This is a genomic window from Lentzea sp., from assembly GCF_035525475.1.
In the GTDB taxonomy this organism is placed as follows: Bacteria; Actinomycetota; Actinomycetes; order Mycobacteriales; family Pseudonocardiaceae; genus Lentzea.
In genome coordinates this window covers 1-52,264 of sequence record NZ_DATLEC010000009.1, presented here as the reverse complement: position 1 = coordinate 52,264, position 52,264 = coordinate 1, and the positions used below count along the sequence as shown (strand labels likewise).

Annotated in this window: 51 protein-coding genes and 2 pseudogenes; 18 read left to right on the top strand and 35 right to left on the bottom strand. The window is 69.5% G+C overall.

The genetic code is table 11. The features are described from left to right. Positions 1-798, top strand: a 798-nt coding sequence (locus tag VM306_RS01405) for an FAD-dependent oxidoreductase (RefSeq protein ID WP_325510349.1), incomplete at its 5' end; no start/stop codon positions are given. Continuing rightward, a complete protein-coding gene (locus VM306_RS01400) occupies positions 795-1,391 on the top strand; it encodes a hypothetical protein (RefSeq protein WP_325510348.1) in 597 nt (198 codons plus the stop codon). The genes VM306_RS01405 and VM306_RS01400, both read left to right, overlap by 4 nt. On the opposite strand, the gene VM306_RS01395 is transcribed toward VM306_RS01400, so the two are convergent. Next, positions 1,357-1,824 carry a hypothetical protein gene (locus VM306_RS01395; RefSeq protein ID WP_325510347.1) on the bottom strand — a complete coding sequence of 156 codons (468 nt, stop codon included), beginning with the start codon at positions 1,822-1,824 and terminating at the stop codon, positions 1,357-1,359. The two genes, VM306_RS01400 and VM306_RS01395, sit on opposite strands and share 35 nt — an antisense overlap. A gap of 29 nt (positions 1,825-1,853) precedes the next feature. Continuing rightward, complete coding sequence (locus VM306_RS01390; RefSeq protein WP_325510346.1) at positions 1,854-2,255, bottom strand: VOC family protein; 402 nt, start codon at positions 2,253-2,255, stop codon at positions 1,854-1,856. Positions 2,256-2,358: 103 nt separating this feature from the next. Between VM306_RS01390 and VM306_RS01385 the strand changes: the two genes are divergently transcribed. Further along, the gene (locus VM306_RS01385) at positions 2,359-3,324 is read left to right on the top strand and encodes a helix-turn-helix transcriptional regulator (protein ID WP_325510345.1); all 966 of its coding nucleotides are present in this window, start codon (positions 2,359-2,361) and stop codon (positions 3,322-3,324) included. Here the strand turns inward: VM306_RS01385 and VM306_RS01380 are convergent. Then, positions 3,278-3,928, bottom strand: a complete 651-nt coding sequence (locus VM306_RS01380; protein ID WP_325510344.1) for a Clp protease N-terminal domain-containing protein — start codon at positions 3,926-3,928, stop codon at positions 3,278-3,280. The two genes, VM306_RS01385 and VM306_RS01380, sit on opposite strands and share 47 nt — an antisense overlap. Before the next feature lie 91 nt (positions 3,929-4,019). Here VM306_RS01380 and VM306_RS01375 point away from each other — a divergent pair, with 91 nt between their 5' ends. The 3 genes from VM306_RS01375 (at position 4,020) to VM306_RS01365 (ending at position 8,046) form a co-directional block, all read left to right on the top strand. Further along, entirely contained in the window at positions 4,020-5,852 is a 1,833-nt protein-coding gene (locus VM306_RS01375) for a protein kinase domain-containing protein (protein ID WP_325510343.1), read from the top strand. A 7-nt stretch (positions 5,853-5,859) separates the two neighbouring features. Further along, positions 5,860-6,597 (top strand): SDR family NAD(P)-dependent oxidoreductase, encoded by a 738-nt coding sequence (locus VM306_RS01370; RefSeq protein WP_325510342.1) that lies wholly within the window; start codon positions 5,860-5,862, stop codon positions 6,595-6,597. A 114-nt stretch (positions 6,598-6,711) separates the two neighbouring features. After that, positions 6,712-8,046, top strand: a complete 1,335-nt coding sequence (locus VM306_RS01365) for a glycosyl hydrolase family 18 protein (RefSeq protein WP_325510341.1) — start codon at positions 6,712-6,714, stop codon at positions 8,044-8,046. On the opposite strand, the gene VM306_RS01360 is transcribed toward VM306_RS01365, so the two are convergent. Together VM306_RS01360 and VM306_RS01355 are read right to left on the bottom strand one after the other, a co-directional pair. Beyond that, complete coding sequence (locus VM306_RS01360; RefSeq protein ID WP_325510340.1) at positions 7,942-8,331, bottom strand: DMT family transporter; 390 nt, start codon at positions 8,329-8,331, stop codon at positions 7,942-7,944. The genes VM306_RS01365 and VM306_RS01360 overlap by 105 nt on opposite strands. Next, positions 8,331-8,645, bottom strand: a complete 315-nt coding sequence (locus tag VM306_RS01355) for a multidrug efflux SMR transporter (RefSeq protein ID WP_325510339.1) — start codon at positions 8,643-8,645, stop codon at positions 8,331-8,333. Before VM306_RS01355 ends, VM306_RS01360 begins: the two co-directional genes overlap by 1 nt. A 125-nt stretch (positions 8,646-8,770) precedes the next feature. Here VM306_RS01355 and VM306_RS01350 point away from each other — a divergent pair, with 125 nt between their 5' ends. After that, positions 8,771-9,064 carry a YiaA/YiaB family inner membrane protein gene (locus VM306_RS01350; RefSeq protein WP_325510338.1) on the top strand — a complete coding sequence of 98 codons (294 nt, stop codon included), beginning with the start codon at positions 8,771-8,773 and terminating at the stop codon, positions 9,062-9,064. A gap of 53 nt (positions 9,065-9,117) precedes the next feature. Here the strand turns inward: VM306_RS01350 and VM306_RS01345 are convergent, their stop codons facing one another. Together VM306_RS01345 and VM306_RS01340 are read right to left on the bottom strand one after the other, a co-directional pair. Continuing rightward, positions 9,118-14,583: a carboxyl transferase domain-containing protein gene (locus VM306_RS01345; RefSeq protein ID WP_325510337.1), complete on the bottom strand. Its 5,466-nt coding sequence runs from the start codon at positions 14,581-14,583 to the stop codon at positions 9,118-9,120. A gap of 227 nt (positions 14,584-14,810) precedes the next feature. After that, positions 14,811-15,302 carry a LysM peptidoglycan-binding domain-containing protein gene (locus tag VM306_RS01340; RefSeq protein ID WP_325510336.1) on the bottom strand — a complete coding sequence of 164 codons (492 nt, stop codon included), beginning with the start codon at positions 15,300-15,302 and terminating at the stop codon, positions 14,811-14,813. Positions 15,303-15,473: 171 nt separating this feature from the next. Here VM306_RS01340 and VM306_RS01335 point away from each other — a divergent pair, with 171 nt between their 5' ends. After that, on the top strand, positions 15,474-15,902 hold the full coding sequence (locus tag VM306_RS01335) for a DUF4383 domain-containing protein (RefSeq protein ID WP_325510335.1): 429 nt from the start codon (positions 15,474-15,476) through the stop codon (positions 15,900-15,902). On the opposite strand, the gene VM306_RS01330 is transcribed toward VM306_RS01335, so the two are convergent. The 5 genes from VM306_RS01330 to lnt form a co-directional block, all read right to left on the bottom strand. Beyond that, a complete protein-coding gene (locus VM306_RS01330; protein WP_325510334.1) occupies positions 15,895-16,374 on the bottom strand; it encodes a TspO/MBR family protein in 480 nt (159 codons plus the stop codon). The two genes, VM306_RS01335 and VM306_RS01330, sit on opposite strands and share 8 nt — an antisense overlap. Beyond that, the gene (locus VM306_RS01325; protein ID WP_325510333.1) at positions 16,371-16,493 is read right to left on the bottom strand and encodes a hypothetical protein; all 123 of its coding nucleotides are present in this window, start codon (positions 16,491-16,493) and stop codon (positions 16,371-16,373) included. The genes VM306_RS01330 and VM306_RS01325 overlap by 4 nt, the downstream gene beginning before the upstream one ends. Positions 16,494-16,503: 10 nt before the next feature. Beyond that, on the bottom strand, positions 16,504-17,292 hold the full coding sequence (locus tag VM306_RS01320; protein WP_325510332.1) for a MerR family transcriptional regulator: 789 nt from the start codon (positions 17,290-17,292) through the stop codon (positions 16,504-16,506). Positions 17,293-17,379: 87 nt separating this feature from the next. After that, positions 17,380-18,147, bottom strand: coding sequence for a polyprenol monophosphomannose synthase (locus tag VM306_RS01315; protein WP_325510331.1), 768 nt, complete (start codon positions 18,145-18,147; stop codon positions 17,380-17,382). Then, on the bottom strand, positions 18,131-19,609 hold the full coding sequence (lnt, locus tag VM306_RS01310) for an apolipoprotein N-acyltransferase (RefSeq protein WP_325510330.1): 1,479 nt from the start codon (positions 19,607-19,609) through the stop codon (positions 18,131-18,133). Before lnt ends, VM306_RS01315 begins: the two co-directional genes overlap by 17 nt. A 106-nt stretch (positions 19,610-19,715) precedes the next feature. On the opposite strand from lnt, the gene VM306_RS01305 reads away from it, so the two are divergent. The 3 genes from VM306_RS01305 to VM306_RS01295 all read left to right on the top strand — a co-directional run bounded on the left by VM306_RS01305 (position 19,716) and on the right by VM306_RS01295 (position 21,998). After that, positions 19,716-21,101: a class I adenylate-forming enzyme family protein gene (locus VM306_RS01305; RefSeq protein WP_325510329.1), complete on the top strand. Its 1,386-nt coding sequence runs from the start codon at positions 19,716-19,718 to the stop codon at positions 21,099-21,101. A gap of 30 nt (positions 21,102-21,131) precedes the next feature. Further along, on the top strand, positions 21,132-21,737 hold the full coding sequence (locus VM306_RS01300; RefSeq protein ID WP_325510328.1) for a TetR/AcrR family transcriptional regulator: 606 nt from the start codon (positions 21,132-21,134) through the stop codon (positions 21,735-21,737). 66 nt (positions 21,738-21,803) lie between these two features. Then, a complete protein-coding gene (locus tag VM306_RS01295; protein WP_325510327.1) occupies positions 21,804-21,998 on the top strand; it encodes a PspC domain-containing protein in 195 nt (64 codons plus the stop codon). Positions 21,999-22,049: 51 nt separating this feature from the next. On the opposite strand, the gene VM306_RS01290 is transcribed toward VM306_RS01295, so the two are convergent. Further along, a complete protein-coding gene (locus VM306_RS01290) occupies positions 22,050-22,829 on the bottom strand; it encodes a hypothetical protein (protein WP_325510326.1) in 780 nt (259 codons plus the stop codon). Positions 22,830-23,091: 262 nt separating this feature from the next. Between VM306_RS01290 and VM306_RS01285 the strand changes: the two genes are divergently transcribed. The 4 genes from VM306_RS01285 (at position 23,092) to VM306_RS01270 (ending at position 29,004) form a co-directional block, all read left to right on the top strand. After that, complete coding sequence (locus VM306_RS01285) at positions 23,092-25,188, top strand: hypothetical protein (RefSeq protein WP_325510325.1); 2,097 nt, start codon at positions 23,092-23,094, stop codon at positions 25,186-25,188. A 74-nt stretch (positions 25,189-25,262) separates the two neighbouring features. Continuing rightward, complete coding sequence (locus VM306_RS01280; protein WP_325510324.1) at positions 25,263-25,979, top strand: GNAT family N-acetyltransferase; 717 nt, start codon at positions 25,263-25,265, stop codon at positions 25,977-25,979. Positions 25,980-26,032: 53 nt separating this feature from the next. Then, positions 26,033-28,429, top strand: a complete 2,397-nt coding sequence (locus VM306_RS01275) for an excinuclease ABC subunit UvrA (protein WP_325510323.1) — start codon at positions 26,033-26,035, stop codon at positions 28,427-28,429. A gap of 17 nt (positions 28,430-28,446) precedes the next feature. Beyond that, positions 28,447-29,004, top strand: a complete 558-nt coding sequence (locus tag VM306_RS01270; RefSeq protein WP_325510322.1) for an EF-hand domain-containing protein — start codon at positions 28,447-28,449, stop codon at positions 29,002-29,004. Here the strand turns inward: VM306_RS01270 and VM306_RS01265 are convergent. The 6 genes and pseudogenes from VM306_RS01265 to VM306_RS01240 all read right to left on the bottom strand — a co-directional run bounded on the left by VM306_RS01265 (position 28,947) and on the right by VM306_RS01240 (position 35,842). Beyond that, on the bottom strand, positions 28,947-29,420 hold the full coding sequence (locus VM306_RS01265; RefSeq protein WP_325510321.1) for an SRPBCC family protein: 474 nt from the start codon (positions 29,418-29,420) through the stop codon (positions 28,947-28,949). The two genes, VM306_RS01270 and VM306_RS01265, sit on opposite strands and share 58 nt — an antisense overlap. Before the next feature lie 10 nt (positions 29,421-29,430). Beyond that, a complete protein-coding gene (locus tag VM306_RS01260) occupies positions 29,431-30,561 on the bottom strand; it encodes a Glu/Leu/Phe/Val dehydrogenase dimerization domain-containing protein (RefSeq protein WP_325510320.1) in 1,131 nt (376 codons plus the stop codon). 22 nt (positions 30,562-30,583) lie between these two features. After that, positions 30,584-31,600 (bottom strand): annotated as a pseudogene (gene rho / locus VM306_RS01255) (transcription termination factor Rho); the annotation flags it as partial. A gap of 247 nt (positions 31,601-31,847) precedes the next feature. Continuing rightward, positions 31,848-32,390, bottom strand: a complete 543-nt coding sequence (locus tag VM306_RS01250) for a DUF4360 domain-containing protein (protein ID WP_325510319.1) — start codon at positions 32,388-32,390, stop codon at positions 31,848-31,850. 60 nt (positions 32,391-32,450) lie between these two features. Then, complete coding sequence (locus VM306_RS01245; RefSeq protein WP_325510318.1) at positions 32,451-34,679, bottom strand: acetate--CoA ligase family protein; 2,229 nt, start codon at positions 34,677-34,679, stop codon at positions 32,451-32,453. Next, on the bottom strand, positions 34,676-35,842 hold the full coding sequence (locus tag VM306_RS01240) for an acyl-CoA dehydrogenase family protein (protein ID WP_325510317.1): 1,167 nt from the start codon (positions 35,840-35,842) through the stop codon (positions 34,676-34,678). The genes VM306_RS01245 and VM306_RS01240 overlap by 4 nt, the downstream gene beginning before the upstream one ends. Positions 35,843-36,466: 624 nt before the next feature. Here VM306_RS01240 and VM306_RS01235 point away from each other — a divergent pair. Continuing rightward, positions 36,467-37,186, top strand: a complete 720-nt coding sequence (locus VM306_RS01235; RefSeq protein ID WP_325510316.1) for a hypothetical protein — start codon at positions 36,467-36,469, stop codon at positions 37,184-37,186. A gap of 27 nt (positions 37,187-37,213) precedes the next feature. Here the strand turns inward: VM306_RS01235 and VM306_RS01230 are convergent, their stop codons facing one another. From VM306_RS01230 to VM306_RS01165, 14 genes and pseudogenes are all read right to left on the bottom strand, one after another. Further along, on the bottom strand, positions 37,214-37,564 hold the full coding sequence (locus tag VM306_RS01230) for a GntR family transcriptional regulator (RefSeq protein WP_325510315.1): 351 nt from the start codon (positions 37,562-37,564) through the stop codon (positions 37,214-37,216). 76 nt (positions 37,565-37,640) lie between these two features. Then, positions 37,641-37,841, bottom strand: a complete 201-nt coding sequence (locus VM306_RS01225; protein WP_325510314.1) for a hypothetical protein — start codon at positions 37,839-37,841, stop codon at positions 37,641-37,643. A gap of 13 nt (positions 37,842-37,854) precedes the next feature. Then, positions 37,855-38,301: a sulfite exporter TauE/SafE family protein gene (locus VM306_RS01220; protein ID WP_325510351.1), complete on the bottom strand. Its 447-nt coding sequence runs from the start codon at positions 38,299-38,301 to the stop codon at positions 37,855-37,857. Further along, positions 38,210-38,992 (bottom strand): hypothetical protein, encoded by a 783-nt coding sequence (locus VM306_RS01215; protein WP_325510352.1) that lies wholly within the window; start codon positions 38,990-38,992, stop codon positions 38,210-38,212. Before VM306_RS01215 ends, VM306_RS01220 begins: the two co-directional genes overlap by 92 nt. 37 nt (positions 38,993-39,029) lie before the next feature. Then, positions 39,030-39,164 (bottom strand): annotated as a pseudogene (locus tag VM306_RS01210) (hypothetical protein); the annotation flags it as partial. A 95-nt stretch (positions 39,165-39,259) separates the two neighbouring features. Next, the gene (locus VM306_RS01205; RefSeq protein ID WP_325510313.1) at positions 39,260-40,300 is read right to left on the bottom strand and encodes a ParA family protein; all 1,041 of its coding nucleotides are present in this window, start codon (positions 40,298-40,300) and stop codon (positions 39,260-39,262) included. Beyond that, positions 40,297-41,472, bottom strand: a complete 1,176-nt coding sequence (locus VM306_RS01200) for an ATP-binding protein (protein WP_325510312.1) — start codon at positions 41,470-41,472, stop codon at positions 40,297-40,299. The genes VM306_RS01205 and VM306_RS01200 overlap by 4 nt, the downstream gene beginning before the upstream one ends. 46 nt (positions 41,473-41,518) lie before the next feature. Continuing rightward, the gene (locus VM306_RS01195; RefSeq protein ID WP_325510311.1) at positions 41,519-41,887 is read right to left on the bottom strand and encodes a hotdog fold domain-containing protein; all 369 of its coding nucleotides are present in this window, start codon (positions 41,885-41,887) and stop codon (positions 41,519-41,521) included. A gap of 26 nt (positions 41,888-41,913) precedes the next feature. Then, entirely contained in the window at positions 41,914-42,666 is a 753-nt protein-coding gene (locus VM306_RS01190) for an OAM dimerization domain-containing protein (protein ID WP_325510310.1), read from the bottom strand. Next, a complete protein-coding gene (locus tag VM306_RS01185) occupies positions 42,663-44,231 on the bottom strand; it encodes a lysine 5,6-aminomutase subunit alpha (protein WP_325510309.1) in 1,569 nt (522 codons plus the stop codon). The genes VM306_RS01190 and VM306_RS01185 overlap by 4 nt, the downstream gene beginning before the upstream one ends. Before the next feature lie 3 nt (positions 44,232-44,234). After that, complete coding sequence (locus tag VM306_RS01180) at positions 44,235-45,782, bottom strand: amidohydrolase (RefSeq protein WP_325510350.1); 1,548 nt, start codon at positions 45,780-45,782, stop codon at positions 44,235-44,237. Beyond that, positions 45,775-46,785: an L-erythro-3,5-diaminohexanoate dehydrogenase gene (locus VM306_RS01175; protein WP_325510308.1), complete on the bottom strand. Its 1,011-nt coding sequence runs from the start codon at positions 46,783-46,785 to the stop codon at positions 45,775-45,777. The genes VM306_RS01180 and VM306_RS01175 overlap by 8 nt, the downstream gene beginning before the upstream one ends. 70 nt (positions 46,786-46,855) lie before the next feature. Continuing rightward, positions 46,856-48,364: an alpha-amylase family protein gene (locus tag VM306_RS01170; protein ID WP_325510307.1), complete on the bottom strand. Its 1,509-nt coding sequence runs from the start codon at positions 48,362-48,364 to the stop codon at positions 46,856-46,858. Then, positions 48,361-49,320, bottom strand: coding sequence for a TIGR03885 family FMN-dependent LLM class oxidoreductase (locus VM306_RS01165; protein ID WP_325510306.1), 960 nt, complete (start codon positions 49,318-49,320; stop codon positions 48,361-48,363). Before VM306_RS01165 ends, VM306_RS01170 begins: the two co-directional genes overlap by 4 nt. Before the next feature lie 101 nt (positions 49,321-49,421). On the opposite strand from VM306_RS01165, the gene VM306_RS01160 reads away from it, so the two are divergent. After that, positions 49,422-49,817 (top strand): SsgA family sporulation/cell division regulator, encoded by a 396-nt coding sequence (locus tag VM306_RS01160; RefSeq protein ID WP_325510305.1) that lies wholly within the window; start codon positions 49,422-49,424, stop codon positions 49,815-49,817. A 4-nt stretch (positions 49,818-49,821) separates the two neighbouring features. Here the strand turns inward: VM306_RS01160 and VM306_RS01155 are convergent, their stop codons facing one another. Both VM306_RS01155 and VM306_RS01150 read right to left on the bottom strand, forming a co-directional pair. Continuing rightward, on the bottom strand, positions 49,822-50,382 hold the full coding sequence (locus tag VM306_RS01155; protein ID WP_325510304.1) for a GNAT family N-acetyltransferase: 561 nt from the start codon (positions 50,380-50,382) through the stop codon (positions 49,822-49,824). Further along, positions 50,379-50,837 carry an FxsA family protein gene (locus tag VM306_RS01150; RefSeq protein ID WP_325510303.1) on the bottom strand — a complete coding sequence of 153 codons (459 nt, stop codon included), beginning with the start codon at positions 50,835-50,837 and terminating at the stop codon, positions 50,379-50,381. Before VM306_RS01150 ends, VM306_RS01155 begins: the two co-directional genes overlap by 4 nt. 130 nt (positions 50,838-50,967) lie before the next feature. Between VM306_RS01150 and VM306_RS01145 the strand changes: the two genes are divergently transcribed. Then, on the top strand, positions 50,968-52,264 hold a 1,297-nt coding region (locus VM306_RS01145), incomplete at its 3' end, for a lysine 2,3-aminomutase (protein WP_325510302.1).

The following is a 52,264-nucleotide window of genomic DNA, read 5'->3' as shown; positions in this document are numbered from 1 at the left end:
CTAGGGGGCGTGTTCGGACACGGGACTTTCGGCGGATCGTTCCGGGCGTCCCGCCGTGCCGGCATGGCCGCCATGTACTCCGACCGCGCCCTGGTCATCGGCGCCGGCTTCGCGGGGCTGCTGGCGGCGAGGGTGCTGTCCGAGTCGTACGGCGACGTCGTCGTGGTGGAACGGGACCGGCTCACCGCGGACACCCGGCACCGGCCGGGCCTCCCCCAGGCGCACCACGCGCACACCCTGCCGGCACGCGGCGCCGAGGTGCTGGACGCGCTCCTCCCCCGGTTCGGTGCCGAGCTGGAGAACGCGGGCGCGGTCCGCGCGGACGTCGGCAGCGACCACCTCGTCCGCTTCCCCACCGGCTGGGCGCCACGCGACCACCTCGGCCTGAGCGTGCTCTCGGCGACGCGGGTGACGATCGAGCGGACCGTCAGGAGGCGCGTGCTGAAGCTCCCGAACGTGTCCCTCGTGGACGGTGTCGCGGTGGAGGGCCTGCTCAACGACCGCGGCACGGTCACCGGCGTGCGCGGCGTGCGCGGCGACGGCCCGTTCACCGACTACGCCGACCTGGTGGTCGACGCGTCCGGCAACGCGGGCAAGCTCGTGTCCTGGCTCGCGGAGCACGGCGTGCACCGCCCGGCACCGTTGATCGTCAACAGCCGCGCCTCCTGCGCTTCGCGCCTCTACCACGTCAACGCCGACCTGAGGCTCGACTGGAAAACGGCACGCGAGACCACGTGGGCGCCCGGACGACGACGCGGCGGCGCAGTGTCCGAAGTGACGGATGCCTGTGGTTCGTGACGCTGATCGGCGCGGACGACGACGCGGCGCCGACGGACGAGGACGGGTTCGCCGAGCACGCCGCGACCCTGGAGTGCCAGGACATCGCGGAGATCGTCAAGACCGCCACCCCGGCGTCACCGATCCACCGCTCCACCACCCTGTACAGCCGCTGGAACCGCTTCCACCAGGTCCCGGACTGGCCGCGCGGGCTGCTCGCGCTCGGCGACGCCGTGGTCTCGCTCAACCCCGTCCACGACCACGGCATGACGCTCGCCGCCCTCACCTGCGCCGACCTGCGCCACCTGCTGCGCGACCACGACCTGGCCAAGGACCCCCTGCTGTTCCAGCGCGCGGTCGCCAGGGCGGCACAGGTCCCGTGGACCTCGGTGACGACCGCCGACCTCGGCTGGAGCGCCAGGAAGATCCCGCTGCGCACGCGGTGGCGGCAGTGGTACGCGCGGCGCGTGGCCAAGGCCGTTCCCGGCAACAAGCGGGTCTACCGCGCGTACGTCCGCGTCGCGCAGATGGCCGACCACCCCGCGAAACTGTTCACACCGGCGGTCTTGTGGCGTGCGCTCAGCGGATCGCGCCCTCGGGCCACAGCACGGTGACCGGCACACCCCGCGACCGCGCGTAGGCGACCACGTCGGCCGTTCCGCCGGGACCACGGCCGGGCTGCCCGTCCCACACGGCGAGCAACGAGTCGGACTCGTCGACCATCCGCTTGCCCGCCTCCATGTAGGCGTGCGGGTCGGGCGTGACGTACGGCAGTTGCACAACCTTGCCGGCGCAGGCCAGCAACCGGTCGAAGACGGGCCGGTAGTGCTCGGGCAACGTCTCGCGGTACCTCGACGCCGGCAGCACGGCGACGAGAGACCCGCCCACGTCCAGCACCGCCTGCGCGAACACGGCGTCCGCCCCGTCCGCCAGGCACGACACGCCCACGACGTCGCCGTTCCCCGCGACCGCGTCCCGGATCATGCGGTCGACCCGCGCCTCCAGGTCGGAGGAGAGACCGCGGTGTCCGGTGATGGCGAGCTGCATCTGGGCAGAATAGGTGGTCGGAGCGGTGGTCAGCTGTGATTCCGCTCCGCGATCGACAGGTAGTGCGTGTTCGTCATGACGCCGAGGATGTTGCCGAACGGGTCGACCACCGACGCCGTCACGAACCCCTCCCCGCGCACCCGCGGTTCGTCGTGCACCGCGGCGCCGAGCTCCTTGAGCCTCACCAGCGTCGCCTCGAGGTCGTCGACCGCCCAGTAGACGATCTCGCCCGCCGGCCCGTCCGACGGCGTCACCTCGAACAGGCGGTGCACGATCCCCAGTTCGGCCTCGTAGTCGCCGATCCGGAACTCGACGTACGCCAGCAGGCCGTCCGGGGTGCTGCGCTCGAAGTACGCGTCGACGCCGAGGAACGACGCGTACCAGGCACGGGCCTCCGCGACGTCGTCGGCGAAGTAGGACACGGTCGACATTCCTCGCAACACAACTGCCTCCAGGACTCACTTAGTCGTTGTGTTTTCAGCTTCGGCCGTAAAGTGCTCATCTAGTGAGCACTTTCAGCGGAAACCTGGAGAAATGCGCGCAGACCGACTCGTCGCCACGTTGTTGCTGATGCAGGCCCGCGGTCGGATCACGGCCGCTGAGCTGGCGGAAGAGCTGGAGGTCTCCCTCGTCACCGCCCGCCGTGACCTGGGAGCGCTTTCCGCGGCGGGGGTGCCGGTCTACCCGCAACCCGGCCGGGGCGGCGGCTGGTCGTTGGTCGGCGGCGCGCGCACGGACCTCAGTGGGCTCACCTCAGCGGAAGCACAGGCGTTGTTTCTCATCGCAGGCCCGGCCGCGTCCGTGGCGCCACAGGTCAAGTCGGCGTTGAGAAAGCTCGTACGCGCGCTGCCGCAGACCTTCCGCGCCGATGCCGAGGCCGCCGCCGAAGCGACGATCATCGACACCTCCGCGTGGGGCGAGGACGTCAAGGAACGGCCCGGTCTGGTGGCGACGCTGCACACGGCCGTGGTGAAGCAGCTCAGGGTGCGGCTGACCTACCAGAAACGGGGCCAGGCCCCGGACGGGCGCGTGGTCGACCCGTGGGGACTCGTCGACAAGGACGGCACCTGGTACTTCATCGCGGGCACCCGGGACGGCCGGCGCACGTTCCGGCTCGACCGCATCCTGGGCGCCACGCTCACCGGCACCCCCTCCACCCGGCCGCCCGACTTCGAGCTGGCGGGCGAGTGGGACGAGGTCGTCACCGCGGTCGAGCGACGGCGTTCGGCGACGGCGGCGATCATCCTGGTGCCGACGCGGTTCCTCGACGTCTTCCGGCACCAGCACGGCCGCCACTGCACGGTCGTCGAGGAGGTCGGCGACCAGACGAAGGTCGAGCTGACAGCGCCCCGTCCGCTCGACATCGCCCGCAACGTCGCCGGGTGGGGCGCCCTGGTCACCGTCGAGTCGCCCGAGGTCCGCGACCACCTCGCCCGCATCGGCGAGGAGCTCGTCAGCCGATACCGGCCTGCTTCTCCAGCCGGTCCAGCCGGGACATGATCATCTGCAGGACCTTCGCCGCGTCCGGGGTCGCCGCCTGCTGCTTCTGCACGTGGATGATGCCGGCCAGAGCGGTCTGCACAGCCCGCCGCGTGCCCTTGAGGTCCGCGCCGAGCGAGCGCAGCAGCTCGCCGCCCTCGCCGTCCGGTTCGGCCACGATCCCGAGCAGCAGGTGCTCACAGCCCACGTAGTTGTGCCCGAGCGCGATCGCCTCGACGACCGCCAGCTCCAGCGCGTTCACCGCGTCGGGCGCGAAGCCGGATCCTTCGAGCGTCGCGGGGTCGAAGCGCACCGCCTGCGGGTCGATGTCGATGGCGCGCAACACGTCCAGCGCCAGGTTGCCGCCCTCGTCGACGAGCGCCCGCGCCAGCTCCGCGGTCGTGACCACCGGCGACTCGGCGGCGAGCCGGAGCACGGTGCGTAAGCGTTGCGTGAGCTGGGAACCCCTTTCCCCGTCCAGGTCGGCGACGGTGAGACCTCGCACGGCGGTGAGCCGTTTGACGGAAACCTCCAACGCGCGCTGACAAATCGCGGAGACCGGAAGGGCGAGTTCCTTGACCGTTTCGGCCAGGTCATCGGGCAGGTAGACGTTGATTTTAGGCATAACCCCATCTATACCCCCATATAGGGTTATGGTCAACGACAACCGCGGCAACCGTCACACTTGTGAGTGATCAGAGGGGACGGGAACAGGCGTGGAGGAGAGCAGCAGGCTCGTTGCGAGCCGCTACCGGTTGAGGCAGAAGGTCGGCCAAGGTGCGATGGGAGTCGTCTGGCAGGCCTATGACGAGCAGCTTCACCGCGTGGTGGCGGCCAAGGAGCTGCTCGCACTGGACGGTCTCGACGACGTGAGGATCGCGCGTGCCAAGGCGAGGGCCATGCGCGAGGCCCGCCTCGCCGCCCGTCTCGAGCACCCGAACGCCATCCGCGTCTACGACGTCGTGGAGGAGGACGGTCAGCCCTGGCTGATCATGGAGTACCTCCCCTCCCGCAGCCTCGCCGCCGTGATCAACGAGCAGGGCACCCTGCCGCCGCGCGAGGTCGCGCGCATCGGGTGCTACACCGCCGCCGCACTGGCCGCCGCGCACCGTCACGGCATCCAGCACCGCGACGTGAAGCCCGGCAACGTCCTGATCGGCGACCAGGAAGTCAAGATCACGGACTTCGGCATCTCGCGCGCCACCGACGAGGACGCGACCGCCACCGCGACGGGGACCGTGGGCACGCCCGCGTTCTTCTCCCCCGAGGTCGCGCGCGGCGAGGACGCCGGTCTGGCGTCGGACGTCTTCTCGCTCGGCGCCACGCTCTACAACGCCGTCGAGGGCGGCCCGCCGTTCGGCACCGCCGACAACAACATCGCGATGCTGCACCGCGTCGCGAGCGGCTCGATCATGCCGCCGGCCAACGCCGGTCCGCTGCTCGCCCCCGTGCTGTTCCGCCTGCTGTCCAACGAGCCCGAGCGCCGGCCGACCATGGAGGAGGCCGTCCACCTGCTCGCCGCGGTGGTGAACGACTCGCCGAAGGGGTCGGAGGCGACGGTGGTCATCCCCTCGACCGTCGAGCTGCCGGTCGAGGCCCAGCCGGGTGAGAAGGCGAAGAAGGGCGCGGGAACGGCCGCGGCCGGACTCGTCGCGGGTGCCGCTGCCGCCGAGGCCGCGGGGCTGACCGCTCGGCCGGCGAAGCCCGAGGTGGCGGAGGAACCCGCCGCCCCGGAACCCACTGCTCCGGAACCCGCCGTTCTGGAACCCGCCGCGGAGGAACCGGCGCCCGTCGAGGAGCCGGCGGCCGAGGAGAAGACCACTGCCGCGGCGGAGCCCGCGGCACCGGTGGAACCCTCACCCGGCCCCGCGACACCCGTGCTCGCGACTCCCGCCCGGGAGGTGACGCCCGCGGCCGCACCGCCGGTGCCTCCCACGCCGGCGCCGCCCGCGGAGGCCGAGGAGAAGCGCCGCAAGTTCCCGCTCGTCCCGATCGCGATCGTCCTGCTCGTGCTGGCGGTGGGCGTCGGCTCGTTCCTGCTGTGGCCCAAGGGCGAGAAGAACGACCAGGCGAACAACACCCCGGCGTCGAGCGGCACCTCCAACGCGAACCCGCCGGCCACGAGCCAGTCCGAGACGCGGTCCCAGCCGACGACCACGTCGGAGACCACGACCCAGACGCCCCCCGAGACCCAGGCGAACCCCCCGGCCAGCACCCCCGGCCAGGGCCAGCCGCAGCCTCCGGCGGGACCGAAGAACGCCCAGGAAGCGCTCACCGCCTACTACGGGTTGATCCCCGGCGACCTGCCGACCGGCTGGACGCTGCTCACCGACTCGTTCAAGGCGGGGCGCGGGCTGACCTACGAGGGTTACCAGTCGTTCTGGCGCAACTACACCTCGGTGCAGGTCTCGAACTTCGTGCCGCAGGGCGACCTCGCCGTCACCGCGACCCTGCAGTACATGCAGGGGTCGAGCGTCGTGGAGACGGCGACGCACACGTTCACGTTCGTGCAGCAGAACGGCAAGTGGCTGATCAACAGTCAGGCATGATCATCCTATGACCCGACATGCACTCGTCACCGGCGCCTCCCGCGGCATCGGCGCCGCCATCGCCCACGCCCTCGCGGACAGCGGCCACCAGGTGGCCGTCCACTACCGCTCCGGCGCCGCCGAGGCGCAGGCCGTCGCCGGCTCGCTTCCCGGCGGCGGCCACGTCACCGTCCAGGGCGACCTCGGCGCGGACCAGGCCGGGCAGGTCGTGGCCGAGGCTGTCGAGAAGCTCGGCGGACTCGACGTCCTCGTCAACAACGCGGGCATCTACTTCCACCACCCGATCGCCGCGACGAGCTTCGACGAGTGGCAGCAGGCCTGGCGCCGCACGATCGAGCTCAACCTGTACGGCCCCGCCGACCTCACGTGGCACGCCGTCCGCCACATGACCGCCGGGGCGCGGATCATCAACGTCGGGTCGCGCGGCGCCTACCGCGGTGAGCCCGACGCTCCCGCGTACGGCGCGGCGAAGGCCGGTCTGCACGCGATGACCCAGTCGCTCGCCCAGTCCCTCGCCCCGCAGGGCATCGCGGTAGCCGGTGTCGCGCCGGGGTTCGTCCGCACCGAGATGGTCACCGATCTGCTCGCCGGGGAGGCAGGCGACGCGATCAGGGCGCAGAGCCCGTTCGGGCGGGTGGCCGAGCCCGAGGAGGTGGCCGCGGCGGTCGCCTTCCTCGCGAGTCCGGCCGCGACCTGGGCCAGCGGCACGATCATGGATGTGAACGGGGCCTCCTACCTGCGCTGACGTGCGACCGGTCGACCGGAACCAGTTCCGGTCCCCAGTTGATCTTCCCGACAACCGGTCTAGACCACTACCGTCGCGGTGGGCGCTCGACGAAAGTGGAAGGCAACCCCTGCAATGCGTTCACTCCGTTCACGCCTCGGTGCCGCCGGCCTCGCGCTGGCCGCCGCCGCGGCGACGATCACAGTCATGGCGCCTGCCGCGCAGGCCGCCTACCCCGCCGGGTTCAAGAGCGTCGGCTACATGCCGTCGTGGGCCGGCAACGTCAGTTCGATCCAGTACAGCAAGCTCACGCACATCAACTACTCCTTCGTCCTGCCGAACTCGAACGGCACGCTCCAGGGCGTTCCGGACCCCGCCAAGCTCCAGCAGCTGGTGAGCCTCGGCCACCAGAACGGCGTCAAGGTCTCGATCGCGGTCGGCGGCTGGAACGACGGCAACGACGACAACTTCGAGATCCTCGCGGCCAGCTCCAACGGCCGCACGGCGTTCGTCAACGCCATGGTCAACCTCGTCAGCCAGTACAACCTGGACGGCGTCGACATCGACTGGGAGTACCCGGACCCCGGCACGGAGGGCGACAACTACACGCTGCTCATGCGGCAGCTGGGCGACCAGCTGCACAGTCGCGGCAAGCTGCTCACGGCCGCGGTCGTGAGTGAGGGCGGTACCGCCAACGGGGTGCAGCCCGCGGTGTTCGGCATCGTCGACTGGCTGAACATCATGGCCTACGACGGTGGCAGCCCGCACGCGAACTACGACTGGTCGATCGCTTCCGTCAACTTCTGGAAGAACCGCGGTCTACCGGCGAGCAAGGCCGTCCTGGGTGTGCCGTTCTACAGCCGGCCGACCTACATCGCCTACCGCGACCTGGTCGCGCAGGACCCGGCCAACGCCAACCGCGACACCTACAACGGCAACTCCTACAACGGCATCCCCACGATCAAGCGCAAGACCTCGTGGGCGCTGGCGAACGCGGGCGGGATCATGAACTGGGAGCTGTCCCAGGACACGACCGGCAGCACCAGCCTTCTCAACGCCATCTGGGAGACCGCCAACGGCGGCACCACCCCGCCGCCCACCGGTGGCACGATCGTCGGGTTCGGCGGCAAGTGCGTCGACGTGGCGGCGGCGAGCTCCGCGAACGGCGCGGCTGTTCAGCTCTACACCTGCAACGGCACCAACGCCCAGCAGTGGTCCCGCAACGGCAGCACCGTCCGCGCCCTGGGCAAGTGCCTGGACGCGTCCGGTACGGCCAACGGCGCGGTGACCCAGCTCTGGGACTGCACCGGCGCGGGCAACCAGCAGTGGACCGCGGAGTCCAACGGCCAGCTGCGCAACGTGGCGTCAGGAAGGTGTCTCGACGCCACCGGCAACAGCTCCGCCGACGGCACCAGGCTCCAGCTCTGGGACTGCGCCGGAACCGCCAACCAGCGCTGGACGTTCGCGTAGGAACTTCAGCCCGATGACGCAGGCGATGATCCCGGTGAGGAACACGATCTTCCACGCGGAGACCGCTTCCTCGCCGGTGATCATCGCCCACGCCACCGTCAGCGCCGCGCCGATCCCGACCCACACGGCGTAAGCGGTTCCGACCGAGATCTGCCGCATGGCGAAGGAAAGCCCCACCATGCTCACCGTGGCGGCGATGACGAAGACGACGTAGGCCCCTTGGGACAACGCCGTCGCCCACACCGCCTCGAGCACGGCGCTGGCCAGCAACACACCCCAGTACATCAGCTCACCACCTTCAGGCCCGCGACGCAGCCGATCAGCACGACCAGCAGCAACGCCTTGGCCACACCCAGCTTCTCCTGACGGCGGACGACCGCCACGAGCACCGTGAGCACAGCTCCGATGCCGACCCACACCGCGTACGCCGTGCCGACCGGGATCTCCCGCATCGCCCACGCGAGGCCGACGACGCTCAACGTCATCGACACGGCGAACACCACCACCGGCCACGGCCGCCGGAACCCGTTCGACGCCGCGAGCGCCGTGGCCCACACCGCCTCCAGCACCCCGGACGCCACCAGCACCACCCAGTACATTGGCACGACCGTACCGGAACAACCGGCCGGGATCATGGCTGTGGCACCGAGTCTGGAGAACCTGCTGGGTCGAATGAGTAGCTGTACTCATGACAGCGCCGGTGTGACCCAGGACTCTCGGTTCCATGACTTCCACGCCCGCGAACACCCCGACGACCGGCGCCTTCTACATGCAGGCCGTCCTGTCGTTCGGCCTGTCGCTGACCGCCGTCGGTATCGGAGTCGTGTTCCTGCCCGTTGACGGCTGGGTGCGCGCGTTCCTGGGCACCGCGATGCTCTACACCGTCACGTCGGCGTTCACGCTGGCCAAGGTGATCAGGGACCGGCAGGAGGACACCTCCATCTCGAGCCGGGTGGACAGAGCGCGGCTGGACAAGCTGCTGGCCGAGCACGACCCGTTCAAGCTCGACGCGGTCTGACAGACGGCGAAGGCCCGTTCCGCCGGGCAGCGGAACGGGCCTTCTGACAGGAACTACTTCGCCAGACCGTCCTCGACCGCCTTGATGATCGCCGGCCGCAGCTCAGCAGCGGAGATGATCGCGTCGACGGCACCGACGTCCACCGCGCGCTGCACGCTGTGCACCCGGTCGAACTCCGCGGCCATCTCGTTCAGCTTCTCCGTCCGCACCGACTGGCGCGTGGTGACCAGCTCGGCGGTCAGGGCCGCGCGCTCGGCGCCGGACGCCTCCGCCGCCGCGGACTCCAGCTTCTTCACCCGCGGGTCGTTGGCCGTGCGGCCGTCGACCTCCCTGGCGAACACCACCGCGGCGGCCGGGGCGCCGCCGATCACCGAGGCGAACGAGCCCTCGACGGCCAGGACGGTCATCGACGGGTTCAGCGCCTTCGAGAACACCACGAACGCTCCGCCGTGGTACCGCGAGATCACGGTGAACACGATGGGGCCGCGGAAGTTCACGATCGCGCGGCCGATCTCCGCGCCGTACTCCAGCTGCAGCTCGCGCATCGACTCCGGTGAGCCGTCGAAGCCCGACAGGTTCGCCAGCACCACCAGCGGGCGGTTGCCCGAGGCCGCGTTGATCGCGCGGGCCGCCTTCTTCGACGACTTCGGGAACAGCGTGCCGGCGGTGTAGGTGTCCGGGCCGTCGGTGGGCGGGAAGCCGGTGCGGGCCACGCCGCGCGACTCGATGCCCAGCAGCGTCACCGGGATGCCGCCGAGGCGCACGTCCTGGACGACCGCGGTGTCGGCGTCGGCCATGCCCGCCCAGCGCTCCAGCACCTCGTGGTCCTGGTCGGACAGGGCGCGCATCACCGTGCGGATGTCGAACGGCTTCTTGCGGTCCGGGTTCGCCTCGACCGAGAAGATCTCGCCGACCGTCGTGAACGGGCTGTCGCCGACGACGTGCGGGTAGGACGACACGTCGCGGAAGGCGGGGTCCGACGTGGGGACCCTGCGCGGTCCGGCCTCGCCGGGGGCGATGTAGCTGTGCTCGTAGTGGGCCAGCAGGACGTCGAACGCCGAGCGCAGGTCCGGGGCCCAGTACTGCGCCTGGCCGTTCGGGCCCATGACGCGGTCGTAGCCGCCGATGCCGTAGTTGTCCTCCGCCGAGACGCCGCCGGAGAAGTCCAGCGCCTGCTTGCCGGTCAGCACCATGGCCGAGTCCGGCGTCATGACCAGGATGCCCTTGGTGTGCATGAGCATCGTGGCCTCGGCGTTCCAGTACGGCTGGGCGCCGACGTTGATGCCGTTGACCACCACGTTGATCTCGCCGCCGGCCTGGGTGAACTCGACGATCCGCTTCAGGGCGGCCGCGACCCAGTCCATGTTCTCGACACCGGAGCTCATCGAGATCTTCGCGCCGGACGACAGCGAGAACCACTCCAGCGGAACGGAGAGCTCGGTCGCCAGGTCCAGGGCGTGGATCACGCGTGAACACTCGGGCTCGGCCAGCGCGCCCAGCGACTTGGTCGGGTCGCCCAGCAGCACCACGCGCTTCATGCCCTCGGGGTACGCCGGGGTCGGCGTGGTCACCACACCGACGACGATGCCCGCCCTGTTGCCGCCACGCGGGCGGTCCACCGGCACGAGCGCGCCGTCGACGAGGTCGTGCTCCACGAACGACCCGCCGTCTCCGACGAGCATGTCGACCAGCTCGTACGGGTAGATCGTGCCGCGCGACTGGGCGCGCAGGACGTTCTGGCGGTAGTCGTCGAGCGGCTGGATCGGCTCGGTCGGCGGCTGCACGAACGAGAACCGCACGCCAGAGCCCGCGTCCTGGGCGATCCGCACGCCGATGTCGGTCAGCTCGCCCGACACGGGGTCCTTGCGGCGCGCCAGGAACAGCACCTCTTCGAGGTCCAGGCCCGTGGTCGTGGGCAGCACGCGCTGGCCGATCGCGTCCAGGTCCTTCGAGGACAGGTCCGTGGGCGGCCATGCGTAGAGCACGACGCGGTTGGTGGCGAGCCTGGTGCGGCCACCGGACTGCGCACGGGCCCGGCGGATGCCGTCCAGGCAGGTGGCGAGGACGTCCTCGGCCGCGGGCAGCGCCACGATCCGGCCCTCGTCGTCGCGCAACGGGGTCAGGTCGCGGACCTGGCCCAGCGCCACCAGCCGCTCGTCGGACTTGTTCGACTTCGCCACCGCGCGGAACAGGTACACGTCCTCGTCCACCGAGGACAGACGCGTGAGGTCGAACTCGCGCAGGCGTTCCAGCTGCATGCGTTCGGCGATGCGCGGGTGGAGCCCGCGCACCAGCCTCTCCTCGGCGAACCCGTTGGACGACGGGCGGAACGTGAAGTGGTGGTGCATCGACTCGCCGCGACGGCCCGCCACCGTGGTGGTGATGCGGGTGATCGTCGGCGGCAGCTGGTGCGCGGCCAGGGCGGCGCCCAGACCGGCGGCCATCTCGTCCTGGTCCGACGGTCCGTCGGACCAGTTGACGTAGAGGTCCGCGACGACCGCGTTGCCCTCGCCGTGCTTGACGACGTCACCGATGGCGTCGGACAGCCGCGGGAACTCCACCGCCGTCGACACCAGGCGGGTCCGCTCCGGCTCGTTCTCCGCGAGGAGGAACGCGCCGCTCACGCGCGGGTTCGCCAGCGCCTTCTTGGTGTAGTAGCGGCGGGCCAGCACCTCCAGCAACGGGGTGTTGTCCGCGCCGGGCTTGCCGATGCGCTGACCGAGCAGGCGCACCAGCGGCTCCGCGGACGCCACCATCGCCGCGATCCGCTCCTCGCGGTCGTGGGCCTGCGGGTTCGCGTCGAGGTGGATCAGGTGCTTGCGGACCTCGCTGTGCACGCGGGCGCGGTTGCGGCGCACCAGCGGCTGGGCGAACCACGTGAACACGACGCTACGGGCGAGGTCGGCCACCGCCGGGTAGCGGACCTGCGTCGCGGCGATGATGTGCTCCAGCACCAGGCCGACCCTGACCTGCTCGGACTCCACGGGCGGGGCCTCCTCGACCCACTGGCGCAGCAGGGTCGTCGCGACGGCCGCGTCGAACACCCCGCGGCGCAGCGCCACGAAGATGCGGAAGACGGCCTGCTCCAGCGCCGGCGTGCGGTCGAGCTCGGTGATGCCGTAGTGGCCGAACACGCTCGTCAGCCGGGCGCGGAAGCTCTCCGGCAGCGCCGCGCGGTCGGCGTCGAGCGTCTTGAGGTAGGTGTGGAAGTGCTCGCGCGGGGAGTGGATGTGGTTCTCCGGCTTGGTCTCCTCGCCGGCGGGGCGGTTGCGCGACAGGTCGCACAGGTCGGCGAAGATGCCGAGCAGCTCGGCCTCCGCGACGAGCGGCCGTTCCCTCAGGTCACGTCGCGCGCTCATGTAGTCCGCGAGCACGCGGTCGGTGTCCGCCGCGGTGGTGTCGAAGCCCAGCAGCAACGCCCGCAGGTCGTCCTGGCCGCGGGCGGCGAGCTCCTCGGGACGGACGTCCGTGCGCGGCGCGGGCAGTTCGAGCTCGACCGACGACTCGGTCTTCGCCACCTCGGCGGTGCCGTCCGCGTCCTCGACCTCCTCCAGCTTCAGCAGCGCGCCGCCGGCGGGCACCTGGGTGCCGACGACGACGTTCAGCTCCTTGAGGCGGGCGCGGAACGGCGCGCGCAGCACCGTCTCCATCTTCATCGCCTCGAGGACGAGCACGGGCGCGCCGGCCTCGACCTCGGCACCGACCTCCAGCGGGGTCGCGACGACCAGCGCGGGCATCGGCGAGCGCAGGACGCCGCCCTCGTCACGGGTGACGCGGTGGGTGACGCCGTCGACCTCGACCTGGTGGACGGGGCCGTGCGTGCCGGTGACGACGCGGAACCGCGTGCCGTTGACGGTGATCTGGCCGACGTGGTGGTCGAACCGCTCGACGTCGACGTCACCGGTCAGGACAGTGCCGGAGTCGGCGGCGGACACACCGACGCGGTACTTCGTGGCGCCGGTGCGCGCCACCTGGACCACGTACGGCTGGCCGCGCAGCACGAACTCCAGCTTGCTCGCGCCCTCGTGGTTCATGCGGGGCTGACCGCCACGAGCGGACGCGAGCAGCTGCGTGAGGTTGATCTGCTCCTCGTCCTCGTAGACCTCGATGCCGGCCGCGGCCAGGGCGATCGCGGAGTGGCGGTGCGAGACCAGGCCACCTTCGGCGCGGACGCGGTCGATCCACGACGTGTCGGCCGAGCCGTCGATCACGGCGGGCTCGTCGAGCAGGTCGAGCACGAAGCTCTTGTTGGTCGTGCCGCCCTCGATGATGACGGTCGTCTCGGCCATGGCGCGGCGCAGCTTGCCCAGCGCCTCGTCGCGGTCGCGGCCGTACGCGATGATCTTGGCGATCATCGAGTCGAAGTCGGCGGGGATCTGCGAGCCCTCGGCCACGCCGGTGTCGACGCGGACGCCGGGACCGGCGGGCAGCTCCAGGCGGACGATCGTGCCGGGGCACGGCGCGAAGTCGCGGTCCGGGTCCTCGGCGTTCAGGCGGGCCTCGACGGCGTGGCCCTGCTCGACGGGCTTGGCGCCCTCCAGCCTGCCGCCGCCCGCGACGTGCAGCTGCGCCTTGACCAGGTCGAAGCCCGTGGTGATCTCGGTGATCGGGTGCTCGACCTGCAGGCGGGTGTTGACCTCGAGGAACGCGAAGAGCTTCTCACCGGGGTGGTAGAGGAACTCGACGGTGCACGCGCCGCGGTAGCCCACCGCGTTCGCGAGGCGCTCCGCCGACGTCTTGAGCTCGTCGACCTGGTGCTGCTCCAGCACGCAGGAGGCCGACTCCTCGATGATCTTCTGGTTGCGCCGCTGCACCGAGCAGTCGCGGACGCCGAGCGCCCACGCCGTGCCCTGGCCGTCGGCGATGACCTGCACCTCGACGTGCCGGGCGCCGGTGACGAGGCGCTCCAGGAACATCACGCCGGAGCCGAACGCACGTTCGGCCTCCATGCTGGTGCGGTCGAAGTTCTCCCGCATCTCCCCGGGAGAGGTGATCTTGCGGATGCCGCGGCCGCCACCACCGGCGGTGGCCTTGAGCATCAACGGGTAGGTGACCTCCTCGGCCACCTTCAGGGCGTGCTCGAGGTTCTCGACGGCACCGCGCGACCACGGCGCGACCGGAACCCCGACCTCCTCGGCGATCAGCTTCGAGCCGATCTTGTCACCGAGCTTGCGCATGGCCTCGGCGGACGGGCCGACGAACGTGACGCCGACCTTCTCGCACAGCTCGGCGAACTCGGGGATCTCGGCGACGAAGCCCCAGCCGACCCACGCGGCGTCGGCCTTCGTCTCGACGAGGGCGGTCTCCAGCACCTCCAGGTTGAGGTACGGACGATCGGCCGCCAAGCCGAGGTTGTAGGCGAGGTCGGCTTCCCTGACGAAGGGCGCCGACTTGTCGACATCGGTGTACAGGGCGACGGTCTCGATCCGTTCCCCTGACTCGGCGGCGAGCTCACGGACGGCGTGGATCAGCCGCATAGCGGCTTCCCCGCGGTTGACGATCGCTACACGACTGAACAACGACTTGGCTCCTCGCGGACATTACGACCTCAGCGGCAGTCGCCGCCCAATCGATGTACACACTCTCGTCTACTACCCGGTAACAAAACCGCTAGAGCGGAGCGAGTTGAGCAGCGTGCTTTGTATGAAACCAACAAGGCACCAGGTCCTCGGTTCAGCTTCACTTGAGCCCGTGGCCCAACTCACCCGGCGAGAGGCCCCTGTCCGCTTCACAAGGGAGGCGGGGATCAGTCCTGGGGGATCCGGATCACATCCCCGGGACGGATCACGTTCGGGTCCGTGATGACGTGCGGGTTCGCCCTGACCAGTCGCGTGTAGAGGTTGCCCGCGCCGTAGAACTGGGTGGCGATCCCCCACAACGTCTCACCCGGCTTGACCACGTACTCCAGGAACACCCGGTAGCCCGGCACGATCCGCGGCCCGTAGACGACGGGCACGATGACCTTGTCCAGTTCAGCGCCGTCCTTCGGCGAGGACCAGAACACCTCGACGAAGAGCCGGTCGAGCGCGAACGACGCCCCGGACAGGTCGACGTCCACCTGGAACTGCCCGTGGCCTCCCCCACCGTCACCGGCCGTGAACCCGCCCATGACCTCGTCGTGGCCCTCGTGGACGCGGTAGCCGAACCGCGCCTCGAACGCCCCGCCCGCGGTGCCGGCGATCTGGAGGTGGCTTCCGACCAGGCCGAGAGGTCTCGGCTGTTGTACGTCGATGGACATGTGGCTCCCCTTCCCTCGCCTGCCAGGTCGCAAGGGGGAGGAAGAACGTTGCCGGGGTTCACCCCGGTGGAGCAACGAGGAGTCACATCGCCCGGGCGACCCTCGCGCCCACGGCCGAGGACGAAGGTGCCCCGTTAGTTCATTCCGGACGTGGCCGGGTAGCCACGACGCATGCGACCAGTTCAGAAAGCTGCCATGGTGGCCGGTGCGGCGTTCCTGCTCGTCGGCGTGCTCGGGTTCATCCCCGGCATCACCACGCACTACGACGAGCTGACCTTCGCCGGCCATTCCGGAGCACTGCTCCTCGGCCTCTTCTCCGTGTCGGTGCTGCACAACCTCGTGCACCTGCTGTTCGGTGTCGCGGGCCTGCTCGCTGCCAGGACGACGCAGTTCGCCCGTGCGTTCCTCGTCGTCGGCGGTGGCATCTACGTGTTCCTGTGGGTGTACGGCTCGGCGATCGGCGAGCACTCCGACGCGAACTTCCTGCCGGTCAACACCGCCGACAACTGGCTGCACCTGGGCCTGGGCGCCGTGATGATCCTGCTGGGCATCGCCACCACGGCGGTCGAACGGTCGCGCAGTAACTCGCCGGTCAATTGAGCATGGCGATCGAGATGGTCAGCGCTCCGGCGAAGCTCACCCACGCGAGGTAGGGCACCAGCAGCGCCGAGGCGGCCTTGCCGCGCCACGAGAACACCACGATCAGCGCGACGATCGACAGCCACAGCAGCACGATCTCGGCGAACGCGAACCCGAACCAGCCGAGACCGAAGAACAACGGCGTCCACAGCGCGTTGAGCACCAGCTGAACGCCGAACAACGTCAGCTCGCCGCGCGTCGCGCCGTTTCGCCAGGCCAGCCAGCCCGACAGCGCGATGAGTCCGTAGAGAACCGTCCACACAGGACCGAACAGCCAGGCCGGCGGCGCCCACGACGGGCGCCGCAGAGCCAGGTACTCATCGCCCGCCGACACCGAGAACAGCGACCCCACCACTGCTGTCACGACGACCGCCGCGACGAACACGAGCAGGATCCGCACGGGGTGGTGGCGCTGGGGCAACCTCGTCGTCATGAAGAACTCCCGACCGGCAGAGCACGGATGATGGCGAGCACCGTCGAACGGCGGGGCGCCGCCCGTTCGGCGTCGTCGAGCAGCGACAGCTCATCGGCGAGCCGGTCGGCGAGGCCCATGCCCGGAAGTCTAGATTCGACTCAAAATCGTTTCAACAGCGTCCTTGAGCGTGTCGACCGCCGACACGCCGGGCGGTAGCGGGACGTCCGACCAGCCCGAGCCCGCGACCAGCACCGGAACGTCGCACAGGTCCGCCAGGGGCACCTGGTCCGCGTACACCTGGTCGTGGGCCCACACCACCACGACCCGGGGCCGGAGCTGCCGCACGGCGCTCACCAGCGCGGCGGCGGGCACGCGGGCGCCGAGGTTGCGGGCGACGCAGTCCTGCTCGGCCAGGGCGGCCGCGAGCACGTCCAACGGCAGGCTGTGCTGCTCGTCCGGCGCGCACGCCAGCAGCACCGAGGGGGTCCCGACGGTCACGCCGGACGTCCGCATCGCGTCGGTGATGCTGCCGCTCGCGACGTGCTCGATCTCGACGCCGACCGCGGTCGACGCCACCCGTTCACCGATCTCGACCAGGAACGGCACGAGGATCGAGTCCCAGGTGTGCACGACGCCGTGGCGGGCGATCAGGTCGGCGGCGACGCGGCGCATCCCCGCTGCGTCGAGGCGGCCGGCGGCGGCCGCGAAGTCCAGGTCTTCCGGCGCGACCAGGGTCGCGGCGGCCGACGCGGGGGCGACCCCGGAGCCGGTCAGCTCGACCATGCGCTTGAGGCGCGCCAGGTCGTCGTCGCTGTAGCGGCGGTGCTTGCCCTCCTGGCGCGTGCTGGGACCGAGCCCGTACCGGCGGTCCCACGTGCGCAGGGTCGTGGGCGCGACGCCGAGCATCCGCGCGACCGCTCCGGCACTCCACTCCACGACTCACCTCCGCTGCATCGATTTCGAATCGTAATGCGCGGACGCCGGAACAGCCCGCGACGGGCTGGTCCGGCGTTGCGGCGGGCTCTACTTCCTCTTGCCCGTGACCAGGTCCTTGAGCTGGGTGCCGCGACGGCGCAGGCCCCACTTCGTCACGCGGATCAGTGCCTCGCGGACGATGTTGCCGCTCATCTTCGACTCGCCGAACTCGCGCTCCTGGAACGTGATCGGCACCTCGCGGACGCGGAAGCCGAGCTCGATCGTGCGCCAGAGCAGGTCGATCTGGAAGCAGTAGCCCGCCGACGCGACCGACGCGAGGTTGAGCTTGCGCAGGGTGTCCGCGCGGAACGCCCGGTAGCCGCCCGTCATGTCACGGATGTTCGCGCCCAGCGCCATCCGGGAGTACAGCGAGCCGCCCAGCGACAGCAGCTTGCGCTGCGTCGGCCAGTTCACGACCTCGCCGCCGGGGACCCAGCGCGACCCGAGCACCAGGTCGGCCTTCGGCAGCGCGTCCAGCAGCCGGTGCAGCTGCTCGGGGGCGTGCGAGCCGTCGGCGTCCATCTCGCAGATGACGCCGTAGTTGCGGTCGAGCGCCCACTGGAAGCCGGCGACGTACGCGGCGCCCAGTCCGGCCTTCTCGGTGCGGTGCATCACGTGGACGCGGTCGTCGGCGGCCGCCATCTCGTCGGCGAGCTGGCCGGTGCCATCGGGGCTGCCGTCGTCGACGACCAGCACGTGCACGTCGGGCAGCGCCGTGTGCAGCCTCTTGACGATCTTTCCGATGTTGTCCCGCTCGTTGTAGGTCGGGATCACCACCAGCACCTGCCCGAGTTCCTGGTCAGGCCGCTGCGCCATTCGAGTCCTTCCGTCGTCGGGTGAAGCCCAGCACCAACGCCACAAGGCCCGCAGTGGACATCACCCACTCGGGCCAGGCTCCTAGCCAAGTCGCCAGCGTAGTCTGCGTCCGCAGCGGCAGAGTCGCCACCAGGGCGTCGGGGACGAAGAGGCCAGTCTTCCGAGTGACGGAACCGTCCGGTTGGACCATCGCGCTGACACCGGAGGTGGCGGCCACGACCACGGCCCGGCCGTGCTCGACCGCGCGCACACGTGACATGGAAAGCTGCTGGTAGGTCATCTCCGTGTACCCGAACGTGGCGTTGTTCGTCGGGATCGCGATGATCGTCGCGCCGGTCGTCACGGAGTCGCGGACCACTGAGTCGAACGCCACTTCGTAACATGTGTCAATCGCGACCTTCGCCGGACCCATGACGAAACCGTCCGGGTCGGTGCCGGGCTGGAAGACGCCCGCCCGGTCGACCTCCGAGGCGAACAGGCGGAAGAACGAGCGCATCGGCATCGTCTCGCCGAACGGCTGCAGCTTGCGCTTGGTGTAGGTGTCCGTCGGCCCCTTGCCGGGCTCCCAGAGCACCACGGTGTTGCGCGGCAGGTTGTCGCCGCGGTCGACCACCACGGCGCCCACGGCGATCGGCGCCTTGATCGCGGCGGCGGCCGCGTCGATCACCGCGGCGGCGTCGGCGTTGCGGAACGGGTCGATGTCGGAGGAGTTCTCCGGCCAGATGACGATGTCCGGTTGCTCGACCCTGCCCGCGGCGACGTCGGCGGCGAGCTCCATCGTCTTCTTGGTGTGGTTGTCGAGCACGGCCCGGCGCTGCGCGTTGAAGTCGAGCCCGGCGCGCGGCACGTTGCCCTGGATCGCCGCGACCGTGACGGTTCCCCCGGACGCGTCGACGCCCACGGGCACCACGAACCCGACCAGCAGCGGCACCACGACCAGCGGCACGCCGAGCTTCCAGTTCTCCACCAGCCAGAACAGCCCGAACCCGGTCAGCACCACCGCGAACGACACCAGCGGCGCTCCCCCGAGCGACGCGAGCGGCAGGTACCAGCCCTCCGGCTGCCCGAACGCGATCTTGCCCCAGGTGAAGCCGCCGAACGGGAACACCCCGCGCAGCCCCTCGTCCGCGACCCACAGCAGCGCCGCCCACAGCGGCCACCCCGGCACGCGGGAGACGAACGCCATCGCGGTCGTGCCGACGGCGATCATGACCGCGCAGGCCAGCGCCAGCGGCAGCCAGGCGATCAGCCCGACGAACTCCCCCGTCCACCGCAGCAGCGCCACCATGAACCCAAGCCCGAACAGCAGCCCGTACCCGAACCCCGCCCGCGCCCGGCGCCGGTGGATCGTCCACGCCAGCAGCGCGAACCCGACCGGCGCCAGGAACCACAGCGGGCGCGGAGGGAACGACAGGTAGACGAGCACGCCGCCGGCCACGGCGAGCGCCACGCGCAGCAGCACCGGAGGACTCAACTTTCGCCCACGGGCGGGCAATTCCGGCGATTCCGGCGCGATGGGGGGTGCGACCACCCGATCAGCCTACGAGGCCAGGAGTACACAGGACGTCATGACATACGTGGATCTTGTGTTGCAGAAGCTCTCGACCGACGGCGAACGCGAGGCGTTGATCGGCGGCGACACCAGACTCACCCGGTCCCAGGCCCGTGACCTGCTGTTCCGCCTGGCCGACGGCCTCACGCAGCGTGGCGTGCGCCCCGGTGACGGCGTGGCGGCGTTCGTCGGCAACACGCCGGAGGCCGTCCTGCTCACCGTCGCCGTCCACCTGCTCGGCTGCCGTCTGGTCTACGTCCCGCCGGAGCCCGGTCCGAGCGAGCTCGCGGCGTTGGTCAAGAGGGCGGAGGTGGCCGCGGTCGTCGTCGACCCCGCCTTCAGCGACCGGCTCGACGGCTGGCACCTCCAGGACCTGCCGGGTGACCCGGTCGAACGCACCCCCGCCCCCGGCCACACGACCGTCAGCTACACCGGTGGCACCACGGGCCTGCCCAAGCTCGCCGTGCACCGCTCGCACTCGACCGCCCGGCTCGAGGCGCTCAGGCACATGCCTCCGACGAACATGCTCTGCAACACCCTCATCACCCACGGCAGCGGCGCGGGCGTCTCGATGGCGGCGCTGGTCGTCGGCTCGAAGCTGGTGCTCGGCCCGTCGACCTTCGACGCGGACACGTTCGTGCGCCTCGCCCGTGACGAGCAGATCACCACGACGATGTTCGTCCCGCCGATGATGTACGAGGTCCTCGACCACCCGGACTGCCCCGGCCCGCAGTTCCTCGGCATCGGTGTCGGAGGTTCCCCGCTGGCCCCGCGGCGGCTGCGGCAGGCCATCGAGAAGTGGGGCCCGGTGGTCTTCCAGGCCTACGGCATGACCGAGGCGCTGGGCATCGCGACGATGCCCGCCTCCGACGTCGACTTCGCGCGCCCGGAGACCCTCCGCACCGTCGGGAAGCCGAACCCCGGCATCGAGGTCGAGGCCCGCGACGGCGACGTGTGGGTGCGCGGCCCGATGGTCATGGAGGGCTATTGGGGGGAACCGCCGTTGAGCGAAACGGCGGACGGCTGGTTCAACACCGGGGACATGGGCTATTTCGATGACAACGGTTACCTTTACCTCAACGACCGGAGCAAAGACGTCATCGTCACCGGACGGACCTCGGACAACGTCTACTCGCGCCTGCTCGACGACTTTCTCGTGACGCTGCCCGGCATTCGGCAGGCAGCGGCCGTGGGCCGACCGGACGAGGCGTTGGGCGAGGTCGTGCACCTGTTCCTGGTGCCGGAGGACGGCCACGACGTCGATTTCGACAGCATTCGCGATTCGGTCGTGGGCGAACTGGGTGAGCTTTACCAGCCCAGTGGCATCACGATCGTGCCTCAACTGCCCCTGACGCAGGTCGGAAAGGTCGACAAGCGCCGGCTGCGTTCGCAGTTTCGGTAAGGTTCCCCCCAAATCAGGAGGTGACGGCGGATGCCCCGACCGAGCGTGGAAGCCGAACGCAAGGCGCAGATCCTCGCGTCCACCTGCAAGGTGATCGCGGCCGAGGGCTTCCGCCATCTGCGCGTCTCCGACGTGGCCAAGGACGCCGGCGTCTCCGGTGGGACGGTCCACTACTACTTCGAGACCAAGCGGGAGCTGACCGACGCCGCGTTCGCGCACTGCTTCGAGCAGTCGCTCATCCGCCGCCGCTGGATCCTCGAGTCCGACGAGCCCCCGCTCTCGCGCCTGCGCATGGTCGTGGAGTCCTACCTGCCCGAGGGCGCGGAGACCGTCGAGGCGTGGAAGGTCTGGGCCGAGCTGTGGGTCGAGGCGATCCGCAGCCCCGAGCTGCAGGAGCTCAACGAGCGCTTCTACGGCGAGTGGCGCCAGATCGTGGAGAGCATCTTCCGGGCCGGTCAGGCGTCGGGCGACATCCTGACGCCGGTCGACCCGGCCGAGCTGGCGAACATGATGGTCAGCATGCTCGACGGCCTGGCTCTCCAGGTGCTGGCGGGTTCCCGTGCCATGACGGTCGACGTGATGCGCACGATCTGCCTGAGGTTCGTCGACCAGCTGTCCACCACCTCGGTGGGATAGCGCCTCCGGGACAAATCAGGGTTGGTCCCGATGCAACACTTCGCCAGTTCTGGGCATCCTGGGTGTATGACCACGACAGTCGCCTTGAGCAGGCCCAGGACCAACCGGATGATCGCGGGTGTGTGCGCGGGGCTCGCCCAGCGCTGGGGCATGAAGGCGAGCACCGTGCGCCTTCTGTTCCTGTTGTCCTGCCTTCTGCCCGGACCGCAGTTCGTCGTCTACCTCGTGCTTTGGGTGATGATGCCCGACCGCGGCTACTGACAGACCGTGCGGACGCTGCCCACGTGCCCCGGCACGTGGGCAGCGGCGTTCTCACCTGTTCTCCTCGACGGGGATGGCCGCCAGCTCCTCCGTCAGGTTGGTGAACGGCTCGGGGTCCACCCGCAGCATCCCGTCGAACGGCTGCGTCATCCCCAGGCACAACACGCAGACGAACGCCAGGATGGCGGTGGTCAGGCATATCTGCAGCACGTGGCGCCTGCGCGCCGTGAACCCGATCAGCAACGGGAACACGACCATCGCCACGGCCCCGACGATCGTTCCGATCAGCATCAGGTGGCCCGTGTCGTCGAGTCCGCTCGCGGAGTCCAGCCGCTCTCGCCGCAGGTCGGTGATCTCCCGCAACCGCTCCATGGCCCTCTCCCGCGTGCTCCTCACCTCGTCCGGTGTCACGGGCAGGCTCAGGACCGCCGCGTGCAGCGAGTTCAGCGTCGCGGTGGTGCCCCCGTCCGACTCGCCGTCCGCCAGCAGCGGCCACTCCTTGTCCGCCACCAGCTTCGGGTACTCGACGAGCAGCCCGCGGATCACGTCCCGCTGCGGCTGCGGCATGACCGACGTCTGCCAGTAGACGTCGGCGACGGCGGCGGCCTCGCGTGACGCGTTGTCCCCCGCGGCGCCGTTCCCCTCCCAGACGATCACCACGTAGAACGCCAGCGCCACGATGAACAGCCCGCTGACCACCGCGCCGAGGAAGCCGCGCGAGTCCGCGTCCCTGTCGTCGGACTGCTCGTGGGCACGAGACCGTCCGAGCAGCACGCAGGCGACGGCGGTCACGACCACCGAGACGAGAACGACGACCAGCGCTGTCCACATGGCCTCCATCTCCCCACAAGAGGACGCCGTTTGACCACCAACACCACGCTTCTCGGCGGTCTCCTACGCCCAGCGGGACCAACCGGCCGGTCATCAGGTGCACAGCCGGTCCACATCGGACCCCATGCGAAAACCCGTGCACACGAACGGGAGAACGGTGGTCGCACAGTCCTCGACGGAGAGTGAGCACGCCCCGATCAACGAGCGGTGACAAGCACGACGACGCGTGTCAACCTGTGCCGATCCGACCGGAAGGCGTGGCATGCGTGTACCGATCCTCACCGCCGTCGTGCTGCTGGTCGCGCTCCTCGCGCCCGGTCCCCCGGTCGCCGCGGCCGAGGTGTGGCGCACCCAGTTCGACGAGGCGGTGTACGGGGACGTGGCGGTGGTGGGCAACTCCGTCCTGACCTGCCCGACGCCCGAGCAGGCCGGTCCGCACCCCCGGTACCCGCCGCAGTCCTGTGTGGACGCGCTGAACCGCAAGGGCCGCGGGCCGTCCGCGCAGAACAACGCCCACCGCATGTCGTGGACCGACGTCGACGGCGACGCCAGGACGTTCAACTCCTCCCGCGCCCAGCTCGCGGTCCCGCAGGGCGCGACGATCGCCTACGCCAAGCTCGGCTGGGCGGGCAACTCCTCGTGCGACGACGCGGCCGCACCGCCCGGCGGCCCGCGGGACCCGGTCACGTTCAACGGCACCACCATCAGCCCCGGCCAGTTCCGGGTCGACTCCCCCGACGAGCTCAGCGGCACCGACAACGCCTTCTACAGCGCCGAGGCCGACGTCACCCGGTACGTCACCGCCGGCACCGTGACCGTCGGCAACGTCTGGACACCCCAGGGGTTCGACTGCTTCGGCGGCTGGTCGCTCACGGTCGTGTGGAAGTTCGCGAACGCCACGCCCGCTGTCCCGGCCAAGCGCCACATCGCGGTGCACGGCGGTCACGTCCGCCTCACCACGAAGCTGCCCGTTCTACGCACGCCGATCGCGCCCATGCACCCCGCTGGCGGCACCGTGCGCCTGGGCTTCACGGCCTACGAGGGCGACTGGGCCAACGACGGGGACCAACTGCTCGTCAACGGCACTCCCGTCGGCGGCAGCAACGTGTTCGTCTCGTCCGCCCAGGGAGCCGAGCACCCCAACAACATGAGCGTCGACGCCCGCACGCTGACGCTGGCCGACGACGTGCTGAAGCCCGGCACGAAGAGCGCCGAGCTCGCGTTCCAGCGGGACGAGGACGCGTTCCTGGTGCAGAGCGTCGCCTGGTCGTTCCCCCTGCCCGAGCTCACCCTCGCCGTCACGCCGGAGGTGCCGGCGGCGCACCCGAAGGACACCGTCCAGCAGACCGCCGCGGTCACCAACACCGGTGACGCGCCCGCGGCCGACGTCACCGTGTGCGGCCAGCCGATCGGCACGCTCGCACCACGGGCCACGGCGACCAGGACGTGCTCGTCGACCGCGGCCGAGGACGACTACCCGGCCACCGTCGCCGTCAGCGGCGCCAGTCTCGCGGGCGACCTGCTCGCGGCCAGCAGGACCTCGACGGTCGACGTGCTGCACCCGGCGTTGAAGGCCACCGCGCCGGCGGATCCGATGACGGCGTTGCCCGGCCAGGCCGTCACGTTCCGCACGACGGTCACGAACACCGGCGACACACCGCTGTTCGGCCTCGTCGCCCGTGCCACCTCGGGGTGCGCGCCGATGCAGGGGCAGCTCGACCCCGGTGCGACCTCGGCCGTGGACTGCACGGCTCCCGCGGGCGAGCAGAGCGGCGCGCTGACCGCCACCGTGACCGCGTCCGACAAGCTCGGCGGCAGGGTCGAGGCGTCGGCGTCGACGCAGGTCGAGGTGATCTACCCACGTCTGACCATCACCGCGCTCTGGTCGAAGGACCACGCTGTGGACGGCGAGATCGTGACGGTGACCATCACAGTCGGGAACCCGTCCGAGTACCCGATCGAGGACGTCCGCGTCGAGGGAGAGCCCGCCGCGTGCCGCCGGACGTTCCCGGTGCTGAGGCCGCGCGAACGGATCACCTACACGTGCCAGGTCGTCGCGCCGGTGAACTCCCGGCTGACGGTGTCCGGCGCGGGCGCCGGCCAGGCGGTCAGCGAGAGCACCGTCGTGCGGATCGCGTCGGTGGCCGCTCCTCCGCCACCCCCCGTGCCGGCGCCACGGGAACCGGCACCACGGGAACCGGCGCCACGGGAACCGGCACCTCGGGAACCGGTGCCTCGGAAGCCGGTCGCGCACGTCGGGCAGGTGTCGAAACCCGTCGTCGGAGGTGTCGCGGCGATCATCAGCATGGTCGGCATGGTGGTCGTGGCGAGTGCGCTTTCCGGGCTGGGCAGGCGTTGAACCGTGTTCCCGCGGGGCCGGATGCGGTAGAAGGGGTTCATGGAGATCACCGCGCCAGGGGTGGTTGAACCGACGTGCTGCTGAAGACACTGCAGGAGTGCGCGGCGCGGGCCCAGCCGGCGGCGCTCGTCGAGGAGGCGGGCGGCTGGTGGCTTCGGCATTCCCCCGGCGACGCCTGGTGGGTGGGCTCGGTGCTGCCGCACGACCGCGAGGACCGGGTGGCGCTCGCCGAGTCGTTCTGCACCGCGCGGGGGTCGGACGTGCGGTTCCAGATCACACCGGGCGTCTGCGCGGACGATCTCGACGAACGGCTCGATGTGCGGGGTTACGAGCGGAGCCGTGACATGTCGCTTCAGATCGCGTCGACCGCCGACGTGCTGCGCCAGGCCGATGCCGACGTGGGCGAGATCAACGCCCAGCCAACGGACGGGTGGCTGGCGGCGTGGCACGCCGTGACCGGGCGCGACGTCCACGCCGAACGCGACCTGCTCAGCCGCGTGGAGCACCCGAGCGCGTACGCGTATGCCGAGGTGAACGGGCAGGTGGTGGCTGCCGGGCGCTCCGTCGACGAGCACGGGTGGGCCGGCGTCTTCGGCATGGCGACGTTGTCACACGCACGCGGGCAAGGTGCCGCACGGTCCGTACTCGCGACGTTGGCCACGTGGGCGGCGGCGCGCGAGGCGAACCACATGTACCTGCAGATGGTGAAGTCGAACTTATCGGCGTTCCGCCTCTACGAGCGGACAGGGTTCCGTGAGGTGTGCACGTACCACTATCGGATCCGTGCATAACTGATCAGGAATCAAGAAGGCACGGCCGGGACGTCCGAGTTAGGTTCTGCGCCATGACCAGCAGAGCACCGGCACCGCACGACGCGGACACCCACGACCTGATCCGCGTGCAGGGCGCACGCGTGAACAACCTGCGCGACGTCGACGTCGAGATCCCGAAGCGGCGGCTGACGGTCTTCACGGGTGTGTCGGGCTCCGGTAAGAGCTCTCTGGTGTTCGGCACCATCGCCGCGGAGTCGCAGCGGCTGATCAACGAGACCTACTCGGCGTTCGTCCAGGGCTTCATGCCGGCGCTGCCGCGCCCCGAGGTGTACCTCCTGGAGGGCATCACGACGGCGATCCTGGTCGACCAGCAGCGGATGGGCGCCGACCCGCGCTCGACCGTCGGCACCGCGACCGACGTGCACGCGATGCTGCGCATCCTGTTCAGCCGCCTCGGCACGCCGCACGTCGGCGGCCCGCAGGCGTTCTCGTTCAACGTCGCCTCGATCTCCGGCGCGGGTGCCGTGACGATCGAGAAGGGCGGCCAGAAGGTCAAGGAGCGCCGCGAGTTCGCGATCACGGGTGGCATGTGCCCGCGCTGCGAGGGACGCGGCCAGGTCTCCGACATCGACCTCACCGAGGTCTACGACTCCTCGAAGTCGATCCTCGAGGGCGCCATCAAGGTGCCCGGCTACAACGTCGACAACCAGTGGACCGTGCAGACGTTCGCGCAGTCCGGTTTCATCGACCCGGCCAAGCCGATCCGCAGGTACACCAAGAAGGAGCTGCACGACTTCCTGTACAGGGACCCGGTCAAGATCAAGGTCAACGGCATCAACCTGACCTACGAGGGCCTCATCCCGAAGCTGCAGAAGTCGATGCTGTCGAAGGACCGCGAGGCGCTGCAGCCGCACATCCGCGCGTTCGTGGACCGCGCGGCGACGTTCGGCACCTGCCCCGAGTGCGAGGGCACCCGCCTGACCGAGGCCGCGCGGTCGTCGAAGATCAACGGCGTGTCGATCGCGGACCTGTGCGACATGCAGATCACCGACCTGGCGGACTGGATCCGTGGCGTGAAGGACAAGGGCGTGGCGCCGCTGGTGGAGAAGCTCGCGCACACGCTGGACTCGTTCGTCGAGATCGGTCTCGGCTACCTGTCGCTGAACCGCCCCGCCGGCACGTTGTCCGGCGGTGAGGCGCAGCGCGTGAAGATGATCCGGCACCTCGGCTCGGCCCTGACCGACGTGACGTACGTGTTCGACGAGCCGACGATCGGCCTGCACCCGCACGACATCGAGCGCATGAACAACCTGCTGTTGCGCCTGCGGGACAAGGGGAACACCGTGCTCGTCGTCGAGCACAAGCCCGAGACGATCGCGATCGCGGACCACGTCGTCGACCTCGGCCCCGGTGCCGGGCGCAACGGCGGCACGATCTGCTTCGAGGGCACGCTGGAGGGGCTGCGGGCCAGCGACACCGTGACCGGCCGGCACCTGGACGACCGGGCGTCGCTGAAGCCCTCGGTGCGCTCGGCCTCGGGCGTGCTGGAGATCCGCGGGGCGTCGGCCAACAACCTGCGCGACGTGGACGTCGACATCCCGCTCGGCGTGCTGACCGTGGTCACGGGCGTGGCGGGCTCGGGCAAGTCGTCGCTGATCCACCAGTCGATGCCCCGCGACGCCGGTGCGATCATCGTCGACCAGACGCCGATCAAGGGCTCCCGGCGGTCGAACCCGGCGACCTACACCGGTCTGCTGGAGCCGATCCGCAAGGCGTTCGCCAAGGCCAACGGCGTGAAGCCCGCCCTGTTCAGCGCGAACTCCGAGGGCGCGTGCCCGAACTGCAACGGCGCGGGCGTGGTGTTCACCGACCTCGGCATCATGGCGACGATCGAGACGCCGTGCGACGTCTGCGAGGGCAAGCGGTTCGACCAGGCGGTGCTGGAGTTCAAGTTCGGCGGCCGCGACATCTCCGAGGTGCTCGCGATGCCGGTCTCCGAGGCGGTGGAGTTCTTCGGCGCGGGTGAGGCCCGCACGCCCGGCGCGCACGCCATCCTGGAGCGGTTGGCCGACGTCGGCCTCGGCTACCTGTCGCTGGGCCAGCCGCTGACGACCCTGTCGGGCGGCGAGCGCCAGCGCCTGAAGCTGGCCACGCACATGGGCGACAAGGGCGGCATCTACGTCCTCGACGAGCCGACGACCGGCCTGCACCTGGCCGACGTCGCACAGCTGCTCGGCCTGCTGGACCGCCTGGTCGAGTCGGGCAAGTCGGTGATCGTGATCGAGCACCACCAGGCCGTGATGGCGCACGCCGACTGGATCATCGACCTGGGCCCCGGCGCGGGTCACGACGGCGGCAAGGTGGTCTTCGAGGGCACGCCCGCCGACCTGGTGGCCGGCCGCGCGACGGTGACCGGCGAGCACCTGGCCGACTACGTGAAGGCCCCGGTTCGACTGAGGAAGCGCTGAACGGGTACCAAAGGGACATGAAGATCACGCCGTTCCTGGACCGCAGGCTCAGCCGCAGGTTCGCCACCTACGACAGCGACCAGGACGGCTACGTCGAACGCGCGGACTTCGACCTGGCGAGCCATCGCCTGACGTCGGCGTTCGGTCTGCGCGACGACGACCTGCAGGCGAAGCGGTTCCACGAGCAGTTGCTGAGCGTGTGGGACCACCTCGCCGCCATGACGGACGTGAACGACGACGGCAGGATCAGCCTGTCCGAGTACAAGACGGCGTTCGCGAACGGCGTGCTGGGCCGCCCGGAGGCGTTCGACGACATCTACGTGCCCTACCTCGACGCGCTGATGGCCGTCGCCGATCACGACGGCGACGGCCAGATCGGCGTCGAGGAGCACGTGCGGTGGTCGCAGGCGCTGATGAACGTCTCACCGTCCGACGCGCGCGCCGCCCATGCACGGCTCGACCACGACGGTGACGGGTTGATCGGCATCGAGGACCTGCTGGCCGCTCTCCGGGCCTACTACTTCTCGGAGGACCCGGAAGGGCCGGGCGCCTGGCTGCTCGGCCCGGTGGGGTAGGCCTCCACGGCCTTCTTGATCGAGGCACCTTCGGTCTCGACGTACCGCCTGGTCAGCGACCTCGTCATCAGCCAGCCGAGGCCGGCCAGCGGCCCGGAGATGGTCAGGGTGAGGGTCAGCCGGCTGCCGTCGGCGTGCGGCTCGACGACGTGCCCGCCCGTGATCGTGACGCCGGGTGACTTCGACACCCAGGTGAACGACGTGCCGTCGGTCAGCTCGGTGACCGTCCAGACCGCTTCGGACAGCCTGGGTTGCTTCAGGCGGGTGCGTGAGCCGACGACGAGCGGCCCTTGGTCCAGGCGTTCCGCCTCGTCGACCGTCGGGATGCGCTCGGGCCAGCGTTCGACGTCGGCCACCACTGCCCAGACGCGCTCGGGCGGGGCCGCGATGGTGACTGAGTGCTGCAAGCCGGGCATGGCCCCGAGTCTAGAACCGTCTCGCGATCTCCTCGGACGCTTCGGCCGCGATCCGCAGCGCCGCTGCTCGGGGCGACGGCTGGTCGACCACTCCCTTGGTGAGACGGCGCATGGTCGTGGCGATCTTGTCGAACGCCGACTCCGCCGTGGCCTCGACGTCGCCGAACAACGTCCACCACCACCAGGAGTTCGTGGCGGAGTTCGCGACGACGTCGGGGATGACGAGCGCGTCGATCTCGGCTTCGGCTTCCTCGGTCACCGGCATGTTGGCCGCCTCGACGACCAGCTTCGCCCTGACCCGGTGCGCGTTGCCCGCGTTGATCGCGTAACTGGTGGCGGCGGGGACGAGCACGTCCGCCTCGACGTCGAGCCACCGTTCACCGTCGAGCTGCTCGTCTTGTTCGCGGAGTCTCGTCCTGTCGATGCCGCCGTGCTGGTCCCGTGACAGCAGAAGGGTTTCCACGTCGAGACCTCGTGGGTTTGCGACGACACCGTGGACGTCCGCGAGCCCGACGACCTTGACGCCGTTCTGGGCGAGGTACCGCGCGGTAGCGCCACCCATGGACCCGAAGCCCTGCACGAACGCGGTCGCGCCGGTCAGTCCGAGGTGTTCGATGCCGGTCAACGCCGCCTGCGCGACACCGTAGCCACCGACCAGCTCGTCGAGGCCCACACCGTCCACAGTGACCTGGAAGGCGTCCGCAAGTCGTTGGCGCGCTTTCTCTTCGTCGTCCAGCAGCGGGTACACCGCCTGGATGGACGACCGCAGACCGATCTTCTCGATGACCCGGTCGATCGTGGACTGCCTCAGGCCGAGGTCCTCCCCCATCGTCCAGAACCGTTCGACGTAGGGCGACATCGCGTACAGGTAGTTCGTGAGGACGTCTTCGGCTCGCGGGTCGTAGGGGTCGAAGTCGATGCCACCCTTGGCGCCGCCGAGCGGCACGTAGCGCGCGTCGGGGTCGTAGTTCAGTGCCTCTTTGGCGGTCATTCCCGCAGCCAGTCCGCGCACCTCGTCGAGCGTGCACCCCGCACGCATCCTCAGCCCGCCGCTGCTGACCCCGCGCACGAGCCGGTCGATGACGAGATAGCCCTTGGCGTGCGTAGCCGGGTCGGTCCACGTGACTTCGAGGTAGCTCACCGGCCTCAGCCTACGGCGTCGGTCACCTGGACATCTGCATGAGGAACTCGGCGTTGCTCTGCGTCTTGCGCAGCCCTTCGAGCAGCACGTCGATCTCGCGGTCGGCCATCGCCCTGCGCATGGTGTCCGTGATGGACAGCTCCTGGGGCGAGACGAGCAGCTCGGCCTTGCGCGTGCCGGACTGGTGCAGGTCGACGGCGGGGTAGATCCTCTTCTGCGCGGCCTTCCGGTCGAGCTTCAGCTCGGCGTTGCCGGTGCTCTTGAGCTCCTCGAAGATCACCGTGTCGGCCGTGGACCCGGTCTCCACCAACGCCGTGGCGAAGATCGTGAGGCTGCCACCCTCCTCGATGTTCCGCGCAGCACCGAGGAACTTCTTGGGCGGCGTGAGCGCCCCGGCGTCGATACCACCGCTGAGGATGCGCCCACCGTTGGGCGCGGCGAGGTTGTAGGCGCGTCCGAGCCGCGTGAGCGAGTCGAGCAGGATCACCACGTCCCGCCCGTCCTCGACCAGCCGCTTGGCCCGCTCCACCGCGAGCTCCGCGACCGCGATGTGGTCCCGGGGGTGCTCGTCGAACGTCGAGGCGAACATCTCGCCGGGAACAGTGGCCCGCATGTCGGTCACCTCTTCCGGCCGCTCTCCTACGAGCGCGACGATGAGGTGGACGTCGGGGTCGTTCTTGGCGATCGCCTGCGCGATCTGTTGCAGCACAATGGTCTTGCCGGCTTTGGGCGGCGCCACGACGAGTGCCCGCTGCCCCTTGCCGACCGGCATGACCAGGTCGATGGTGCGGCTGATGAGCTCGTCGGGGTCGTGCTCCAGCCGCAGTCTCTCGTTGGGGTAGAGCGGCGTGAGATCCTCGAACCTCGGCCGCCGGTGGGGCCTGCGCCCGTTGACGGTGTCGACGCCGACGAGCTTGTCGCCCTCCGCCTCACCGCTGATCTGGTCGCCGCGGCGCAGGTCGTGCTGCCTCACGAGGTGCTGCGGAACCTGCGGCCCGTCGACCAGGAATGCCTTGTTGTTGCGTACGTCGAGTACACCGATGTGCATCGGGTCTGTCCTTTCAGGAGGGTTTCAGATGCGCTTCATCGACTCCGCACGCCGTGTGCGGAGGAGAGCGCTTGTCGATGCACTCGGGAGGGCATCGAATATGGGTCCACCAGCGTCAAAGGCTGGGGGTTCGTCGCTGCGGCGTTGTGATCGTCCAGCAGCTGGCCGGAACTTACGTGCGCCTCAGCGCACTGCCGGTACGGCATGACTGTATCAGACAACGTCAGGCGCGCACCTGTTATTCCGAGCACTTCCTCCACGACAACCGGAACGTGGTGCTCACGCTCGAGTCGGTCGAATCCATGGTCATGAAGCCGCCGGTACCCGTCACCTTGAGCTCGGTCTCGATGACCAACGGCTCGCGCCCCTTGCACGGCCCGTGCTGCACCCCGTCCGGGGTGTCCGTGGCGTACCAGTTGTCGCTCATCGGCCCCTGATAGGTGTGCGTGCTGTGACGCGTCGGAAAACCTGGAAAGCGGTAGGCGTTGCGCACGACCCCTTTGACCTTCGCGTCCAAGTGCGCGAACCCCCGGTAGTCGGTGGCCGCGACACCGTACGTGTACCCCGCCGCGTGGTTGATGCGAAGCTCGATCGTGCAGCTCTTCTTGCCGCTCTGCACCAGGAAGTCGCTGTAGGTGACCGTGAACGCCTCGTTGTCCGACGACATGGCAACGCTGCTCGTGCCCGCCGGACAGCCCTCGCCGGCGACACTGGTCACGTCGACCGTGACCAGCCCGAGCGGCTGGACGAGCGAGACCAGCAGTGCTACCACAGCCAGCATCGGGCCTCCTCGAGTCGCTGCAGGAGAACCTACCGAGGCTCGCAATCCCGCAGGGCCCGCTCATGCGACCTGTTGGCCTCCCGCACCACCCGCGGGGATGACCAGTGCATCGACGGCCAGCACGCCATCGGGACCGACCCTCACCGGGTTGAGCTCGATCTCGGCGAGATCCGGCCGAGCCGTGATCGTCTCGGAGATCCGGGCGATCACCTCGGCCAGCGCCGGCACGTCGGGGGCCGGTGCGCCGCGCCAGCCGGACAGCAGCGGGGCGCAGATGAGCCGTTCGAGCATGTCGTGCGCCGTGGCCGGGGTGACGGGTGCGAGCTCGATCGCGGTGTCGTTGAACAGCTCCGCGTGGATGCCGCCCGCCCCGACGAGGACAACGGGGCCGAACGAGTGGTCCTGCTTGGCGCCGATGATCAGCTCGACGGCGTTCTCGCGCGTGTCCATCTCCTCGAGGACGTACGGTCCGGGCCCGAGCCTGGCGTGCATCTCCTCGAACGCCACCGCGGGGTCGGTGACGTTGATCTTCACTCCGCCGCACTCGCTCTTGTGGGTGAGCCAGTCGGCCTTGAGGGCGTACGGCGCCTTGAGCGGCGTGGATCTGGCTTCGGCGACGCTCGTGACAGCGTGGGCTCGGGGGAAGCGGACGAAGCTCAGGAGGTCGCGGGCGGCGAGGTAGCCCGGCTGGAACGACACCGCTGTCGCCCCGCCTTTGACCGTCGTGGCCAAGCCTTCGTCACCCGTCACCCGACTCCGTTCGCCCGCAGCGGCCGGTTCCCCTTCCGCTGCCGCCGTCTCGTCCTCGGCCACTGCCTCGACCCCCGCGGTGGCCAAACCCTCACCCACTGCCGCCGTCTCGCTCCCGGCGTGCGTGGTGGCCAGGCTTGCGCAGGCGTCCCCTCCAGGGGGTCCCCCGGCTTCGATTCTTCCAGGCAGCACCGACAGTTCCGGCGTGCGCGGCGCGCGAGTGGGCCGTTGATCAAGCGCGCCGAGGCGTGCCGCGTCACCCAGCGCGGCCATCGCGCGCTCGATCGTGTGCTGCACCGGTACCCCGCCCGCCCGCAACGCCCGCACCGCGGCCGAGTCCGGGCGCATGCTGTGCACCACCACGGTGACACCGGTTTCCCTGGCCACGTCACAGATTCGCGACGCCACCGCCACCTCGGCGGACTCCAGTGTTGGCGTGTCCTCTCCGTAGCTGCCGAAGTAGCCGGACAACACGACGGTGTCGACTTCTCCCCCGCGCGCGAGCACCTCGACGGCGCGCGCGTAGTTCGCCAGGTCGCGCTCCCCCGCCCCGGCGAGGTCGATCGGATTGCGCCTCGACGCCCCGGCGGGCAACCCGTCGGCGGACGTCAGCGCGGGCACGGACAACCCGGCCGCGACCGCGAGGTCCGCCGCGATCGCACCCTGACCACCGGAGTCCGAGATCACCCCGACCCGTGCGCCGCGGGGCGTCCCGCACGACAGCACGGCGGCCAGGTCCACCAACGCGGCCGGAGTGGCGACTCGCACCGCGCCGGCACGGCGGCAGGCCGCATCCACAACGTCCAAAGAGGACGTCAGCGCACCGGTGTGGGTGAGAGCGGCTTCCTGGGCGGCTGCGGAAGAGCCAACGGTCAGCAACACCACCGGCTTTCCGGCGGCGCGCAGTTCCGACATCGCCGTCACGATTCCAGGACCGAAGCTCTCCAGGTAGACGCCGACGACCGTGGTCATGTCGTGCGGAACGAGGTCCAGCAACGCTTCCGTCGCCGTCACGTCCGCCTGGTTGCCCACCGAGACGAACCGCGAGACGCCGATCCCCGACGCCGCCGCGAGCCCGCCGATCTCCAGCCCGACCTGCCCGCTCTGCGACACCACCCCCAGCGAACCCGACTGGAACCGGCCCCAGGCGAGGTGCAGGGACGTCGCGGCGTCGAACACACCGAGGCAGTTCGGCCCGAGGAGGCGCGCTCCCGCGTCACGGATCCTGCGGACGACCGAGTCGTCGATCCCGGAGGTGATGCCGACGAACCCCCGCACACCGACCGCCAGCGCCTCGTCCACCACCGCCGGCACGTGCGCCGCGGGCACGGCGAGCACCACCAGTTCGGGGGCCTCGGCGATTTCCGACAGCGACCGGACCGTGGGTTCCGAGAGGACCAGGCCGCCGCCGTGGTTGACGAGGTGGACCGTGCGGCGGTCACGTCCGACGAGAGCGCCTCGCGCGAGCCAGTGGCCCCACTTGGCGGGGTCGTCGCTGGCACCGACTACCGCGACGGACGCGGGATCCGAGAAGATCATCTGGCACCGAGGCCACGGGAGATGACGAGGCGCTGGATGTCCGAGGTGCCCTCTTCGATCTCTTCGAGCTTGGCGTCGCGCATCCAGCGTTCGACGGGGTAGTCGCGTGAGTAGCCGTAGCCGCCCAACGTCTGCACGGCCGCATGGGTGCACCACATGGCGTTCTCCGATCCGACGAGCTTCGCCATCGCTGCCTCCTGCGCCACCGGGTGTCCTTCGTCGTGCAACGTCGCCGCGCGCACGGTGAGCAAGTGCGCCGTGTCGACACGAGTGGCCATGTCGGCGAGCCGGAACGCCACCGCCTGGTGCTGGATGATCGGCACGCCGAACTGCAGCCTGGTGCGCGCGTAGTCGTTCGCGAAGTCGAGTGCGGCGCGGGCGAGTCCGGTCGTGGCGGCGCCGATGAGGATGCGCGACGCGTCGAACGTCCGCATCAGCCCGGCGAATCCCTGCCCCTCCTCGCCGAGCCGGTTCTCCACGGGCACGCGCACGTCGTCGAGGAACACCTCGGCGTTCACGATCGCGCGTTGGCCCATCTTGCGGAACGGCGGTCCGACTTCGAGGCCGGGAGTGTCGCGGGGCACGACGAACGCCGTCACGCCCTTGGCGCGCTTCGACGGGTCGACGGTCGCGAAGATGACGAAGTACTCGGCGTAGGGGGCGTTGGAGATCCAGGTCTTCTGTCCTTTGAGGACGTAATCGTCACCCACACGCCTGGCGGACGTCCGGATGCTCGCCGCGTCCGATCCACTGCCCGGTTCCGTCACGGCGACAGCGGTGATCGGCGGAGTTCGAGTCGCGAGTGGACGGAGGAAGCGTTGCTGCTGCCGGGGATTGCCGAGGTGCTCGATCGGCGCGCTGAAGAAGCCGTTGGACGTGACCAGGTTGCCGATGCCGATGTCGCCGTGGCACAGCTCCTGCTGGATCAGGACCTGGGTGAGCAGATCGGTGACACCGCCGCCGCCGAACTCCTCGGGGATCATGAAGCTCGTCAGGCCGAGCTTCGCCGCCTTCTCCCAGAGGTCGAGCGGCGACTCGGTGTCGGCCTCGTCGACGGCGCGCGCCCGCGGGCGGATCTCGGCGGCGGCGAACTCCCGGGCCAGTTCGACGAACTGCTGCTGTTCGGCCGTGAGCCGCAGGCCGTCGCGGACGGTCCGCCCCATTCTCTCTCACTCCTAATTTGACTGATGAGTCAGTTATTCGCGGTCCACGGGGCAGCCTAGCCGCGTTTCAGCAGGTTGGAAGGTCGCGAACGGGTGATGGCTCGGGGCCGCGAACCCGATCGTGAGGAGGAATACCGGGAGTTGTCCACAGATCGCCGAACGGTGGGTTGACAGGTGCGTTCGGTCGCTAGGTTGGGTGGAGGTGGGTGGTTTGCCCCCTGGGAGGGCGGGGCCTCGCGCACCGACCGATTTGCATTGCCGATGCCGCCGAGAGGCCTGTTCGCATCAGAGTTGTTTGGTGGCAGAGTCTTCTGTGACGCAAGTCCTCAGTGAACGGTGCTGTGGGCCTGTTCGCGGCGAGGTCGCCGAGGCCCGGCGATGACGAACTCGTGACAGAGGCGCGGCCCGTCGATAGGCCTGCCCTATGCGAACCGCGCCCGCCGAGCCATCGGACTGCCGCCGGAGGGCGCGCGACCGCAGCCGCACACCGGCCGGCCGCCGGCTGCTTCGCCTGCCGTCACGACGAGCCGGGCTGACGCACCGTGATCACCACCCGGCGCAGGAGTACCCGCACGGAGCATCCCGCATGATCAGCGGAACACCGCCTCCGCCAGGATGACGGCCATGACCGACTGGCTCAGCCGCTACCGGAGCGGGCGACGGGACGCGGTGTGGCACGAGCTCCGTCAGCTCGGGAGCGGCGTCCGCGAGCGGGCCGACGAAGCGCGGGCCGTCTGCGAGGAGATGGCGCGGCGCGCCCGGCACAACGTCGAGCTGATCGTGGAGCGGCTCACCGCCGAGGGCTACCGCTTCCACGCGAACAACGACGAGCAGACCCCGGCGACGCCCCACATCCCGCCCACCGAGAACGCCGAAGCACACCTCGGCTGGATGCGGGACAGGTTCGGCACCCTGCCCATGACGCTGGAGGCCTGGGTCAGGATCGTCGGCGACGTGTGGCTCGTGGGGACGCACCCGCGGTGGCCGACGTCGGCCGGAGCCGACCCACTGGTCGTCGAGGTGGAAAGGCCGTGCTCCAGCGAGGGGTACCGGAGGTACCTCGAGGAGGAGCACGAGGCGTGGGCGCAGGAGCCCGACGGACTGTTCGAGTTCTCCGTGGCCCCCGACCAGCTGCACAAGGACAACACCAGCGGGGGCTCGCCGTACGGGTTCGTCCTGCCCGACGGGTGTGCCGACGGCCTGTTCGCCTGGGACGGCGGGCCGATGCCGTTCGTCTCCTACCTCAACCGCGTGTTCGGCGACGGCGGCTTTCCGAACCACACCGGCACCGAGGGCGAGTGGTGGATCAAGCACCAGCTCGCCCAGGACCTGCTCCCGCTCTGACCGGTCGCGACACACCCGGCGGCGTGGTCAGGTCCTCAGCGCCGCCCGGACGATGTCCAGCGCCTCGTCCGAGGTGAGGCCCAGTTCCGCGGACATCGCCGCGTACTGGGCCGCCGCCGCGCGGACGCGCTCCCGGTTGTTGTCGCCGTTCGCGCTCACCACGGTCCCTGCGCGGCCCCGTGTCTCGACGAGGCCGGCTTCCTCCAGCTCACGGTAGGCGCGCGCCACCGTGTTGACCGCCAGGCCCAGGTCTTTCGCCAGGGCGCGCACCGTGGGCAGCTTGGCACCCACCGGCAGGTCCCGGTTCGAGATCGCGTGCGCGTAGTGCACGCGCACCTGCTCGTACGGGGGCAGGTCCCCCTGGTGGTCGATCTTCACTGCGGCCCCATCCTCCCCGGCATGTCACTACCTCTGTATTGACCAACGGAGGAGTTGCCGGGAGGTTGCGGTCGAATCACCGGAGATTGGTCTGGTCCGCACCCATCCGCACGTACAGCTCGCGCCAGCCCTGGTCGGACTCCGACGCGGCTCTGCCGTCGCAGTAGGGCTTTGTGCCGTTGGTCGTGTAGTAGCGGAGGATCGACAACGACACGACGGTGTCCCAGTTCCCCTCGTCGAGGTACTCCTCCCCCGGTGCCTGGTCCTGGTGCCTCATGCACGAGATGCACCTAACCGGCCAGCGCACGCGTGGCCAGACCGACTCCTACGAGCATCACCAGCGCCGCGGTGCCCAGCGGCGAGAAGTCCGCGAGCCTGCGGAAACGGGTCAGGCGCGGCCCGAAGCGGTCCCTCAGCGAGACCAGCAGCAGGCCGGCGGCGGTCAGCGTCGCGGCCATGCCCAGCCCGTAGGCGAGCACGAGCACGACGCCGAACCACGTGCGGCCCAGCGCGATCGCGCCCAGGAGCACGACCAGCGCGGACGGCGAGGGCACCAGGCCGCCCGCGCCGCCCATCCCCACGAGCCCCGCCCGGCGGTGCCCATGGCCGTGACCGTGCCCATGACCATGTCCGGAGTCGCGCCGCTCATGCCCACGGGACAGCACCGCCGAGCGGAGCAGCGCCCCTCCGATCACCGCGACCAGCAGACCGCTCGCCACGCCGAGCCAGCGCAGCACCGACTCGCCCGCGACCACGCTGGACACGCTGAGCAGCAGCCCCAGCACCAGTACCCCCGCCGTGTGGGTGATGGTGACGGTGGCTCCCACGAGGAGTGCGTCGCGGCGGGTTCCCCCTCGACCCCGCCAGGTAGGCGGCCATCACTGTCTTGCCGTGGCCGGGCAGCGCCGCGTGGGACGCGCCCAGCACCAGGGACAGCAGGACCGCGCCGATCCCGACCACCGGGGTGAGGTCACCCACCAGGCCGGCGGCCACCTTCGTGGCCGCTCCCAGCGCACCGGGCGGGGTGACGACGGTCCCCTCCCCCGGTCGCGCCACGAACCGCACCGCCCGGACGTCCAGAGGGGACGACAGCAGGTCCTCCGGGTAGGTGCGCAGCTCGTCGCTGACCGACTCGGCCGGAGCGCCGGACACCGCGACGCCGACACCGGCGACGGTGATCTCGCGCCAGCCGACCCCGTCCTCGAGGTACGAGTCGCTGAACGTCACGCCGATTTCGCCGCTCACCGTCAGGGGCGCGGTGTACTCGCAGGTCAGCCTCATCGTGGGCAGACCCGCCTCACCGGCAGGGCGCACGACGCCGGCGTCGCGCACCTCGAACAGCAGCTGCCGCTCGTCGGCCATGGCGTCCAGCGACTTCGCGCGTTCGGCACACCGCTTGCGGGCGTCGACGAACTCGCGGTCCTGCAAGGTCGGGGCTCGTGAAGGCGTAGACGTCGGTGTTGTCCACCGCGGGGTCCACCGCGATCAGGGGTGCCTCGCGGTGGCTGGAGGCCTGGGCCGCCGGTATCGCCGCCGCTGCCGCGACCACGACCGCGGCGACCGCCCCACGGCGTAATCGCTTCTTGTTGCTCGTAGACATTGTCCTGCTCCCTTCCGACAGCCAGGGATTCGGAGCAGGACGTCTGCCGGTTCGGTTCGATTTTTGGTGCTGTTCGGCGGCTTCGAAGCTGTGCGCTAAGGCGTCTTCGCTTCAGCCAACCTGGCTAGGACCGTTTCAGCCAGACTGCGGAACTCCTTGTAACACCGCTGTACCAGCCCTAGGGTGCTGCCGATCGCGCCATCGGCCGAGCGCAAGTCGAACATGGGCTTCCGGGCATCGTGCGCCAACGGCATGAGACTCTGGTAATTACGCACGGTAGCAATCTCGTAGCCACGAACGTCAGACCCAGACCTCGCCTCGCCTAGTACCTCATCCGCGAACACGCCGGGGATGCGGTCCAGCCAACGCCGGTACGCGGCGACCGGTCGATCGAGCCGCATGGTCGGCTGCATGATCACGTATCCGAGCGGAACCATGTTTCCGGCTGGCGCATCGATCGCAGGAGGCACCTTCGGCATTACCGTCTCCTGCCACGTCGACCGCCATTGACGAAGCGCCGGTCCCAGGTTGATCAATCCTCGCAGCGAGAACAAGTCTGCCGCCAACGGCATCAGCACCGTGTCGGAGGCCAGCAGCGCCGAGCGGTTGATCGCACCGAGGTTCGGCCCAACGTCGATGAGGACGACGTCCGCGTTCACCTTCTCCGCGGCAGCCGAGATGATCCGGTGAAACGCGGTGGTAGCCCTGATAGCGGCCATGTCCGTACCGGTGAAGCTACGAGGCCAAGCGTCGGAGAGCTTCTCCTCGAACGCACTCAACTCGAGATCGCCAGGCAACAACCAGAGCGTGTCTCGAATTCGAATGGGGTCGAACAGCTCGATGTCTCCCAGCCCTTCCATGATTGGCCCGACAGAAGCTGCCAGAGTGCCTGGGTTCGCCGCATCCAGCATGGGCAGCAGACGGGGTTGAAGTTGCCCCAGCACGGGACTGCTCGACTCGTTCCACAAGGCCGCGAGATCGTCCTCATCGAGAAATGCCGCGGTCAGGTTCGACTGCGGATCAAGATCGACGGCCAATACTCGTTGACCCAGCCGCTCCATCATGTGCGCAAGGTGATAGGTGAGCGTGGTCTTTCCAACGCCACCCTTGTTATTGAAGAGCGCCAGCGAGATCACGCTTGCCTCCTCACGAGCACAGACCACGACACGTCATCGACGACATATTCGGCCGGCGGGTTCCCGTTTCGCGCCAACGATGCCCGAACGCGACCAATACCGCGCCCGAACCGGTTAACATAACCTAGAGCCTTCATCGCACCAGCCAGCGAAGGGTTTCTGTAGTCGTTGACCCGTTCGAAGTTGTCAGCGTTGACCTGCCCGAAGGGACCACCTGGGTTGGTTACTTCGATTCGATCATCGAACCATGCGATGCGAACAGGAGCATAAGACGACTCGTAGTTACGATGCATCACCGCGTTCATGCAGATCTCTCGCAGCGCTTCCAACGGATAGTCTGGATGTTCCTCTTCTCTGAAATCGTCCACAGTGACCAACGCGGTGTGAAGATGCCCTCGCAGTACGGCGGACAGCCGAGCGGCGGCATCGACCACGTTGCCCCGGATCTCCTGATCGTCGACTACAGGAGCGTCGAGATCGGTGCCCTTGTAACGGACGAACTGGATATAGGCGCCAGGAATCTGTGCGCTCGGATTCAGGCCGATCGCGAGCAAGCCCAGTACGGTTGGAACACCGTTGGGATCCGTTAGACGGAGAGATGCCAGCTGCAAGTCAGCCGGGCGCCCGTTTTCCTCCAGCACCTCAGGAGAGACCACCGATGGCAGGTAAGTCGACCGGAACAGCGTCAGATCGAGGTCCTCGATCGCGGCTGAGTGAACGGCGTGACTGTCGAAAGGCGCCGAGAGTTCGCGACGCCTCTCGGTGAGCACGCGTTCATCCTCTCGGTGTGCTTTTCGCGTAGTCGGTCCCGGACGCACGTACACGACACCGTCGAACCGCACTGGCGGTGTGGCCGAGGCTTCAACCCGGATCCTCACCACTTCTTGACCTTTGAAGATCGCACGACCGACCGTCATCGACGGCCGGTCGATGACTCGGCCGTCATCGCGATACTCGGTCAACGTCAGCAGAAGCCGATCGTTGATCTCCACCTTCACCGGCTCGCCCGAGTCGTCCACTCCAATGAGGAGGTCGCCTCCGCCGTTCTTCGGTAGATCGTTGGCGAACGCGCAGATCAGCTGGCCGATCACCTTGCGCTCCGGGACAGACTCCTTGAACTCGAGGCTGGAGGTCTCGTTCGTCCCGAGCTGGTCGGCAAGGTCGGTGGTCATGACCGCAATCCTCGCAGACCGCGCGATCTCCGCAGTGCGGTGTTGCCTATTCGGCGGCTTTAGGAGCCACGACAGTTCCGCGTGCCCGCGTTACGACAATCGGCTCAACCAGTACGTCGGCCGCCGAAGGTCCGCGTTCGGGCGACGAACGGCACACCACCCGTGCTTCGAACTCGATCTCACGCGACCGCTTGCCGATGCGCACCAGCGTCGCCGTGGCCTCCACGACGTCACCGGCCTGGATCGGCGCCGCGAACTCCACGGAGCTGTACCCGGCGAAGAGTCCCTCGTCGGAGTCCGTGTGGATCAGCAGCTCGGTGGCGACGTCGCCGAACATCCCGAGCCCGTAGGCACCGTCGACGAGGTTGCCCCCGTAGTGCGCGTGGGAGTGCGGCACGTAACGGCGGTGCGTCACTTGAAAGCCTTCGACCAAAGCCCCGCTCACGCGGCGACCCCCTTTTTCTCCTGCATCGCGTGCACCAGATAGCTCGCGACCTCGCCCGGCGTGGTACCCCGGGAGAACACCCGATCAACCCCCAGTTCGCCCGCCATCAGCGGGTCGAAGCGGGGACCACCGGCGACCAGCAGCGGCCGCCTGTCCCCCATCGCCTCGCGGAACGCCGCGGACATCTCCTGCGTGTTCAGGATGTGCGCGTCCCGCTGGGTCACGACCTGGGAGATCAGCACGGCGTCGGCCTTCTCCGCGCGGGCGCTGCGGACGAGCTCGGGAACGCTCACCTGCGCGCCGAGGTTCACGACCTTCAGCTCGCGGTAGTACTCCAGGCCCTTCTCGCCGGCGAACCCCTTGATGTTGAGGATCGCGTCGATGCCGACGGTGTGCGCGTCCGTGCCGATGCAGCCCCCGACGACGACGAGCTTGCGCCGCAACACCTTCTTGAGCGTCGTGTTGACCTCGGCCGGGGACAGCAGCGGGTACTCGCGCTCGACGACCTTGACCTCGTCGAGGTCCACCAGGTGCTTCACCGAGCCGTAGACGACGAAGAACGTGAAGTTCTCGCCGATGGGGTTCGAGTGGACCACCATCGCGGGGTCCATGCCCATCCTGTTCGCGAGCTGCTGCGCCGCGCCGTCCGCCTTGGGACCGAACGGGATCGGCAGGGTGAACGACGTCTGGACCATGCCGTCGCCGGTGGTGTCGCCGTACGGCCTCACGTACCTCTTCGGGTCGGTCACTGCACGGCCTCCAGCATCTCGCTCGCGGGGTTGAAGTACGTTTCGGCCTTCTCGACCACGCCATCGGCGCCCTTGCCCTTGTTGGCAGGGCGCTTCATCAGGCCGAACGTGCCGTCCGCGATCGCGTTCAGCAGGCCGTCGTCGACGATGCGCCCGAGCAGGTCGACGGCCTCGCCGAGAACCTGGTGCGCCCGCTTGACGATGAGCCCGTCCGGCGCGGGCCGGAAGTCCTCCGCGAGGCTGCCCGCCGCGTTGAGCACGTACCGGACGTTCTGCAGAGCGAGGTCGCGGTCGGACAGGAACGGCGTGACGACGGCCTCGGTCATCATGCCGACGAGCAGGATGGACTGTCCTGTCAGGACACCCGCGAGGTTGAAGAACCCGTCCAGCAGGTAGCCGTTGAAGACGTCGCCGGTCATGTGCTTGGTCGGCGGCATCCACTTGAGGGGCGCGTCCGGGAACAGCTCGCGGGCCAGGAGCGCGTGCGCGAGCTCCAACCGGAACGAGTCGGGCACCTTCGGGTTGATCTCGAACGCGTGCCCGAGGCCCAGCAGGTGGTCGGGCAGTCCCGCCTCGTGGGCGAAGTGCTCGTTGAGGAGCTGGGAGACCGTGACGGTGTGCGCGGCGTCGACGGCGTCCGCGGTGGTGAGGTAGTTGTCCTCGCCGGTGTTGATGATGATGCCGGCCCGCGCGTGGACCTGGCGGCTGAAGCGCTGGTCGACGAACGTGCGGATCGGGTTGATGTCGCGGAACAGGATGCCGTACATCGAGTCGTTCAGCATCATGTCGAGCCGCTGGAGTCCGGCCAGCACAGCGATCTCCGGCATGCACAGCCCGGACGCGTAGTTGGTCAGCCGCACGTACCGGCCGACCTCCTTCGACACGTCGTCGAGCGCCGCGCGCATGATCCGGAAGTTCTCCTGCGTGGCGTACGTGCCCGCGAAGCCGTGGTGCGTGGCGCCTTCCGGCACGTAGTCGAGCAGGCTCTGGCCGGTCGACCGGATCACCGCGATGACGTCGGCGCCCGCGCGGGCCGCGTTCTGCGCCTGGACCACGTCCTCGTCGATGTCGCCGGTCGCGACGATCAGGTAGATCCACGGGCGCTGCGCGGGGTCGCCCCACTTGGCGACGAGCTTGTCCCGCTGGGCCCGGTTGCGGTCGACGGTCTTCAGTCCCCTGGCGACGGCGCTCGTCGCGGCCTTCTTGGCCGCCGTCAGGTCCTTGCGTTCAGGGATCTTGAACTGGATCTGGCCCGCCGCCGTGGCTTCCGCGAGCTCGGTGAGCGTGGCGAGGTTGTTCTCGCGCAGTGCGTGGAAGGCCGGGAGCGCCACGCCGTGCTCCAGACCGCACTGCTCACGGACCGTGTCGATCACGCGGTTGACCCACGGCACGTCACCGGCGCGGTGGGTGGAGTCCGCGCCGGTGATACCTGCCAGGCGGAGTGTGGCGCGCTCGACGGCGACGGTGGTGTGCGCCTTCGCGAGGGACACCACCGGTTCGGCGGCCCGCGCCGCGAGTTCGCGCGCGGTCGCGACGACCTTGGGGTCGAGGTCGAGCAACGCCATGAGTCACTTCCTTTCGTAGATGGCCCGGCCGTTCAGCACGGTCCGCACGCAGACGGGCGCCGGACCGGTCAGGTCGGGCAGACCGGGCACACCCGAACGCGGGTCGGTCGACCAGCGCTGCACCCGTGCGTCCGACCCGGCCACGACGAGGTCGCCGGTCTCCCACACCGCGTAGGTCGCGGGCGCGCCGGGCTGCAGAGTGCCGGTCAGGCCGTCGTCCACGCCCGCCGCACGCCAACCGCCACGGGTATGAGCGGTGAAAGCAGCGCGAGGTGACACCCCGAAGCCCTCGGTCTTGTGGTGCACCGCCGCGCGCACGGCAGCCCACGGGTCGATGGCGGTCACCGGGGTATCCGAGCCGAACGCGAGCACCACGCCCGCGGCGGCCAGGCGGGAAAAGGGGTTCAGCCCCACACCGCGCTCGGCTCCGAGCCGCTGGACGTACATCCCAGTCGGACCACCCCACTCGGCGTCGAACAACGGCTGGACGGACGCGATCACACCCCACCCGGCGAGTTTCTCCGCCTGCTCCTCGGTGACCATCTCGACGTGCTCGAGGCGGTGGCGCGCGGAGGCCAGGGCGGGCGTGCCGAGCGTCTTCTCGGCGGCCTCGAAGCCCTCGATGATCGCGGCCATGCCGGCGTCGCCGATGACGTGGAAGCCGGCCTGCAGACCGAGCTCGGCGCACTTGACCAGGTGGTCGGCGATCTGCTGACCGGTCAGGTAGAGCGCGCCCGACGTCGGGGCGTCGGCGTAGGGCTCGACCAGTGCGGCCGTGCGCGAACCGATCGCGCCGTCGACGAAGTGGTCACCGGCCAGACCCCGCACCGGGACCGAAGGCAGGTCACCGGCTCCCCAGTAGGCGACCACCTCAGGCCCCTCGCCCAGTGCGAGGAGCTCGCGCAGGTCGTCCTCGCCGGAGATGTCCGGACCGGCGCACTCGTGCACGGCCGCGATCCCCCGAGAAGCGGCGTGGTGGAGGAACGCCAGCTGCGCGGCTCGGCGTTGGTCAGCGGTGATGGCCGCCTTGGCGGTGCCCCGGACGTGGTGGTGGGCGGCGCGCGAGAGAGGGCCGTCTCCTGAGAACCCGTCCGCGGCACGAGCCTCGTCGGTGATGAGGTTGGACGAGACGAGTGCGGAGTGCACGTCGATGCGCGACAGGTACACCGTCTTGCCGCCGGCGGCCTCGTCGATCTCCGCGCGCGTCGGCGGGCGGTTCTCCTGCCAGCGCGTCTCGTCCCAGCCGTGGCCCCACACGAGCGGGCCGGGAGCGTCCCGCACCTGCTGCAGCAAGGAGTCCACCGAGGACGTCCTGGTCAGGTCGAGGCCCGTCAGGAGGAGGCCGGCCGACGTGGCGTGCACGTGCGCGTCGACGAACGCGGGCGCGACGAAGGCGCCGTTCAGCTCGATGACCTCGGCGTCGGGGTGCAGTGCACGGCCGACCGAGTCCTGTCCGATCCACACGACGACGCCGTCCGTGACGGCCATGGCCGTCGCATCCGGCGCGTAGATGCGGCCGCCGACCAAAAGTTGCGTACTCACGTCACGCAGTCTGCCGTTGCTCGAACAGCGCCCGCACACCCGGCCGGGTCCTGACCAGGTCCAGCGCGAACGACGCGTGACCAGGCACATACCCGTTGCCGACCAGCATCTCGACGTCGGCCGCCAGCCCCTCCGCTCCCAAAGCGGCGGCACTGAACGAGGTCGCCATCGAGAAGAAGATCACGGTGCCGCCGTCCGCGGTCGCGAGGATGGCGCCGTGCTCGCACCCCGGCACGTCCACACACACGACCGTGACGTCGACTTGTTTGCCCACCGCTTCAGCGACAGCGACGGGGTTGCGTGCGTCCGCGATGACGACCTCGTCCGCGAGGCCCGACTCACGCACCAACGCGGCCTCACGCTCAGTCGGCACCAACGCCACGAGGCGCGACGCACCGGCCTGACGTGCGGCCGCGAGAGAGAGCGACCCCGACTTCCCGCCACCGCCGAGCACCAACACGGACCCACCGGGGTGCTTACGCACCACACGGTCGGTCAGTGCCGGTGCACCGCACACGTCGAGCACGGATAGCGCCAGCTCGTGGGACATGTCGTCCGGTAGCACGGCCGCGATGGACCGTCCGAACAGCACAGCGGTCCCCCGGCACGGCACCTGCTCGTCCTCGCCGTCCCAGTCCCGCAGGTCGTCGTCGATCCTCAACGGCGTCAGCGTGAGGCTGACCAGTGTCGCGATCCGGTCGCCGACCTTCAGCCCGAGCGGCGACTCCGGCCCCACCTCGAGCACGGTGCCGAGCAGCATGCCGCCCGAGCCGGTGACCGGGTTCTGCATCTTGCCGCGCTCGGCGACGATGCCGAGCACGGCCTGCCGGACCGCGGCGCCGCTGCCGTGCTGCTCCCTGAGCTGCCGGAACGACGCCGCGTCCAGGTTGAGGCGTTCGACCGCGACGACGACCTCGTCGGCGGCGGCGACCGGGTCCGCGTCCAGCCGCCACGCCTGCTGCGGAAGGACGCCGGCGGGGTCGAGGACGCGGTGCAGTCCGTACGCGCTCACCTGAAAATCCTTCGGTCGACGACGCTGTCTCGAAGATATCTTCACGTGAAGCTTCAAGATCCCGCAAGCATCACTCGGAAATCAGGCGGAACCAGCGGCAGTCGTACGGTGCCAGGTCCACCTTGGCGCCGCTCTTGGCCGGCTTGACCGTGCCGCCCGTCGCCAGGTCCGTGAGCACTCCGTCGGCCGGAACGCGCACGGTGACCTCCTGGTCGGCGAAGTTGTGCACGGCGATCACGGTGCCGCCGTCGCAGTCCGCGCGATGGGCGAACACGGTCGGATCGCCGACGTCGAGCACCTGCACGGTGCCCCACGCCAACTCTGGCGCCTCGCGGTAGAGCTCGACCAGACGACGCATCCACGTGAGCAGCGAGTCCGGGTCGTGGCGCTGCCTGCCCGCCTCCTCCCAGTCCATCGGCACGCGCACCGCGAGCCGGCCTTCCAGCGACAGGTCCTCCTCCAGGCCGATCTCCTCGCCGTAGAAGAGCACCGGCGTGCCCGGCAGCGTGAACAACAGGCTGTAGACCATCCGGATGCGGCGCTGGTCGCCGTCGAGCATGCCGGGGAGCCGGCGTCGCAGGCCACGGCCGTAGAGCTGCATGTCCGGGTCAGGGCCGAAGGCGTCGAAGACCTCCTGGCGCTCGTCCATCGGCAGCTTGTCCAGCGTCAGCTCGTCGTGGTTGCGGACGAACGTCGCCCAGTGCCCGTCGCGCGGCGGCAGCGGGCGTTCCTGCAACGCCTTGACCATCGGCCCGCTCGACTGCCGGGCCAGCGCCAAGTACATCGCCTGCATGCCGACGAAGTCGAAGCACATGGTCAGCTCGTCGCCGACGCCCTGGCCGTAGAAGGCCATCGTGTCCTTGTACGGCAGGTTCACCTCGCCGAGCAGCACGCCCTCGCCGTTGCGGCGGTTGAGGAACGCGCGCAGGTCGGTGAGGTAGTCGTGCGGGTCGGGCAGGTCGATCGCGTCGGTCTTCTCCTGGTGCTCCAGCAGGAACGGGACGGCGTCCACGCGGAAGCCGCTGAGCCCCAGCTCCATCCAGAAGCCCATGATCCGCGCGATCTCGTCGCGCACGGCGGGGTTGGCGACGTTCAGGTCGGGCTGGTGCTTGTAGAAGCGGTGCAGGTAGTACTTGCCGACCTCCTCGGAGTACTCCCAGAGCGAGTTCTCCTTGTCGGGGAAGGTGATCCCCTGAGGTCCGTCCTGCTGCGGCTCGTCTGCCCACACGTACCAGTCGCGCTTCTCGGGGTCGTGGAACCACGGGTGCTCGTCGGACGTGTGGTTGACGACGAGGTCGGCGATGACGCGCATGCCACGGTCCCGTGCGGCGCGCACGAACTCCACGAAGTCGCCGAGCGAGCCGAGCCGTGGGTCGACGCCGTAGAAGTCGGTGATGTCGTAGCCGTCGTCGCGTTCGGGCGTGGGGTAGAACGGCATCAGCCATACGCACGTGACGCCGAGGGCGTGCAGGTGGTCGAGGCGTTCGGTAGCGCCGCGGAACCCCTCGTCGGAGAAGGTCTCCACGTCGAGGCAGTAGAGGACGGCGTTCTTCCACCAGACGTCGGACGTGCGGATCACGCGGTCACCTCCGGCAGGACGTGCTCGCCGAACGCGTCGATGAACGCGGTCAGGTCCTGGCCCACGTGGTGCAGGTAGATCTCCTCGAACCCGATCTCCTCGTAGGCGTTGAGCTGCTCGGCGTGCCACTTCAGGTCCGACGACACGTTGACCACCTCGGCGACCTGCTCCGGCGTGACGTTCTCGGAGACGACGTCGAAGTGGTCGACCATCTCCAGGTCCCAGCACACGGGCGGCTGGAAGATGTTGCTGCGCCACTGCTCGTGCGCCATCGCCATCGCCTTGTCCTCGCTGGGGTCCCAGCTCAGGTGCGCCTGGAGGTGGAGCTTGCCCCGGCCGCCGGCGTCGCGGTAGGCGTCGGCCACCTCGCGCAGCTTGTCGGGGGCCGCGTTCACGGTGATCAGCCCGTCGGCCCAGGACGCGCACCACCGCGCCGTCTCGGGGCTCACGGCCGCGCCGATCAGCAGCGGCATCTCGTCCGGCAACGTCCAGAGCCTGGCGCGGTCGACCGTGACCAGGCCGTCGTGGCTGACCTCCTCGCCGGAGAGCAGCGCCCGGATGACGTCGACGCACTCGCGCAGCCGGGCCGTGCGGACGTCCTTGCGCGGCCAGCCGTCGCCGGTGATGTGCTCGTTGCTCGCCTCGCCGGTGCCCAGCGCGGCCCAGAACCGTCCTGGGTACATCGCGGCGAGCGTGCCGATCGCCTGGGCGGTGATCGCCGGGTGGTAGCGCTGCCCCGGTGCCGTGACCACGCCGAACGGCAGGCTCGTGGCCTGCAGCGCGGCGCCGAGCCACGACCAGGCGAACCCGGACTGGCCCTGGCGCGAACTCCACGGTGAGAAGTGGTCGGAACTCATCGCCGCGCCGAACCCGGCTTCTTCGGCCCTGCGCACGGCGGTGAGCAGGGCGGAGGGGTGTATCTGCTCGTGTGAGGCGTGGATCCCGTAGACCGTCATGTCCCTTCAGTACCCATTCGAGCACTTCGAGAAAGCTTTGAACCGAGCGAACGTCGCGCCCGTGTGGAATGCAGCACCCTCGCTGCGGAGGAGGAACGACGATGTTCAACGAGACTCGTGTCGGCACCGTCACCGTCGTTGAGTTCGTTCGGCCGGACGGCTCCATCGAGCCGATGAACGTCGATTTCCAGTACCGCTCAGACGATCCGCACGCCGTGACGATGCGCTTCCACGCACGTGACCAGGAGTCGACGTGGCTGGTCGGGCGCGAGCTGCTGTCCGACGGGCTGATGTCGCCGGCGGGGATGGGCGACGTGCGGCTGCGTCCGGCGGAGGGTGACGTGCTCGTGCTGGAGCTGTTCACCGAGGACTCGCACGCCGTGTTCCACCTGTCGGCGGACGAGCTGGGCCGGTTCCTCGACTCGACCTACTCCGCGGTGCCGGCCGGGCGTGAGGTCGTCGACTTCGAGCTGCTGCTGAAGGACCTGCTGGCCTGACCGGTCAGAGGCGCAGGCCCAGCACGAGCTCGTCGGCGGAGTCGATCACGCGGAAGCCGACGTGTTCCCAGAAGCCGATCGCGTGTGTGTTGTGGTGCCGCACGTGCACATGAACGCCCTTCTCCAGACGTTCGAGCAACGCCCGTACGAGCGCGCCACCGAGCCCTTTGCCCTTCGCGCGCGGGAGCAGGTTCGCGTGCATGTGCGCCGGATAGTCGCGAACCATGATCGGGTCGACCCGCGCCGGGTGGTGGATCTGCTGCACGATCCGGTTCGCGTCCGGCGTCAACGGATAGCGGACGCGCAGGTCAGGCCACCAGTCGCGGTCGCAGCGGTCTTCGAAGGCCTCGGTGTCGGACGCCGCGACGGCATAACCGCAGACGCCGTCATCGTCCTCCGCGACAACCGCCAGGTCGGGCTCGAACGCCACGTACGGGCCGACGTGGACGTGCCCCATCAACCGCGCGTCGTCGAACAGGTGGCGCACGCCCTGGCCACCGTTGCCCGTGTCGAGGCAGATGTCGTAGAGCGCGTTCAGGTCGGCGGGCCGGTACGCGCGGATCACGTCAGTTCGCGCCGGTCGGCGATGATCACCGGCTCGGCGTCGACGACTTCGCCCTCGACGACCTGACCGGCGCCGAAGCGGCGTTCGTGCTCGAACTTGAGCGCCGCCGCCTCCGCCCTGCGCGCGACCCGCCTGCTCACGATCCTGCGCGTCGGCGGGAACAGCAGGAACAACGCCACCACGTCGCTGAGGAAGCCCGGCACCATGATCAGCGCACCGGCGGCCGCGATGAGCATGCCGTCGGCCATCTCCTGGTGCGGCTGCTGACGCCTCAACACCGACTCGCGCAGCGCCGCCACGGCGTGCGCACCCTGCCTGCGCACCAGCGACAGACCCACCAGGGTGCCGACCAGGAGCAGCGCGATCATCCAGAGCCCGCCGATGGCGTTGCCAACGGCGACCATGACCGCGACCTCGGCGAAGACCCCGAGCAGCAGCAGCGCGAGAACAGGCATACCGGTTGAACGCACGGGACGCCGCAAATGCTCCCGAGCACCCCTCAACCAGGCCTTGATCTGAAATATTTACGGCAGCCTGGCGGTATGACAGGATATCTTTACGCCACCTCGACGTAGAGGAGTACGGATGACCGCGCTGCACGACGCCCCCACGGCGCTGGAGCGGCTGGACCGCCAGCCGTACACGTACGTCCGCCGAGAGCTGGTCGAACCCGACTGGCGGCGCTTCCCCGGCTGGGCCCACGTGACCGAGGCGCAGTGGCGCGACGCCCAGTGGCAGCGGGTGAACTGCGTCAAGAACGTGAAGCAGCTCCGCAAGGTGGCGGGCGACCTGCTGACCGACAAGTTCTACGACGACCTCGCCGCGGACCAGTCGTCGTTCGCGACGATGTCGATGCTGATCCCGCCGCAGATGGTCAACACGATGGCGGTAGACGCGCCGCTGACGCCCGCGGAGTTCACCGAAGCCTTCCTGGCCGACCCGGTGCGCCGCTACATGCTGCCGGTCTCCTCGGACCGCGACCCCGACTGGCCGTCCCACCCGCACTCTCAACGCGACTCGCTGCACGAGGCGGAGATGTGGGTGGTCGAGGGCCTGACCCACCGCTACCCCACCAAGGTACTGGCGGAGATGGTGTCGACCTGCCCGCAGTATTGCGGGCACTGCACCCGCATGGACCTGGTCGGCAACTCCACACCGTTGATCGACAAGCACAAGCTGACCCTGAAGCCGGTCGACCGCCAGGACCAGATGATCGGCTACCTGAAGAAGACCCCCGGCGTCCGCGACGTGGTGGTCTCCGGCGGCGACGTGGCGAACGTGCCGTGGCCGCAGCTCGAGTCGTTCCTGATGCGCCTGCTGGACATCGAGACCGTCCGAGACGTCCGCCTGGCCACCAAGGCCCTGGCCGGCCTCCCCCAGCACTGGCTCCAGCCACGCGTCGTCGAGGGCCTGGAACGCGTAGCGCGCACGGCGTCCCGTCGCGGCGTGAACTTGGCGATCCACACGCACGTGAACCACGCCCAGTCCGTGACGCCCCTCGTGGCCGAGGCCGCGCGTACGGCCCTTGAGGTCGGTGTGCGGGACGTGCGCAACCAGGGCGTGCTGATGAAGGGCGTCAACGCCACTTCGGACGACCTGCTGGATCTTTGCTTTGCGCTGCAAGGGGAAGCGAACATCCTGCCGTACTACTTCTACATGTGCGACATGATCCCCAACGCGGAGCACTGGCGGGTGTCGGTGTGGGAGGCGCAGGAGCTGCAGCACGCGATCATGGGCTACCTGCCCGGATATGCGACGCCGCGGATCGTGTGCGACGTGCCGTACGTCGGGAAGCGGTGGGTGCACCAGCTCGCCGATTACGACCGCGAGCTCGGGATCTCCTACTGGACCAAGAACTACCGCACCGGGATCGAGCTCGAAG

Excerpts from the sequence above, each read along its gene's own strand:
- VM306_RS01395 (WP_325510347.1), bottom strand. The coding sequence starts at position 1,824 with ATGCAGCTCGCCATCACCGGACACCGCGGTCTCTCCTCCGACCTGGAG.
- VM306_RS01390 (WP_325510346.1), bottom strand. The coding sequence starts at position 2,255 with ATGTCGACCGTGTCCTACTTCGCCGACGACGTCGCGGAGGCCCGTGCC.
- VM306_RS01385 (WP_325510345.1), top strand. The coding sequence starts at position 2,359 with ATGCGCGCAGACCGACTCGTCGCCACGTTGTTGCTGATGCAGGCCCGC.
- VM306_RS01380 (WP_325510344.1), bottom strand. The coding sequence starts at position 3,928 with ATGCCTAAAATCAACGTCTACCTGCCCGATGACCTGGCCGAAACGGTC.
- VM306_RS01370 (WP_325510342.1), top strand. The coding sequence starts at position 5,860 with ATGACCCGACATGCACTCGTCACCGGCGCCTCCCGCGGCATCGGCGCC.
- VM306_RS01365 (WP_325510341.1), top strand. The coding sequence starts at position 6,712 with ATGCGTTCACTCCGTTCACGCCTCGGTGCCGCCGGCCTCGCGCTGGCC.
- VM306_RS01360 (WP_325510340.1), bottom strand. The coding sequence starts at position 8,331 with ATGTACTGGGGTGTGTTGCTGGCCAGCGCCGTGCTCGAGGCGGTGTGG.
- VM306_RS01355 (WP_325510339.1), bottom strand. The coding sequence starts at position 8,645 with ATGTACTGGGTGGTGCTGGTGGCGTCCGGGGTGCTGGAGGCGGTGTGG.
- VM306_RS01350 (WP_325510338.1), top strand. The coding sequence starts at position 8,771 with ATGACTTCCACGCCCGCGAACACCCCGACGACCGGCGCCTTCTACATG.
- VM306_RS01340 (WP_325510336.1), bottom strand. The coding sequence starts at position 15,302 with ATGTCCATCGACGTACAACAGCCGAGACCTCTCGGCCTGGTCGGAAGC.
- VM306_RS01335 (WP_325510335.1), top strand. The coding sequence starts at position 15,474 with ATGCGACCAGTTCAGAAAGCTGCCATGGTGGCCGGTGCGGCGTTCCTG.
- VM306_RS01330 (WP_325510334.1), bottom strand. The coding sequence starts at position 16,374 with ATGACGACGAGGTTGCCCCAGCGCCACCACCCCGTGCGGATCCTGCTC.
- VM306_RS01325 (WP_325510333.1), bottom strand. The coding sequence starts at position 16,493 with ATGGGCCTCGCCGACCGGCTCGCCGATGAGCTGTCGCTGCTCGACGAC.
- VM306_RS01315 (WP_325510331.1), bottom strand. The coding sequence starts at position 18,147 with ATGGCGCAGCGGCCTGACCAGGAACTCGGGCAGGTGCTGGTGGTGATC.
- VM306_RS01305 (WP_325510329.1), top strand. The coding sequence starts at position 19,716 with ATGACATACGTGGATCTTGTGTTGCAGAAGCTCTCGACCGACGGCGAA.
- VM306_RS01300 (WP_325510328.1), top strand. The coding sequence starts at position 21,132 with ATGCCCCGACCGAGCGTGGAAGCCGAACGCAAGGCGCAGATCCTCGCG.
- VM306_RS01295 (WP_325510327.1), top strand. The coding sequence starts at position 21,804 with ATGACCACGACAGTCGCCTTGAGCAGGCCCAGGACCAACCGGATGATC.
- VM306_RS01290 (WP_325510326.1), bottom strand. The coding sequence starts at position 22,829 with ATGTGGACAGCGCTGGTCGTCGTTCTCGTCTCGGTGGTCGTGACCGCC.
- VM306_RS01285 (WP_325510325.1), top strand. The coding sequence starts at position 23,092 with ATGCGTGTACCGATCCTCACCGCCGTCGTGCTGCTGGTCGCGCTCCTC.
- VM306_RS01275 (WP_325510323.1), top strand. The coding sequence starts at position 26,033 with ATGACCAGCAGAGCACCGGCACCGCACGACGCGGACACCCACGACCTG.
- VM306_RS01270 (WP_325510322.1), top strand. The coding sequence starts at position 28,447 with ATGAAGATCACGCCGTTCCTGGACCGCAGGCTCAGCCGCAGGTTCGCC.
- VM306_RS01265 (WP_325510321.1), bottom strand. The coding sequence starts at position 29,420 with ATGCCCGGCTTGCAGCACTCAGTCACCATCGCGGCCCCGCCCGAGCGC.
- VM306_RS01250 (WP_325510319.1), bottom strand. The coding sequence starts at position 32,390 with ATGCTGGCTGTGGTAGCACTGCTGGTCTCGCTCGTCCAGCCGCTCGGG.
- VM306_RS01245 (WP_325510318.1), bottom strand. The coding sequence starts at position 34,679 with ATGATCTTCTCGGATCCCGCGTCCGTCGCGGTAGTCGGTGCCAGCGAC.
- VM306_RS01240 (WP_325510317.1), bottom strand. The coding sequence starts at position 35,842 with ATGGGGCGGACCGTCCGCGACGGCCTGCGGCTCACGGCCGAACAGCAG.
- VM306_RS01235 (WP_325510316.1), top strand. The coding sequence starts at position 36,467 with ATGACCGACTGGCTCAGCCGCTACCGGAGCGGGCGACGGGACGCGGTG.
- VM306_RS01225 (WP_325510314.1), bottom strand. The coding sequence starts at position 37,841 with ATGAGGCACCAGGACCAGGCACCGGGGGAGGAGTACCTCGACGAGGGG.
- VM306_RS01200 (WP_325510312.1), bottom strand. The coding sequence starts at position 41,472 with ATGACCACCGACCTTGCCGACCAGCTCGGGACGAACGAGACCTCCAGC.
- VM306_RS01185 (WP_325510309.1), bottom strand. The coding sequence starts at position 44,231 with ATGGCGTTGCTCGACCTCGACCCCAAGGTCGTCGCGACCGCGCGCGAA.
- VM306_RS01165 (WP_325510306.1), bottom strand. The coding sequence starts at position 49,320 with ATGACGGTCTACGGGATCCACGCCTCACACGAGCAGATACACCCCTCC.
- VM306_RS01160 (WP_325510305.1), top strand. The coding sequence starts at position 49,422 with ATGTTCAACGAGACTCGTGTCGGCACCGTCACCGTCGTTGAGTTCGTT.
- VM306_RS01150 (WP_325510303.1), bottom strand. The coding sequence starts at position 50,837 with ATGCCTGTTCTCGCGCTGCTGCTGCTCGGGGTCTTCGCCGAGGTCGCG.